57 protein-coding genes, 1 pseudogene and 1 riboswitch (2 of these 59 running past the window's edge) are annotated in these 54,407 nt (G+C 72.4%); of the genes and pseudogenes, 32 read left to right on the forward strand and 26 right to left on the reverse strand.

Annotated elements, in window-relative coordinates; all coding sequences use genetic code 11:
- Nucleotides 1-963 carry the 3' portion of a chitinase gene (locus tag LIU39_RS08275; protein WP_227045926.1) on the forward strand. Its footprint begins 123 nt before the window's first position, so 963 of the gene's 1,086 nt are visible here — the last part of the coding sequence; its start codon lies beyond the left edge, outside the window; its stop codon occupies nt 961-963.
- On the opposite strand, the gene LIU39_RS08280 is transcribed toward LIU39_RS08275, so the two are convergent.
- On the reverse strand, nt 937-1,374 hold the full coding sequence (locus LIU39_RS08280; protein WP_227045927.1) for a LysR substrate-binding domain-containing protein: 438 nt from the start codon (nt 1,372-1,374) through the stop codon (nt 937-939). The two genes, LIU39_RS08275 and LIU39_RS08280, sit on opposite strands and share 27 nt — an antisense overlap.
- A 10-nt stretch (nt 1,375-1,384) precedes the next feature.
- Between LIU39_RS08280 and LIU39_RS08285 the strand changes: the two genes are divergently transcribed.
- The 5 genes from LIU39_RS08285 (at nt 1,385) to LIU39_RS08305 (ending at nt 5,178) form a co-directional block, all read left to right on the forward strand.
- The gene (locus tag LIU39_RS08285) at nt 1,385-1,585 is read left to right on the forward strand and encodes a hypothetical protein (RefSeq protein WP_227045928.1); all 201 of its coding nucleotides are present in this window, start codon (nt 1,385-1,387) and stop codon (nt 1,583-1,585) included.
- A gap of 93 nt (nt 1,586-1,678) precedes the next feature.
- Nucleotides 1,679-2,941: a GNAT family N-acetyltransferase gene (locus tag LIU39_RS08290; protein WP_227045929.1), complete on the forward strand. Its 1,263-nt coding sequence runs from the start codon at nt 1,679-1,681 to the stop codon at nt 2,939-2,941.
- Between the two features lie 147 nt (nt 2,942-3,088).
- Nucleotides 3,089-3,508 (forward strand): PPOX class F420-dependent oxidoreductase, encoded by a 420-nt coding sequence (locus LIU39_RS08295; RefSeq protein ID WP_227045930.1) that lies wholly within the window; start codon nt 3,089-3,091, stop codon nt 3,506-3,508.
- 122 nt (nt 3,509-3,630) lie between these two features.
- Nucleotides 3,631-4,338 carry an aspartate/glutamate racemase family protein gene (locus LIU39_RS08300; protein ID WP_227045931.1) on the forward strand — a complete coding sequence of 236 codons (708 nt, stop codon included), beginning with the start codon at nt 3,631-3,633 and terminating at the stop codon, nt 4,336-4,338.
- Nucleotides 4,339-4,836: 498 nt separating this feature from the next.
- A complete protein-coding gene (locus LIU39_RS08305) occupies nt 4,837-5,178 on the forward strand; it encodes a hypothetical protein (protein WP_227045932.1) in 342 nt (113 codons plus the stop codon).
- A 68-nt stretch (nt 5,179-5,246) separates the two neighbouring features.
- On the opposite strand, the gene LIU39_RS08310 is transcribed toward LIU39_RS08305, so the two are convergent.
- Complete coding sequence (locus tag LIU39_RS08310) at nt 5,247-5,951, reverse strand: alpha/beta fold hydrolase (protein ID WP_227045933.1); 705 nt, start codon at nt 5,949-5,951, stop codon at nt 5,247-5,249.
- Between the two features lie 187 nt (nt 5,952-6,138).
- On the opposite strand from LIU39_RS08310, the gene LIU39_RS08315 reads away from it, so the two are divergent.
- On the forward strand, nt 6,139-7,278 hold the full coding sequence (locus tag LIU39_RS08315; RefSeq protein ID WP_227046043.1) for a PP2C family protein-serine/threonine phosphatase: 1,140 nt from the start codon (nt 6,139-6,141) through the stop codon (nt 7,276-7,278).
- Between the two features lie 64 nt (nt 7,279-7,342).
- Here LIU39_RS08315 and LIU39_RS08320 read toward each other — a convergent pair whose 3' ends face one another.
- From LIU39_RS08320 to LIU39_RS08330, 3 genes are all read right to left on the reverse strand, one after another.
- Nucleotides 7,343-7,951: a hypothetical protein gene (locus LIU39_RS08320; RefSeq protein WP_227045934.1), complete on the reverse strand. Its 609-nt coding sequence runs from the start codon at nt 7,949-7,951 to the stop codon at nt 7,343-7,345.
- An 88-nt stretch (nt 7,952-8,039) separates the two neighbouring features.
- Nucleotides 8,040-8,606, reverse strand: coding sequence for a CchlQ (locus LIU39_RS08325; RefSeq protein WP_227045935.1), 567 nt, complete (start codon nt 8,604-8,606; stop codon nt 8,040-8,042).
- Between the two features lie 98 nt (nt 8,607-8,704).
- Nucleotides 8,705-9,571, reverse strand: coding sequence for an IclR family transcriptional regulator domain-containing protein (locus LIU39_RS08330; protein WP_372463828.1), 867 nt, complete (start codon nt 9,569-9,571; stop codon nt 8,705-8,707).
- A gap of 26 nt (nt 9,572-9,597) precedes the next feature.
- Between LIU39_RS08330 and LIU39_RS08335 the strand changes: the two are divergent.
- From LIU39_RS08335 to LIU39_RS08350, 4 genes and pseudogenes are all read left to right on the forward strand, one after another.
- Nucleotides 9,598-9,894: pseudogene (locus LIU39_RS08335) on the forward strand (NAD(P)-dependent oxidoreductase); the annotation flags it as partial.
- A 363-nt stretch (nt 9,895-10,257) separates the two neighbouring features.
- Nucleotides 10,258-11,469, forward strand: a complete 1,212-nt coding sequence (locus LIU39_RS08340) for a VanZ family protein (protein WP_227045937.1) — start codon at nt 10,258-10,260, stop codon at nt 11,467-11,469.
- A gap of 170 nt (nt 11,470-11,639) precedes the next feature.
- The gene (locus LIU39_RS08345) at nt 11,640-12,860 is read left to right on the forward strand and encodes a serine hydrolase domain-containing protein (protein ID WP_227045938.1); all 1,221 of its coding nucleotides are present in this window, start codon (nt 11,640-11,642) and stop codon (nt 12,858-12,860) included.
- 321 nt (nt 12,861-13,181) lie between these two features.
- Entirely contained in the window at nt 13,182-13,964 is a 783-nt protein-coding gene (locus LIU39_RS08350) for a class I SAM-dependent methyltransferase (protein WP_227045939.1), read from the forward strand.
- 36 nt (nt 13,965-14,000) lie between these two features.
- Here the strand turns inward: LIU39_RS08350 and LIU39_RS08355 are convergent, their stop codons facing one another.
- The gene (locus LIU39_RS08355) at nt 14,001-14,741 is read right to left on the reverse strand and encodes a class I SAM-dependent DNA methyltransferase (RefSeq protein WP_227045940.1); all 741 of its coding nucleotides are present in this window, start codon (nt 14,739-14,741) and stop codon (nt 14,001-14,003) included.
- Between the two features lie 119 nt (nt 14,742-14,860).
- Nucleotides 14,861-15,592, reverse strand: a complete 732-nt coding sequence (locus LIU39_RS08360) for a ribonuclease H family protein (RefSeq protein WP_227045941.1) — start codon at nt 15,590-15,592, stop codon at nt 14,861-14,863.
- Nucleotides 15,593-15,776: 184 nt separating this feature from the next.
- On the opposite strand from LIU39_RS08360, the gene gntA reads away from it, so the two are divergent.
- Nucleotides 15,777-16,466: a guanitoxin biosynthesis heme-dependent pre-guanitoxin N-hydroxylase GntA gene (gene gntA, locus LIU39_RS08365; RefSeq protein WP_308409355.1), complete on the forward strand. Its 690-nt coding sequence runs from the start codon at nt 15,777-15,779 to the stop codon at nt 16,464-16,466.
- A gap of 30 nt (nt 16,467-16,496) precedes the next feature.
- Here the strand turns inward: gntA and LIU39_RS08370 are convergent, their stop codons facing one another.
- The 3 genes from LIU39_RS08370 to LIU39_RS08380 form a co-directional block, all read right to left on the reverse strand.
- Complete coding sequence (locus LIU39_RS08370) at nt 16,497-17,630, reverse strand: diaminopropionate ammonia-lyase (protein WP_227045943.1); 1,134 nt, start codon at nt 17,628-17,630, stop codon at nt 16,497-16,499.
- Nucleotides 17,631-17,788: 158 nt separating this feature from the next.
- Nucleotides 17,789-18,133, reverse strand: coding sequence for an MmcQ/YjbR family DNA-binding protein (locus LIU39_RS08375; protein WP_227045944.1), 345 nt, complete (start codon nt 18,131-18,133; stop codon nt 17,789-17,791).
- Nucleotides 18,134-18,142: 9 nt separating this feature from the next.
- Nucleotides 18,143-19,570, reverse strand: a complete 1,428-nt coding sequence (locus tag LIU39_RS08380; RefSeq protein ID WP_227045945.1) for an aminotransferase-like domain-containing protein — start codon at nt 19,568-19,570, stop codon at nt 18,143-18,145.
- 93 nt (nt 19,571-19,663) lie between these two features.
- Here LIU39_RS08380 and LIU39_RS08385 point away from each other — a divergent pair, with 93 nt between their 5' ends.
- A complete protein-coding gene (locus LIU39_RS08385) occupies nt 19,664-21,046 on the forward strand; it encodes a pyridoxal phosphate-dependent decarboxylase family protein (RefSeq protein WP_227045946.1) in 1,383 nt (460 codons plus the stop codon).
- A 32-nt stretch (nt 21,047-21,078) separates the two neighbouring features.
- On the opposite strand, the gene LIU39_RS08390 is transcribed toward LIU39_RS08385, so the two are convergent.
- Nucleotides 21,079-21,759, reverse strand: coding sequence for a class I SAM-dependent DNA methyltransferase (locus tag LIU39_RS08390; protein ID WP_227045947.1), 681 nt, complete (start codon nt 21,757-21,759; stop codon nt 21,079-21,081).
- Nucleotides 21,760-22,016: 257 nt separating this feature from the next.
- Here LIU39_RS08390 and LIU39_RS08395 point away from each other — a divergent pair, with 257 nt between their 5' ends.
- Together LIU39_RS08395 and LIU39_RS08400 are read left to right on the forward strand one after the other, a co-directional pair.
- Nucleotides 22,017-22,568 (forward strand): MarR family winged helix-turn-helix transcriptional regulator, encoded by a 552-nt coding sequence (locus tag LIU39_RS08395; protein ID WP_227045948.1) that lies wholly within the window; start codon nt 22,017-22,019, stop codon nt 22,566-22,568.
- Nucleotides 22,565-25,108 (forward strand): MFS transporter, encoded by a 2,544-nt coding sequence (locus tag LIU39_RS08400; RefSeq protein ID WP_227045949.1) that lies wholly within the window; start codon nt 22,565-22,567, stop codon nt 25,106-25,108. The genes LIU39_RS08395 and LIU39_RS08400 overlap by 4 nt, the downstream gene beginning before the upstream one ends.
- Nucleotides 25,109-25,202: 94 nt before the next feature.
- Here LIU39_RS08400 and LIU39_RS34855 read toward each other — a convergent pair whose 3' ends face one another.
- The 8 genes from LIU39_RS34855 to LIU39_RS08435 form a co-directional block, all read right to left on the reverse strand.
- Nucleotides 25,203-25,331, reverse strand: coding sequence for an LPFR motif small protein (locus tag LIU39_RS34855; RefSeq protein ID WP_264482543.1), 129 nt, complete (start codon nt 25,329-25,331; stop codon nt 25,203-25,205).
- 132 nt (nt 25,332-25,463) lie between these two features.
- The gene (locus tag LIU39_RS08405; protein WP_227045950.1) at nt 25,464-25,910 is read right to left on the reverse strand and encodes a hypothetical protein; all 447 of its coding nucleotides are present in this window, start codon (nt 25,908-25,910) and stop codon (nt 25,464-25,466) included.
- Nucleotides 25,911-26,034: 124 nt separating this feature from the next.
- Nucleotides 26,035-26,826 carry an enoyl-CoA hydratase gene (locus LIU39_RS08410; protein WP_227045951.1) on the reverse strand — a complete coding sequence of 264 codons (792 nt, stop codon included), beginning with the start codon at nt 26,824-26,826 and terminating at the stop codon, nt 26,035-26,037.
- Nucleotides 26,823-27,749: a 3-hydroxyisobutyrate dehydrogenase gene (gene mmsB / locus LIU39_RS08415; protein WP_308409356.1), complete on the reverse strand. Its 927-nt coding sequence runs from the start codon at nt 27,747-27,749 to the stop codon at nt 26,823-26,825. Before mmsB ends, LIU39_RS08410 begins: the two co-directional genes overlap by 4 nt.
- Entirely contained in the window at nt 27,746-28,828 is a 1,083-nt protein-coding gene (locus tag LIU39_RS08420; protein ID WP_227045952.1) for an enoyl-CoA hydratase/isomerase family protein, read from the reverse strand. The genes mmsB and LIU39_RS08420 overlap by 4 nt, the downstream gene beginning before the upstream one ends.
- Nucleotides 28,825-29,982: an acyl-CoA dehydrogenase family protein gene (locus LIU39_RS08425; RefSeq protein WP_227045953.1), complete on the reverse strand. Its 1,158-nt coding sequence runs from the start codon at nt 29,980-29,982 to the stop codon at nt 28,825-28,827. Before LIU39_RS08425 ends, LIU39_RS08420 begins: the two co-directional genes overlap by 4 nt.
- Nucleotides 29,979-31,478: a CoA-acylating methylmalonate-semialdehyde dehydrogenase gene (locus LIU39_RS08430; protein WP_227045954.1), complete on the reverse strand. Its 1,500-nt coding sequence runs from the start codon at nt 31,476-31,478 to the stop codon at nt 29,979-29,981. The genes LIU39_RS08425 and LIU39_RS08430 overlap by 4 nt, the downstream gene beginning before the upstream one ends.
- A gap of 195 nt (nt 31,479-31,673) precedes the next feature.
- A riboswitch (cobalamin riboswitch) is annotated at nt 31,674-31,847 on the reverse strand.
- Nucleotides 31,848-31,969: 122 nt separating this feature from the next.
- Complete coding sequence (locus LIU39_RS08435; RefSeq protein WP_227045955.1) at nt 31,970-33,865, reverse strand: APC family permease; 1,896 nt, start codon at nt 33,863-33,865, stop codon at nt 31,970-31,972.
- Nucleotides 33,866-34,156: 291 nt separating this feature from the next.
- On the opposite strand from LIU39_RS08435, the gene LIU39_RS08440 reads away from it, so the two are divergent.
- A complete protein-coding gene (locus LIU39_RS08440; RefSeq protein ID WP_227045956.1) occupies nt 34,157-35,665 on the forward strand; it encodes a hypothetical protein in 1,509 nt (502 codons plus the stop codon).
- Nucleotides 35,666-35,765: 100 nt separating this feature from the next.
- Nucleotides 35,766-36,056, forward strand: coding sequence for a hypothetical protein (locus LIU39_RS08445; RefSeq protein WP_227045957.1), 291 nt, complete (start codon nt 35,766-35,768; stop codon nt 36,054-36,056).
- 22 nt (nt 36,057-36,078) lie between these two features.
- Here the strand turns inward: LIU39_RS08445 and LIU39_RS08450 are convergent, their stop codons facing one another.
- Genes LIU39_RS08450 through LIU39_RS08460 form a run of 3 tightly spaced genes read right to left on the reverse strand, consistent with a single transcriptional unit; the run spans nt 36,079 to nt 38,444 of the window.
- Complete coding sequence (locus tag LIU39_RS08450; RefSeq protein ID WP_227045958.1) at nt 36,079-36,327, reverse strand: non-oxidative hydroxyarylic acid decarboxylases subunit D; 249 nt, start codon at nt 36,325-36,327, stop codon at nt 36,079-36,081.
- Between the two features lie 53 nt (nt 36,328-36,380).
- Nucleotides 36,381-37,805, reverse strand: coding sequence for a non-oxidative hydroxyarylic acid decarboxylases subunit C (locus LIU39_RS08455; RefSeq protein ID WP_227045959.1), 1,425 nt, complete (start codon nt 37,803-37,805; stop codon nt 36,381-36,383).
- 48 nt (nt 37,806-37,853) lie between these two features.
- Nucleotides 37,854-38,444, reverse strand: coding sequence for a non-oxidative hydroxyarylic acid decarboxylases subunit B (locus LIU39_RS08460; RefSeq protein WP_227045960.1), 591 nt, complete (start codon nt 38,442-38,444; stop codon nt 37,854-37,856).
- A 168-nt stretch (nt 38,445-38,612) separates the two neighbouring features.
- Between LIU39_RS08460 and LIU39_RS08465 the strand changes: the two genes are divergently transcribed.
- Nucleotides 38,613-39,506, forward strand: coding sequence for a helix-turn-helix transcriptional regulator (locus LIU39_RS08465; RefSeq protein ID WP_227045961.1), 894 nt, complete (start codon nt 38,613-38,615; stop codon nt 39,504-39,506).
- Between the two features lie 45 nt (nt 39,507-39,551).
- Here the strand turns inward: LIU39_RS08465 and paaK are convergent, their stop codons facing one another.
- Nucleotides 39,552-40,898 carry a phenylacetate--CoA ligase PaaK gene (gene paaK / locus LIU39_RS08470; RefSeq protein WP_227045962.1) on the reverse strand — a complete coding sequence of 449 codons (1,347 nt, stop codon included), beginning with the start codon at nt 40,896-40,898 and terminating at the stop codon, nt 39,552-39,554.
- Complete coding sequence (paaI, locus tag LIU39_RS08475) at nt 40,895-41,284, reverse strand: hydroxyphenylacetyl-CoA thioesterase PaaI (protein WP_264482554.1); 390 nt, start codon at nt 41,282-41,284, stop codon at nt 40,895-40,897. The genes paaK and paaI overlap by 4 nt, the downstream gene beginning before the upstream one ends.
- A 150-nt stretch (nt 41,285-41,434) precedes the next feature.
- Between paaI and LIU39_RS08480 the strand changes: the two genes are divergently transcribed.
- From LIU39_RS08480 to LIU39_RS08535, 12 genes are all read left to right on the forward strand, one after another.
- Nucleotides 41,435-41,713, forward strand: a complete 279-nt coding sequence (locus LIU39_RS08480) for a hypothetical protein (RefSeq protein ID WP_227045964.1) — start codon at nt 41,435-41,437, stop codon at nt 41,711-41,713.
- On the forward strand, nt 41,706-42,929 hold the full coding sequence (locus LIU39_RS08485) for a thiolase family protein (protein WP_227045965.1): 1,224 nt from the start codon (nt 41,706-41,708) through the stop codon (nt 42,927-42,929). Before LIU39_RS08480 ends, LIU39_RS08485 begins: the two co-directional genes overlap by 8 nt.
- Nucleotides 42,926-43,675 carry an enoyl-CoA hydratase/isomerase family protein gene (locus LIU39_RS08490; protein WP_227045966.1) on the forward strand — a complete coding sequence of 250 codons (750 nt, stop codon included), beginning with the start codon at nt 42,926-42,928 and terminating at the stop codon, nt 43,673-43,675. The genes LIU39_RS08485 and LIU39_RS08490 overlap by 4 nt, the downstream gene beginning before the upstream one ends.
- Nucleotides 43,672-44,541, forward strand: coding sequence for a 3-hydroxyacyl-CoA dehydrogenase family protein (locus LIU39_RS08495; protein WP_227045967.1), 870 nt, complete (start codon nt 43,672-43,674; stop codon nt 44,539-44,541). Before LIU39_RS08490 ends, LIU39_RS08495 begins: the two co-directional genes overlap by 4 nt.
- 148 nt (nt 44,542-44,689) lie before the next feature.
- Nucleotides 44,690-45,694 carry a 1,2-phenylacetyl-CoA epoxidase subunit PaaA gene (paaA, locus tag LIU39_RS08500; protein WP_227045968.1) on the forward strand — a complete coding sequence of 335 codons (1,005 nt, stop codon included), beginning with the start codon at nt 44,690-44,692 and terminating at the stop codon, nt 45,692-45,694.
- Nucleotides 45,691-45,993: a 1,2-phenylacetyl-CoA epoxidase subunit PaaB gene (gene paaB / locus LIU39_RS08505; RefSeq protein ID WP_227045969.1), complete on the forward strand. Its 303-nt coding sequence runs from the start codon at nt 45,691-45,693 to the stop codon at nt 45,991-45,993. Before paaA ends, paaB begins: the two co-directional genes overlap by 4 nt.
- 16 nt (nt 45,994-46,009) lie before the next feature.
- Nucleotides 46,010-46,876: a 1,2-phenylacetyl-CoA epoxidase subunit PaaC gene (gene paaC / locus LIU39_RS08510; protein ID WP_227045970.1), complete on the forward strand. Its 867-nt coding sequence runs from the start codon at nt 46,010-46,012 to the stop codon at nt 46,874-46,876.
- Between the two features lie 2 nt (nt 46,877-46,878).
- A complete protein-coding gene (gene paaD / locus LIU39_RS08515) occupies nt 46,879-47,400 on the forward strand; it encodes a 1,2-phenylacetyl-CoA epoxidase subunit PaaD (protein ID WP_227046045.1) in 522 nt (173 codons plus the stop codon).
- The gene (gene paaE / locus LIU39_RS08520) at nt 47,400-48,557 is read left to right on the forward strand and encodes a 1,2-phenylacetyl-CoA epoxidase subunit PaaE (RefSeq protein WP_227045971.1); all 1,158 of its coding nucleotides are present in this window, start codon (nt 47,400-47,402) and stop codon (nt 48,555-48,557) included. The genes paaD and paaE overlap by 1 nt, the downstream gene beginning before the upstream one ends.
- A gap of 136 nt (nt 48,558-48,693) precedes the next feature.
- Complete coding sequence (locus tag LIU39_RS08525; RefSeq protein ID WP_227045972.1) at nt 48,694-48,993, forward strand: DUF1876 domain-containing protein; 300 nt, start codon at nt 48,694-48,696, stop codon at nt 48,991-48,993.
- Nucleotides 48,994-49,305: 312 nt separating this feature from the next.
- Nucleotides 49,306-49,740 carry a DUF7144 family membrane protein gene (locus LIU39_RS08530; protein WP_372463826.1) on the forward strand — a complete coding sequence of 145 codons (435 nt, stop codon included), beginning with the start codon at nt 49,306-49,308 and terminating at the stop codon, nt 49,738-49,740.
- Nucleotides 49,741-49,916: 176 nt separating this feature from the next.
- Entirely contained in the window at nt 49,917-51,647 is a 1,731-nt protein-coding gene (locus tag LIU39_RS08535) for a sensor histidine kinase (protein ID WP_227045973.1), read from the forward strand.
- A 67-nt stretch (nt 51,648-51,714) separates the two neighbouring features.
- Here the strand turns inward: LIU39_RS08535 and LIU39_RS08540 are convergent, their stop codons facing one another.
- Nucleotides 51,715-52,422, reverse strand: coding sequence for a response regulator (locus LIU39_RS08540; RefSeq protein ID WP_227045974.1), 708 nt, complete (start codon nt 52,420-52,422; stop codon nt 51,715-51,717).
- 149 nt (nt 52,423-52,571) lie between these two features.
- Complete coding sequence (locus LIU39_RS08545) at nt 52,572-53,027, reverse strand: Crp/Fnr family transcriptional regulator (protein WP_227045975.1); 456 nt, start codon at nt 53,025-53,027, stop codon at nt 52,572-52,574.
- Nucleotides 53,028-53,305: 278 nt separating this feature from the next.
- On the opposite strand from LIU39_RS08545, the gene LIU39_RS08550 reads away from it, so the two are divergent.
- A complete protein-coding gene (locus LIU39_RS08550) occupies nt 53,306-54,067 on the forward strand; it encodes an HAD family hydrolase (protein ID WP_227045976.1) in 762 nt (253 codons plus the stop codon).
- Nucleotides 54,067-54,407, forward strand: the 5' portion of a protein-coding gene (locus tag LIU39_RS08555; RefSeq protein WP_227045977.1) for a glycoside hydrolase family 65 protein. Its footprint extends 2,062 nt past the window's final position; only the first 341 of its 2,403 coding nucleotides appear in the window; it begins with the start codon at nt 54,067-54,069; its stop codon lies beyond the right edge, outside the window. The genes LIU39_RS08550 and LIU39_RS08555 overlap by 1 nt, the downstream gene beginning before the upstream one ends.

The raw sequence follows: 54,407 nt of genomic DNA on the forward strand, positions 1-54,407 counted from the left end.
AGCAACTGGTACGCGGCGGCGCCCTATCTCATGCCGCTCGACAACGACCCGCCGGACGCCGGAGCGGTAATGAACGCCACCGGCCTCAAAGCGTTCCAGCTCGCCTTCATCCTGGCCCCGAACAGCGGTGGCTGCACCGCGACATGGGACGGCACGAGCCCGGTGAGCTCGGACACCGCGGTGGCCGGCGTGATCTCCGCGATCCGCGCGAAGGGCGGCGACGTCTCGGCCTCCATCGGCGGATACGGCGGCACCAAGCTCGGGCAGAGTTGCGGCACCCCCGAGGCGACGGCCGCCGCATACCAGCAGGCCATCGACAAGTACGGCCTCAAGGCGCTCGACTTCGACCTGGAGGAGCCGGAGTACGAGAACACCGCCGCCATCCACAACGAGATCGGGGCCGCCAAGATCCTCCAGCAGAAGAACCCCGGGATCTACCTCTCCATCACCACCGCGGGGACCGCCGACGGCACCGGCTGGTTCGGCAAGCAGATGCTCAACGAAGCCAAGTCCCAGTCCTTCACGCCGGACAACTTCTCCATCATGCCCTTCGACGGCGGCTTCAACGGCGCCGCGTCGCAGACCGCGGCCCTCACGAACTTCAACGGGATCCTGCGGTCCACCTTCGGCTGGGACGAGGCCACCGCCTACGCCCACGAGGGCATTTCGCAGATGAACGGCCGCAGCGACACCGGCGAGTACTTCACCCAGGCGGACTTCCAGAAGGTGCTGGACTTCGCGACCGCCCACCACCTGGCACGCTTCACGAACTGGTCCGTCAACCGGGACCGGCAGTGCTCCCCGCCGGACAACAACGGCAAGACATCCGGCACATGCAGCAGCGTGCCACAAGGCGCGTACGACTTCACCGCGTACTCGGTGAAGTTCGCCGGCGCCGCTTCCACCACCGCACGGCCGTCCATCCCAGGAGGCACGTCAGGGGAGCTGCACGCCGCCCGGTAGCGCGTCGGCGGCGAGCGCGGTCAGTACGGAGAAGTCACTGCTGCGCGCCCGGATGCGGGGCACGAAACCGGCCGTCCCACAGGCGCGTTGGATCCTCTCGTAGCAGGACGCGACGGGGACGGGGGTGAGCCACGGGGCGTCGGCGAGGGCCGCCAGGTCGGCGGGTTCACCGACTGCCAGGCCGAGGCCGGACGCACGGTCGGGATGCAGGGCGAGCAGCACCGGGGCGTCCAGCAGCTTCGATTCCTCGCAGCCCCGGGGGGAGTCGCGGGGCAGCAGTGCAGCTGTGCGCTCTTCCAGGGCACGTACCACACGGCGGCCAAGCCCCTGCTGGACCGCTACAGCGGGCCGGCGGTCGCCACCTCGCATGGCCGCGGGGACGCTCATCGCGCTGCCCGTGCTCCCGGTCACCGTGGACGCCGTGGGGCACGCACCGGCGGGCGCCCTCGCCGTGGCGGCCTTCCTGGACCTGCTGCCCTCCGCGCTCGGCTTCGTCATCCGGGGCTACGCCGTGACGCGCCTGCCGATGTCGGTGTCCGCGGCCGCCCTGTACCTGGTGCCGCCCGCGCGCTCGTCATCTCTTTCGGGTGGCTTGCGGCGGTGCCCCACGTCGTCGAACTGACCGGCGGCCTGGTCACCGTCCTCGGCGTCATCCTCCTCAACCGCCCGCTCCGGCCGACGTAACGGAGGCGCGGCGCGGCCCGCATTGCCCGGAATGAGATGGCTATGCGCGGGCGGCACGGCTAGCGTCACTTCGGTGAATCCCGCCATCCGGAAGATCCCCGAAGCGCAGCTGGACCAGGCCCTCGACCTCACCGAGCTGGTGTTCCACGAGAAGGACTCGGAGGAGGAACGCGCCCGGTGCCGCGCGGCGCTGAGGCGCTGCGCACGCACCGGGGCCTACGACGGCGACACCCTCGTCGGCCTGGTCGCCGCACACCCGTTCCGCCTGTCCGTGCCCGGTGGTGACCTGGCCTGCGCGGGGCTCGATCACGTTGCCGTCGCCCCCACGCACCGCAGGCGCGGGCTGCTGTCCCGCATGCTCAACGAGCAGTGGCGGCACTGCGCCGAGGCCGGCCAGCCGCTGTCCTGCCTGTGGGCGTCGGAGGAAGCCATCTACGGCCGCTTCGGCTACGCCCACGCCACCGAGGCTTACACCATCGAGATCGACTCCACTCGGCCGCTCGCCCTGCGCATCACCCCCGATCCGCGTCCCCTGCGGCTGCTCGATCATGCGGAGGCGCCGGCCGTGCTCGGGCCCCGGTACGAGGCGGGGCGCTTCTTGCGGGCCGGCCGTCTCGCCCGGGACGACGACTGGTGGCGCACGCACGTGCTCTGCGACGAGGAGGACGAGGGGCCTGCCCGCGTCGTCGCGCTCGGCGAGCCGGGCGCCGTACCCGCCGGATACGCCGTCTACCGTACCGAGGCCGGGAACAGCGTGACGCGCGCGCCGGGTGTGATCGAGGTGTACGAACTGGAGGCGGACAGCGCCCCGGTGGCCGCCGCGCTGTGGGACTACCTCGCCGCCATCGACCTCACGGGCAAGGTGGTGGCCTGGGTACGGCCGACGGACGATCCGCTGCTGCACTTTGCTGCCGACCGGGATCAGGTACGCGTCACGAAGCAGTACCCGGCGCTGTGGCTCCGCCTGGTGGACGTGCACGCGGCCCTGACGGCCCGGTCCTGGGCGGCGCCCGTCGATCTCGTGCTCGACGTCGGCGACGCCACCCTGCCCGCCAACCACGGCCGCTTCCGCCTCACGGCCGGGCCCGGCGAGCCGACGTCCTACCGGCCGGCCGACGACCCGCCCGACCTCGTCCTGGACGTCCGCGAACTGGCGGCCTGCTACCTGGGCGGCACGCCCCTGCGCCGCCTCCTGACAGCGGGACTGGCCACCGAACGCACACCGGGTGCGGCGGACCGCCTGGACGCGGCGCTGCGGACGGATCTCCTGCCGTTCGCCCACGAGGACTACTGACGGCCGCCCGCCCCGCCGCCCCTGCGCCCATCCGTGTCCGGGCTGACCCAATGGGGTCGGGGCGGCACACGGCGGGTCCGGCGCCGGGTATAGACGGTCTGACGGATGCCGGACCAGCCGGACAGAACATGAACAGGAGCTCCTCAGATGTCGAAACCCCCGCTTCCCGACGCGGCCGTAGCGATGCTGGCACAGGCGAATCCGGCGGTCGTCACGACGCTGCGGTCGGACGGGCAGCCGGTGTCCACGGCCACCTGGTACCTCTGGGACGACGGCCGGGTGCTGGTCAACATGGACGAGGGGCGCAGGCGGCTGCAGCACGTCCGCCGCGATCCCCGGGTCACGCTCACCGCGCTCGACGAGGGCAACTGGTACACCCACATCAGCCTCATCGGCCGGGTCACCGACCTGTACGAGGACAGCGACCTGACCGACATCGACCGGCTGGCCCGCCACTACCTGGGCAAGCCGTATCCGCAGCGGGACCGCGGCCGGGTCAGCGCCTGGATCGAGATCGACCGCTGGCACGGGTGGGGCACGTTGAAGGACAACTACCAGGCCGGATGACGCGGTGCGGGACGGGAGGCGTCTTCGCTCAACTGCCGGGCCGCAGAAGGAAAGGGACCACGCGTATTGCCGGAGCGCGGGGCCACGCGCCGACCGCCGTGCACGCGTGCGAGAGTGGTGCGATGCAGACCATCGGGTTGATCGGCGGCATGAGCTGGGAGTCCACGGCGGAGTACTACCGGCTGCTGAACGAGCTGACGCGGGAGCGGCTGGGCGGGCTGCACTCCGCGCCGTGCGTGCTCTACTCCGTGGATTTCGCACGGATCGAACGGCTCCAGGCGGCCGGGCGCTGGGACGAGGCCGGGGAGCTGCTGGCCGATGCGGCGGTTGCGGTGCAGGCGGCCGGCGCGGACATGGTGCTGCTCTGCACGAACACCATGCACAAGGTCGCCGACCGAGTGGCGGCCGCCGTGCGGATCCCGCTCGTGCACCTCGCCGACACCACCGCCGACGCCGTAAGGGCGCGGGGCCTGCGGCGCGTGGGGCTGCTGGGCACCGCGTTCACCATGGAGCAGGACTTCTACCGCGACCGCCTCGCCTCCCACGGACTCCAGGTGCTCGTCCCCGGCGCCGAGGGGCGTCGGCGCGTGCACGAGGTGATCTACGACGAGCTGTGCCTCGGCGTCGTACGGGAGGAGTCCCGGCGCGACTACCAGGCCGTCATCGCGGACCTCGTGACGGCGGGGGCCGAGGCCGTCGTGCTCGGCTGCACGGAAATCGAGCTGCTGATCGGCGCCGACGACAGTCCGGTCCCGGTCTTCCCCACGACCTTCCTGCACGCCGAGGCGGCGGTGACGCGCGCCCTTGAGACCTCCGGGCATCGGAGCTGAGCGCGAACCCCCAACTGCCGTGCGCGACACGACCGGTGGGGAATATCGCGGTTGGTCTTCACCGGTCGGAGCGGAGGGATCAGCCGTGCGCACTGTGCGTGAGGTCGTGTACGAGGTCGTGGCCGCGGTGGCGCCGCACGAGGTGCCGCTGCTCGACCGGACACCCCCGTAGCCGCAACGCCGTTGGCAGGAGAGAGGCGGCCGGTGCGCCGGCAGGTCACGGCGGCCGTGCTGTGCGCTACCGCCGTAAGGCTCGCGGTCGTGTCGGGGAGTGCGACGGGGAGCACGGCGGGGAACGCGCTGTGGGCGGGGCTGTTGCGGGGGCCGGGCGCGACACGGGTGGTCAGGCCGCCACTGCAGAGCATCCCGGTGATGGTGTTCAGGCTCTGGGACGGGCGGCCGGTCCTTTCCCGGACCGCCGGGCACACGGCGGCGTACCGGAACGCTTCGAGCAGGGCGGTCGCGCGGCGTGGCAGCCGCGGGCCGGCGGCGGGCGGCATGGACCTCCGGCGGGACAGGGCGGTCGAAGCCGCCTGCCACGACCTGGCCAAGGACGCCGAGGCGGGCGCCGGAGCCCGTCCCTACCCGTTCGCCGACGGGCGGCGGTGGTGGTCGCTGGTGCTCGACGGGACACGGCGGGGCAGTGCGGTCTGCCTTGCCCCTGCCACGAACGGTGCCGGAGGCGGCCTCCTGGAGGTGAACCGGCACCTCGCGTCGGCGCAGTCGGCCGTGCAGCAGCGGAACAAGGTGATGAAGACCTTCGAGGCGGAGCACGCCCCGATGAAGCAGCCGCGCCCCGGCGGCCACGATCGCCCCGGCATCGCCCCCATGAAGCCGTGAGCCACGGCGGGCGGCCGCGCGAGGGGCCGCCCGCTTCGGCCCTCGCCCCCTGTTCCCGGTGAACAGCATCAACTGCCCTTTCCTGCCGCATCGATGAGAACCTGTGCCAGCTCGCGGGGGCGGGAAAACATGGGCCAGTGGCCGGTTGCCAGCGTGGTCAGCCGCCAGTGCTCGCCGGTCAGCATCGCAGTCACCTCGTCGCTCGGTCCGGCACTGTCGGGCAGGCAGGCGAGGTAGGTCACCGGGAGGCCGTCGAGCGCGCCGGACAGCACGGCCGGTTCGGTCAGGGTCGCTCCCGGATGGGGCGTGGAGGCCGCCGCGATCCGTGCGATCTGTGCGTCGCCGAGGTTGTGGCCTGTGTAGTCGGCCGCGGGCAACGGTGGCCAGAATCCCGCGTGCGCGGCGAGCGACGCCTCCACTCTCGCCCGGCCTTCCGGCCAGGCGGACACGAAGGACTCGCCATCGGCCGGAACGTTGGAGTCGACGAAGACCAGGCGGGTCAGCCGGTCGCCGATGCGCTCGGCGGCCTGACCTGCCGGTATGCCCGCGTAGCTGTGCCCGGCGAGGACGACGTCGCGCAGATCGCGGCGTTCGATCTCGTCGACGATGTCCTGGACGTGGGTCTGCTGCCCGGCCGGTACGCCCCGCTTGTCGGCAAGGCCGGACAGCGTCAGGGGGTAGGCGTCATGGCCGGCCGCACGCAGCTCGGGCACCACCTCGTCCCATGCCCACGAGCCGAGCCACGCCCCTGCAACCAGCACGAAATTCGTCATGCCGGCAACGTATCGGAGGGGTCTGACAATCCGGCCCCGTCCATCCGCGACGGCCGGTGCCCGGCTTCGGGCATCGGCCATGCGCCGGGGCGGGCTCCCGGACCGGCTCCGCGGCCTCGCTCCGGTACCGCGGGACTCCGGTGCCACGGAGGATCGCGCATCGGACCACACGGTCGGCGTGCGGCGTATGTGCGGCACCGGCAGGGTGAGAAGGGTGATTGGGGAAACGGTCAGGCGGTGGGCGGTCTGGGCGCCGGCAACTGTGATCCTGCTGGCGGTGCTGGTGGACCTCGTGACGCCCACGCAGGTGACGACCGCGCCGCTGCTGTCCGTCGCACCGGTGCTGGCGGCCCCGGTGCTGCGCCGAACCATGATCGTCGTCGTCGGCCTGGTCGCCATGGGGGTGCATGCGCTCCTCGCCTACCTCGACGGCACGTTCGGCTGGCAGCGCGGCATCTCCAACCAGCTCACCCTCGTGGCGGTGACACTGCTGGCAATCGCGCTCAACCGCTCGCTCCGCTACGAGCACACCACCGCCCAGCACGCCAGGCGCGCCGCCGCGACCGCCGTGCAGGCCGTGCTGCCGACTCCCCCGAGCCGGCTCGGCGCGCTGCACATCGCCGCCCGTTATGTGCCTGCCGAGAGCGGGGCCCTGATCGGCGGCGACCTGTATGCGGTGCAGGACACGCCGTACGGGGTGCGGGCCATGGTCGGCGACGTGCGGGGCAAGGGGCTCAGCGCCATCGGCGCGGTCAGCGTCGACGTGGGCGCGTTCCGCTTCGCCGCAGATCAGGCGCCCGATCTGGTCCGGCTGGTCGACATGCTGGAGGAGGCCCTGCTGCGTGAGGGGCAGCGTCGGGAGGGGCTGGAGCAGTCCGAGGGGTTCACGACCGCACTCCTCGCGGAATTCGCGGCCGATCTCAGCCGCGTCCACCTGGTCAACCGGGGCCACCCGCCTCCGCTGCTCCTCACCTCCTGCGGCGACGTGACCGTCCTGGAGCCGTCGGACGAGGCGCCCCCTCTGGGCATCACCTCGCTGGGCGCATGGGCCACGACGGTGGACACCTTCGTCTTCCCTCCTGGTGCGACGCTGCTGTGCCACACCGACGGCATCACCGAGGCCCGCAATCCGGCCGGAGTCTTCTACCGGCCCGAGTCGCGCATTCCCTACCTGCTGGAACGGCGGCTGAAGTCCGCGCGCGGTGCGCAGCCCGTCGATCCCGGGACCGTCCTCGATCTGCTGATCCACGACGTCAGCCGGCACAGCGGTGGCCGCGCCCAGGACGACCAGGCCCTCCTCACCCTGCACCGCCCGCCCACCGCGTGACCGCGCCGCCCGGCCTGCCGTCGACGGTGCACGTGGGATTCCCCCGAAGGCCGCAAGGGCGGCGTCACTGTCTCCGGCTCGCAGCGGGGCGCCAGGAGGTCAGTCCGCCCGTGGGGGTGCGGGCACGCCAGGCGAGGTACTCGGGGTAGCTGCGTACCGCGTGCTCCAGGACGGCTTGGTAGACCCACACTCCCGGCAGCGGATCGCCCTGCTCGGCGGCGCCCTCCTTGACGGCGAGGATCGCGTCGCGGGTCTCGTCGGTCAGGGCGTCCCGCAGCGGTCCGACGAGGTCGGCGGCGCGGGGTCCGGGGTGGTCGTGGGGGAGCCACCACATGTCGATCTGCCAGGTCCGGTCGGTGTGGTCCTCGTAATCGAGGCGCCAGTAGAGCCCCTTGTCGTCCAGGTCAAGGGCGTTGGTGAACCGGAGTCTTCGCACGCCGGGAAGCCCGGCGCACGGGGTGAGCGCCGCGAATCCCTGGGCCGCGGAGGGGGTTTCGGAGGAGATCTCCAGGTCGATGTCCGGCTCGACGACCAGGTCGAGCGCCACGGATCCGACGAGTACGGGGGTACCGAGTGGGCGCCACCGTTCGGTCAGTCCCAGCGTTGTGAGGATGCCGAGGGCATCCGTGCGGCGGTGCCGGGCGCGCTCCCGGCGCGCGGTTGAACTGTCCATCCGTAGAGGGTAGATGGGGCCGGGCAGGGCCGTCCCGAGCCCGTGATCCGACGCCGGGATGCGTCGTGCCCGTCCGGGCCGGCACCGGTCAGTCCGTTCCGGTGGGTCGGGTTCCGGCGGTGGGTGCGGTCCGGCACATCGGGCAGCGGTCCGTGCCGTCCCAGCCTTCCCAGCCGAACACCGCGGGTGACAGGGGCCGGTTCTCCAGTTCGTTGCGGACCGCAACGCGGTAGTGCCAGACGGCGCCGATGTAGTGGTGGTAGACGTCGTGGAACGCGGGTGAGGAGGGTGCGGCGCCGGTGGCGACGGTGCGTTGGAGGGCACGGAGCCGCTCGAACATGGCCTGCCCGGCGCCGGCGACTGCCGTGGAGGCGTCGATGAACAGCCGCTCGCGCACGTCGTAGAGCGCGGCGTCGGTCAGCGCGGCGCGGGTGGCGGCCTCCAGGTCGGCCTCGGCGCCGGGGGCCTGGGCGATCTGGCGCAGGCGCGCGTGGCAGGCCCCGGCGGCCGAGATGAACTCGGTGTAGACGGCACGCCGCCGGGCCTCCGCGCCCTGGTCGTCCTCGCGCCGGTGGCGCAGGTAGTCGGCCAGAACGGTGCCGGTGATGGCTATGGAGCCGCCGCTGACCGTCGCGACGAGTGTCCCCCAGTCCACGCTTCTTCTCCCCCTGTGCCGGTGGTGATCCCGAGGGTGAATCTACGGAATCCGCGGGCCCGTTGGAAGGCGGGACGTCCGGGGGTGCTCAGGGATGTTCAGTGGTCCATGTGGGCGGCGATCTCCTCCGCGCAGGCGTGCAGGGCCGGTACGTGCGAGCGCAGTGCGTCGGGTTCGGTGAGGGCGACGGCGGCGCTCAGGGAGACGGCCAGGCGCGGTGCGTCGCCGGTGGGGGCGGGCACGGGTACGGCGATGGAGCGGACGCCGACCTCGCTCTCCTCGTCGGCTTCGGCCCAGCCCTGGGCCCGTACCCGGTCGAGTTCTGCGCGCAGCGCGTCCGGGTCGGTCGGGGTGCGGTCGGTGGCCTGCCGCAGCCCGGCGGTGAGGAGTTCCTCGCGCTCGTTCGGCGGCAGCGCGGCGACCAGCGCCTTGCCGAGCGAGGTGGCGTGCCAGGCGTTGCGGGTGCCCTCGGCGCTGTGGAGCTGGAGGTGCTGGGTGCCCTGTGCGGTCAGGACGAGCAGGACGTCACGGTCGGAGAGGATGCCGGCGATGGCGGGCAGGCCGGTGTGCGGCTCGCGAGGTGGCCGGCTGCCCGGTCGCGGCACCCGGGCGGGCGGGGTGCGGGGTTCGCGGACGGCGAGCACGAGGGCGGCGGAGAGCAGGGTACCGGCCGCCATGAGGGCGAAGGCGCCGCCGTCCCCCAGGGACGTGCCGCGTATCCAGCCCACCAGGTAGGTGCCGGCGAAGGAGCCGAGTGCACCGAGGGAGTTGACCAGTGCGACGGCCGCGCCGGAGACTCCGGCCGGGGCGAGCGCGGTGACCAGGGCGAAGCAGGGGCCGTAGGGCGCGTAGAGGCACAGTCCGGCCACGACGAGCAGGGCGAGTGCCGCGGGGAAGTGCGGTCCGGCGGCGTAGGAGCCGAACAGGGCCAGTCCGCCCGCGGCCAGCCACGGCCGGACGGCGATCCGGCAGCGTCCGCTGCACCCTCCGCACCGAGGCCCTGCTCGCCGAGACCGCCACGGGCCGCCTCCGCGCCGCCCTCGACGTCACCGACCCCGAGCCGCTTCCCGGCGACCACCCCTTGCGGCACGCGCCCGGCGTCCTCATCACGCCCCATGTCGCAGGCGGCTCGGCCGCGTTCCGCCCGCGCGCCGGACGGCGGATCGTGGAGCAGGTACGCCGGTGGGCCACCGGGGAGCCGCTGCTGCACCCGTCCCCTGCCGTCGCGACGCCCCTGACCTCGGCTCTTGCGGACCGACGCGAGATACCCGCCGCCGCGTTCATCTGACAAGATCGGCACCGAGGCCCTGTCCCCGCCCGGCCCGCAGCGATCACGGGCCGCACAGTGGCGCGCCGGGCCCGTGACACGCGGCCCGGCGGCGGCCGGCACGAGGCGGACGGACCACTGCCCTGGGGCAGGGCCGTCCTGCGCGTCGGCCCGGGGCAGGCACTCAACCATCCTTGCCGAGCAAGACGACAGGACACAGATGCACTTCGGGACACTCCCTTCGACAAGGGGCGCCCGGCCGATGGGGCACCGCACACCGGAGAGCCGGAACGCCGGGGGACGGATATCAGCGACAGGCCGCCGGGCGACATCACTCCCGTGGGAGACAAGAGGGGCACGAGCGGCGCTGCGGGAGGGCGCGCGATGACCGGCGCATACATCCTGCCGCTCAGCACGGCGGCACTGCTCTTCCCCGTCCTCGCGGTGCTGATGTCGGTGCCCATGGCGATCGTGCTCTACCGGCGGCACGGCATCATGACCCGCTGGCGGACTCTGTCCCTCTACGGCTGTGTCTATTACGGCATTTCGGCCCTCTGCCTGGTCGTGGTGCCGCTTCCGGGGCCGACGGTGGACGTCTGCAAGGCGTTCCCGTCCTTCGGCAAGCCGCAGTTCATGCCGGGGAGTTTCATCGAGGACATGTGGAAGGAGGCGCACCACCACGTCTCCTTCGGCGCGCTCATCCTGCACAACCCCGCCTTCTGGCAGACGGTCTTCAACCTGCTCCTGCTGCTGCCCCTCGGAGTCTTCATCCGGCTGCACGTCCGCCGCGGCCTCCTTGCCGCCACGGCCGCGGGCCTGCTCGTCTCGCTGTTCTTCGAACTGACCCAGTTCACCGGGCTGTGGGGGATCTACCCGTGCCCGTACCGGCTCTTCGCGGTGGACGACCTGCTGGCCAACGCGGCGGGTGCGTCGATCGGCTGGGCGCTCGCCGGGCCCCTGGCACGTCTCCTGCCGGATCTTGACTCGCTGGACGACCGGGCCATGGCCGCCTACGACATGGTCCCGTTCGGGCGTCGGCTGGTGGCGCTGGTGGTGGACATGACGGGCCTGGTGGTACTGGCCGTGCCCGCCACCTTCGCCGTCCACGTCGTCTCCGATGCCCGCCAGGCTCTGCTGACACCGGTCTTCGTCCTGGCACTCTGGTTCGTGCTGCTGCCGTGGCTGACCGGCGCGACGCCGGGCAAACACGCGCTGCTGCTCCGCCTCACCGGCCCCGACGGAGCCCGGCCCGGCCTCGGTTCCCTGGCCCTGCGGGCGGCCGTCCTGGCCGCTCCCCTGGGCGTCACCGCCCTGTTCCTGGCCGCGGTCGCCGCCCGCACCGGCAACCCCATGTCCCGGGGCCTCGCCGGACTGCTGGCCGTTGCCGTGCTCGGGTGCGGGGCCGCCGTGGTCTGTCTGGCGCTGTACGCCTGGGGTGTCCGGGACGCCCGCCGGCATCCCGAGCGGCTGGGTCGGCACGAGGTCTGGTCCGGCGTGACGAACGAGGCGCTGCCGCACCTGCGGGCGCGCAAGCGGAACGCCCCCGGCGCGGACGATACGCAGCCGCAGACGGAGCGGGCGCGCTCCGCGCCGTGAGGCGGCCCTGCCCCGTGACCGGACGCCGCGCGTACCTGCCCACCGGTCACGGGGCAGCGCAGCCCGTCGGACCGATTGGCCCGGTCCTTCGCTCAACTCCGGGGCCCAGCACCGCGTCACTCCCCCCACAGGGGCGCAACCGGCCCCATGAGTGACCGGAGGTTCGACGGATGAGACATCGGACGACACACAAGGCGTTACTCGCTCTTGCGGTGACCGCCTCGGTAGGGGCCATGTCCCTCGCCCCCGCCCACGCGATGGGCGCAGCCCCCGGGGGCCACCCCCTGGACCCGGCCGCGGCCGCCGCGCCGGCCCGCTCGCACGACGCCACGCAGGCCGCGCTGGAGAAGGCGGTGAAGGCGGGCGGGCTGCCCGGCATCGAGGCCGAGGTCCGCGACCGTGCCGGCACCTGGAACGGATCGGCAGGTGTCGCGGACACCGCGACCGGTCGGAAGCGTTCGGCGGCGGAGCATTTCCGGGCGGGCAGCATCACCAAGATGTTCGTCGCGACCGTCATCCTTCAGCTGGCGGACGAGAGCCGGCTGAGCCTGGACGACACCGTCGAGAAGTGGCTGCCCGGCCTGGTGCGGGGCAACAAGAACGACGGCCGCACCATCACCCTGCGGGAACTGCTCAACCACACCAGTGGCCTGTACAGCCACACCGATGACGAAGAGTTCAAGGCCAACGCCTCCGGCAAGAACTTCCCCCGGCACCGCTACGACACGTACACGCCCGAGCAGCTCGTGGCGGTCGCGATGCGGCATACGCCGAAGCCCCGTGCCGAAAAGAAGCCGTGGTACTCGAACACCAATTACGTACTCGCCGGGATGATCATCGAGAAGGCGACCGGACATTCCTACGCGTACGAGGCGACCCGGCGCATCATCAAGCCGCTGAAGCTGCACGGCACGTCATTTCCCGGCACCGCGGCGCAGCTGCCGTCGCCGCACCCCGTCGCCTACTCACGGCTCCACGACGAGAACCCCGACGCCCCGATCCACGACGCAACCGAGCAGAACATGTCCTGGCTGGGCGCATCGGGCGAGCTGATCTCCACGACCGGCGACCTCAACCGCTTCGAACGCGCCCTGATACGCGGGGAGTTGCTGCCTCCGGCGCGGATGAAGGACATGCTCGAAGAGGTACCGGCGGACAACCTCACAGGCTTCGGGCTCGGCGTCGAATTCGCCACCCTGACCTGCGGCGTGAAGGTGGTGGGCAAGACCGGAAGGACCAACGGCTCGCTCTCCGGCGTGGTCGGCACCGCCGACGGCGAGCACCAGCTGACCTTCAACATCAACGGCGACTGGCTGACGGACTCCTCGGTCTACGTCAACGTCATCGAGGCGGAGTTCTGCGGAAAGGCCCCGGCGGGCACGAGCCGCTGAACACCGGCCCCCGATGACACCGACGCCTCCTCCGGTTCCCCGGCTCAGCGCCACGGCCTTCGGCCCCGCAGCTCCACCGGAGGCCGTGGCGGCCAGAGCCGCCGCGTCTGAACAGAAAACCCTCGCCGGCGCCCCGCGAAATACCACCGTACGGCCCTTCGGGGCACGCTTCCCCGCCCGTTGCCGCACGCCCGGCGACCGGTTCCCGCTCCCACTCCCCCAGCCCCTGCCACCCCCCTCCCACGCCCTTCCCCCACACAGCCCGGTCTGGGCTTTCGCACGTCCAGGGCCTACCGTCCCCGCTACGTGAAAGGGGGTCCGATGGACCGGAACATCCGCACCGTCGACGACGTACTGCGGCTCCTGGACGGCCTGTTCGCGCCGGAGGCCGACCGCTGGACGGCAGGCGCGGCCACCTGGTGGGACGGCTTCTACGGCGACCGTGCCAAGCCCGTGCCGTTCTTCGTCGCGAAACCGGACGAAAACCTGGTCTCCTATCTCGACCGGGGCCTGATCGCACCGGGCCGCGCCCTGGATCTCGGCTGCGGCCCCGGCCGCAACAGCCTCCACCTCGCCTCCCTGGGCTTCGACGTGGACGCGGTCGACCTCTCACCGGCCGCCATCGCCTGGGCCGAGGAGCGGGCCCGCGAAGCCCGGACCGGCATCCGGTTCCACTGCGGCGACGCCTTCACCCTCACCACCACCGAGCTGAGCGGCCCGTACGACGTCATCCACGATTCCGGCTGCTTCCACCACCTGCCGCCGCATCGCCGCATCAGCTACCTCGCCCTGCTCGACCGCGTCCTCGCCCCCGGCGGCCATCTCGCCCTCACCTGCTTCGCGGCCGGAGCAATGGGCTGCGAACTCCCCGACGCGGACTGCTACCGCGAACGCCGGCTCCACGGCGGGCTCGCCTACACCCCGGAGGCGTTGCGCGCGATCTTCGCCGATCTGACGGAGATCGAGCTGCGCCGCATGCACGACGAGCCGGACGACTCCCCGCTCTTCGGCGAGCCCTTCCTGTGGACGGCCCTCTTCCGCAAGTCCCGCCCGGACCCGGCCGGTTCCGGCACCCAGCCGCCCCCGGAACGGCGGCAGGAGTGACGCGCATACGCCCGCCGGACGCGCCCCGGCACCGGCTCAGCCGCCGGGCTTCTCCCAGACCGATACGTGCTGCCGGCTCTCGCTCGTGAACGGCTCCCCCGACCACCCCTCCCACCGCTCGCGCAACCGCAGTCCGGCCAGCTGGGCCATCAGGTCGAGCTCCGCCGGCCATACGTACCGGAAGGGGATGGCACGGTACTCGGCACGCCCGTCGACGATGTCGAGGTAATGCGAACTCGTCGCCTGGGTGGCCACGTCGTAGGTGTCGAACGCCCAGCGCGTCGGGCCGACATGGAACGGCACGGCGTCCTGCCCCGGCGGAAGCCGCCGCAGATCGGGCACCACCACCTCGATGACGAAGCAGCCGCCCGGTTCCAGGTGCGCGGCGGCATTGCGGAAGCAGGCCACCTGCGCCGCCTGCGTCGTCAGATTCATGATCGTGTTGAAGACCAGATACGCGACGGAGAACGTCCCGTCCACCCGCGTCGTCGCGAAGTCGCCGGTGGTCACGCCGATCGCGTCGCCGCCCGGCTTGGCGCGCAGCCGGGCGACCATGGCCCGTGACAGATCGATGCCGTGGACCGGGACGCCGCGGCGGGCCAGTGGCAGCGCGATGCGCCCCGTCCCGATGCCCAGTTCCAGGGCCCGGCCACCCGCCGCAAGCCCCGCCAGGACCCCGGCCGTCTCCTCGACGACAGCAGGATCGAACCTCTCCCCCGACGACTCGTCGTACGCCGCCGCAACAGACTCTCCGAAGTAGCCGTCCTCATTGCCCATCGCCAGACCGTACTGCGACGGACCCCGGCCACGCGCACCATTTTCCGGGCCCGTGCGACGGCGCTGCGATGGCTGCCCGTACTGCCGGAAGCACGCCTTCCGGACGGACCCGCGTCCCGCTACGCCTCGCCGCCACTCCCCGTGCGGCATTCCGGATGGCCCCAGCCGTCCGGGTTCTTGGCGATGGACTCGCCCGCCACGTACGCGCGCCCGCAGCGGCAGCGCCCGGGGAACTTGGCCTTCAGCGTCCGCGCCGGGCCCCCGGCGCTGCGCTTCCGGGGCGCCGACGACTCCTTCGCCGCCGAGCCCTGGGCGCCGCGCCGGCCGCCGCCGGACCGCACGGCGTCCGGCGCGGCCGGCGGCTGCGCCGAGCCCAGCGCGCTACCGGCGGCCTCCTGGGTGATCGCGGCCTGGCTCGCCGCGCGGTCGGCGAAATCGTTGAGCCGGTCCCCGTCCACCTGGTGCGCCGGCACGTACCGGAACTCGACGGAGCGGCCCGCGAGCAGCGCGTCGATACGGACGACCAGTTCCTGGTTGGCGACCGGCTTGCCCGCGGCCGTCTTCCAGCCCTTGCGCTTCCAGCCGGGCAGCCAGGTCGTGACCGCCTTCATCGCGTACTGCGAGTCCATCCGGATCTCCATCGGCACACCCGGGTCGACCGCTGTCAACAACTGCTCCAGAGCAGTGAGTTCCGCGACGTTGTTCGTCGCCGTCCCCAGCGGCCCGGCCTCCCAGCGACCGGGATTCCCCTCTTCATCAGCGACTACCCAGCCCCAGCCCGCCGGCCCAGGATTTCCCTTCGACGCCCCGTCACACGCGGCGCTCACACGTTCAGCCATACCGCCGATCATCCCAGGCGGGGGCGGGGGCGAGTGCCGTGGGGGCGACGAGGGCGGCGCGGGGCTGTGGGCCGGGCAGCCCGCCGCCCCCGCCCCCGGCGACTCCGCAGGTGAGAGCGCCGTCGGCGAGCACAGGATCTCGTCTTGACGAACTGGCCATGGCCGATCTTCACTGCCAGGGTCCTCCCTACGACGGGTGCCCTCTTCACCGAAGGTCGCGAACATGCCGGTTGAGACCACCGACGCCACTGAAGTAGTCGAGCAGTTCCTGCTCGGCGACTCCTTTCCCTGCCTTGCCGGGCGTTCGGCCTGGCGGCAGGGCGGCATCATCCATCGCCATTACACGTGGTTCGGGGATGGCGAGGCGGCCCGGCAGATGGCGGCTGATCTACAGGCTTATGTGGCGTCGGTGGACTGGAGCGCCAAGCCCTTCACCAGCTTCGTGGCGACCTTCTCTGGGCCTCTTGAGGTGACGGAGATCGAATTCGAGCGGCTGCTGTGGCAGCAGTTGCAGGCCCTGCACGATCACGACAGCCGTACGCATGCCTGGGCCGACGGATACGACGCCGATCCGTCGTCGGGGGCGTTCGCGTACAGCGTCGCCGGGCATCCGTTCTTCGTGATCGGTCTGCACGAGACGCACCGCCGCATCGGCCGCCGCCCGCCCTTCCCGATGCTCGCGTTCAATTCCCACGCCCAGTTCGACCGGATCAAGGCCGCCGGGCTGTGGGAGCGGCTGCAGGAGAAGATACGCAAGCAGGACATCGAGCTGCAGGGCGACATCAACCCCAACCTCCTGGAGTACGAGCAGTTCTCCGAGGCCCGGCGCTACTCGGGCCGCCCCAAGCCGGCCGACTGGGCGTGCCCGTTCTCCGCACGTGTCTGAGGAGGCCGCGCGGTGAACGTGGCGGCTCCGTCAGGCCGTTGACATGGGGGGAGCTGTGAGGTGCGGGTTGGCGGCGGTGCCTTCGGTGCTGAGCAGGACGACGGTGGCAGCGGGGCCGATGCCGAGTGCGGTGCGGCGTTCGGTGGCGCCGGGGCCGGTCAGGGCGGCCCGGGTGCCGGCCAGCGACGCGGCGCCGCAGGGTCCGCTGGAGACGCCATGGGCGGCCAGATCGCGGGCGGCATCGGCGCTGTCGGCATCGGTGACGGCGACGGCGGCGTCCAGGCCGTCGCGCAGGTACGGCCAGGCGAGGTGGGAGAGGGTGCCGCAGTTGAGTCCCGCCATGGTCGTCGTGCCGGTCTCCACAGGGGTCGGCTCTCCCCGGACGAGGCTCTCCAGGGCGCAGGCGGCGGCGTCGGGTTCCACCGCCAGCAGCGCGGGAGGCGGGCCGCCCGGCCGGCTGCGGTAGTGGGTGACGCACGCCTGGGCCAGCGACCCGACGCCGACCGGTACGGCGACGAGGCCGGGGCCCTGATGTGCTCCCGCGTCGGTCAGTTGGGTGTCGATCTCGGCGAACAGGGTGGCGTAGCCCTCGACGATCCAGCCGGGAATCCGTGCGTAGCCGGGCCAGGAGGAGTCCTGGACGAGCACCGCGTCCGGCGCACGGGCCGCGTCGGACGCCCTGCGTACCGCGTCGTCGTAGCTTCCCTCGACCTCGGTGACCTGCGCCCCTTCGGCGGTGATGGCGGCCACGGCGGCCGGATGGACGCCCTGCGGCACGAAGACGTGAGTGGTGAGGCTGCCCAGGCTCCGGGCCATCCGGGCGACGGCGCGGCCGTGGTTGCCGTCGGTGGCCGTCACCAGGGTGAGCGGGGCGTGCGCACCGTGGGCGGCGACCCGTTCGGCGAGGACGCGGTGGATCGCCCATGAGGCGCCCAGCGCCTTGAACGCGGGCAGTCCCAGACGGGACGACTCGTCCTTGACGAAGAGCCGGCCGACACCCAATTCCCTTGCGAGGGCGGGGATTTCGACGAGTGGGGTGGTGGCATAGCCGGGCAGTTGCGGGTGGAAGGTCTGCACCTCGGCGGGCGCGGGGGCGCAGCGCCAGGTGCGGGCGGCGGGGTGGGTGTACCAGGGCGGCGGGGAGGAAGATCGATTGTCGGGCACCCGCTCAGGGTGCCGTCCTGCCGTTCCCTGGTCCAGCACATATTTGCGAATTCCATGCGTGGCCGGAAACGATCGCTGGGTGCGGGCGGGGGCGCTGCCGGATCCGCTGCGGTGCCACCGCCCGCTGCTGTGCCCTGAGTTGCCGGCGCCTCGGGCCGTCAGCCAGCGCCGGGAACAGTGTCCGCCAGCCGTGGTGGGGCCGCCTGGCGCCAGGAGTCGACGAGGATGTCGCGGAGTTCGTCCAGGTCCTCCAGGGCGGCGAGGCGTACCCGCACCCAGGAGGAGGCGGCCTCGTGCGGCGGTACCCAGAACTTCTCCGGCTCGGCCGCGATCAGCTCCTGCCGTTCCAGGACCGGGCAGCGCACGGCGAACGAGGTCTCGTCGTCGGGGACGGTGACGAACATCTTCCCCGCGACCCGGAAGGTGGGCATGCCCCAGGCCACCTTCTCCACCGTTTCCGGCAGGGAGAGGGCAAGGCGGCGGACGTCATCGGAGTCGGTCATGGCCCTACGTTAGGCAGGTCGGGAGGCGTTGCCTGCGGAAAACGGCGGGCTCGGCGCACGGGGGTTTCCGCGCGGCGGGGCGGCCCCTCGGCAGACCTCGTCCAGGACGGCGGCCACCCGGTCGAGCACGGGCGGCGGCGGGGTGTAGGGCACACGCAGATGACGGACGAGGGCCGCGTCGGCGGCGAAGGACGGACCCGGGGCGAGGGCGAGGCCGTGGTGGCGGGCCCGTTCGATCACGGTGGCGGCACGGATGCCGTTCAGTTCCAGCCACAGGGCGAGTCCGCCGGGCGGGACCGTGAAGCTCCAGCGCGCATCGTCCGCCAGCAGGGCGCTCAGGTGGTCGCGCCGCGTCCGCAGCTCCGCCCGGCGGCTGCGGAGCAACGGCTCGGTGGAGCCCAGCAGTTCGACGGCGATCAGCTGCTGCACGGGCGCGGCCGAGAACGGCGCGCTCAGGGGGTGCCGGGCCAGGGCGGTGATCAGGGACGCGGGGCCGCGTATCCAGCCGACACGCAGGCCGCCCCAGAGGCCCTTGGCGGCCGAGCCGATCAGCACCGAGTGCCGGATGCGGGGCGCCGGGCGGGGCGCGTCGCGCAGGTCCAGCTCCCGCATGGTCTCGTCCACCACGACGGTGACCCGGTGCCGGGCCGCCAGCTCGGCGACGGCCCTGCGGGTGCGGCCTGCCATCAGGGCGCCGGTCGGGTTCTGGAAGTCGGGCACGAGGTAGGCCAGGCCGCCCTGTGCCGCCGCGAACGCCGCGTCGAGCTGGTCGGGATCCCAGCCGGCGGTGGTCACCCGGCAGCCGGTCAGCCGGGCTCCCTGCGCGCGCAGGACGTCCAACGCGTCGAAGTAGGTGGGGACTTCGACGGCTGCGGCGCGCGGGCGGAGGTGGGCGCAGAGCAGTGCGAACGCGGCGCGCGTCCCGGAGGTGACCAGGATCTGTTCCGGGCGGGTGGCCAGGCCCTGGGCGGTGTGCCGTTCGGCCAGCAGGGCGCGGAGTTCGGGCAGGCCGGGACCTGGTTCGCCGTCCTCGGTCAACAGGTGTCCGGCGCGTTCGACGGCCCGCAGGCTGGCTTCCCGGTAGGCGGCGCGGGGTGCGGCGGGCACGGCGCGGCGCAGGTCGATGAGGCCGGTGTGCCCGGTGGCGGTGAGCGGGGCGAGCGGTTCGGCCGCCGCGTCCGGCAGCCGCAGGGTGCTCGCACTACCGTGCCGGGTGCGGACCCAGCCGCCGTCGCGCAGGCCGGCCAGCGCGGCGGTCACCGTGCCGCGGCTGACGCCGAGGGCCGCGGCGCAGCGGCGTTCCGCGGGCAGCTCGCTGCCGGTCCGCAGCCGACCGTCGATGACCGCCTCGCGGATCGCCTCGCCCAGCGCCGTGATCAACGGGGTGCCGGGCCTGCGCCACGCGCCGAGGACCCTGACCAGTTGTTCCTCGCTCACTCGCACTGGTCCAGTTTCCCATGATTGGACCAGGCCACCCGGCCGTCCGGCTCCTAGCGTGGAGCGCATACCGACGAACGGAGCCGCACCACCATGCACCCTCGCCTCGCCGCAGACCTCTCCCAGCTCCCCGGCCTCCTGGAAGTCACCCGACGGCACGCCACCGCGTTCATCGACGGCCTGGAGGACCGGCCGGTCGTGCCGGCACCTTCGATCCCGCGGGCCGTGCCGCTGCCGGAGCACGGGGGCGGTCTGCGGGCCGCCCTGGCGGAGTTCGCCGAACGGTGGGAGCCGGGGCTTTCCGGGGGCGCGGGCCCGCGCTACCTCGGGTTCGTCACGGGCGGCGCCACACCAGCGGCGCTGGCCGGGGACTGGCTGACCGCGGCCGCGGACCAGAACTCCAACACCTCGCTGGACGGCACCGGCCAGCGGCTGGAACGCCAGACGGTCGGCTGGCTGCGCGAGCTGTTCGGGCTGTCCGACGCGCACCGGGGGACGTTCGTCAGCGGCGCGACGATGTCCAACACGGTGGGCCTGGCCATCGCCCGCGAGTGGCTCGGGGAGCGGCTCGGCGTCTCGCCGGCCGAGGACGGCGCGGCCGCGCTCGGAGCGGTACGGGTCCTGTCCGGCAGCCCGCATTCGAGCGTCGCCAAGGGGCTTTCGGTGCTCGGTCTCGGCCGGGCGGCGCTGGTGCAGGTGCCGGTGCTGCCGGGGCGGGAGGCGGTCGACCCGGCGGCGCTTGAGCGTGCTCTGCGGGAGAGCGAGGGGCCCTGTGTCGTCGTGGCCAACGCCGGTACGGTCAACACCGTCGACTTCGATGATCTGCGGGCCATCGCCGCGCTGCGCGAACGGTACGACTTCTGGCTGCACGTGGACGCGGCCTTCGGTGCCTTCGCCGCCCTCTCCCCCGAGCACGCGCATCTGGTGGCGGGCCTGGACCTGGCGGACTCGGTCTGCGTCGATCTGCACAAGTGGCTGAACGTGCCCTATGACAGCGCCGTGCAGTTCACCCGGCGCCAGGACCTCCAGGCCCGGGTCTTCCGGAACGCGGCTGCCTACCTCGGCCCGTCGGACGGCGACCCCGATCTGGTCCACCTGACCCCGGAGAACTCGCACCGGCTGCGGGCGCTCGCGGCGTGGTTCACCTTGCAGGCGTACGGGCGGGACGGACATCGCGAGATCGTCGAGCGGTGCGTGGCGGGTGCCCGCGCGCTGGGCCGGGCCGTCGAATCGTCGTCCCGCCTGCGGCTGCTGGCGCCGGTCCGGCTCAACGTCGTCTGCTTCACGACGTCCGGCGAGCCGGACGCCGGGCGGCTGCGCGCGCTCGCCGCCGACCTGGCCGACGAGGTCTTCGTGACGCCGACGCTCTACGCCGGTGTCCCGGCGCTCCGGGCTGCGTTCAGCAACTGGCGCACCGGCGAGCGCGACATCGCGCGGATCATCGCGGCGCTTGAGAGCGTGGCCGCCCGGTACTGAGCGCTGTTCGCCGGGCCGGGCAGCACTCGTGGTCATGACGGATCGCCCTCCTCGGGTGCGCGGCCGGCTGCGGGCTTGCGTGCCAGGAGGTAGCCCTGCGGGGTGCGCTCCCTCGCGTCGGGTTCGCGCACCAGCCGGGCGCCGACGGTGAGCCCGGCCCGGCTCAGCAGTTCCGCCAGCCGGCCGGGCGTCCACCGGTAGACGTGCAGCGAGAGGTCGTGGCCGTACGCGTGTGTCAACTCGACGCGTTCCTCGCCGATTTTGAAGGCGAGGACGAGGTGTCCGCCGGGGGCGAGCACCCGGTGGAACTCGGCGAAGATCCCGGGCAGCAGTTCCCGCGGGGTGTGGATGATGGAGTACCAGGCGACGATGCCGCCGAGGGTGCCGTCGGCCAGGTCGAGGCCGGTGATGGATCCGACGTCGAAGCGCAGGCCGGGGTGGGCGCGGCGGGCCACGTCGATCATGCCGGGTGACAGGTCGATACCGAAGACGTCGAGCCCGAGGTCGCGCAGGTGGCCCGTCAGCCGGCCGGGGCCGCAGCCCATGTCGGCCACCGGGCCGCCGCCGTCGGCCCGTACCTGCTCGGCGAAGGCGCCGAGCATCGCGCGGTCGAACGGCATGGCCGCCAACGCGTCGCCGAGCAGGGTGGCGTAGTCGGCGGCCACGGTGTCGTAGGAGATCCGGGTCGCGGTCACGTAGGCGGGTTCGGTCATGTCACGGACCGTACCGGCAGGCACTGACAACGCCCGCCCACGAGCCTTGCTCCCGGGGGGAGTTCGGCCGTCGGGGCACGGTCTCGGGACGTACCGCCACAGAGATGCACGAAGCCCTTCGGTGACACCGGGTCGAACACCTGACGGAGGGGGGGCTCAGGTGATCCGTGGCCTCGCGGTGTGACTAGACTTGCTGGATACAAGCAATATTTTTGCGGTCGGCGGGGTTCGCCGACGGAATTTCACAAAGGAACACGATGGGTAACGGGACCGTCTGTCCCGGCAGTCGCACAGGGGCGCAGATCACCGCCTCATCGGGGCTGGACGAGGCTGCCGCCGGGCTGGGAACGGAAATCGTGCGCTTCACGCGGCTGATCGCCGCATGGAAACAGCGCGCCAAGAACGACGCGACCGCCGCGGACCGGGTGCTGCTGGCCCGGCTGGTGGTCGGCGGTGACCGCCGGGCCACCGATCTGGCCGCCGACGCGTTCCTGGACCTGTCGACCGTCAGCCGTCAGGTGCGGTCGCTGGTCGAGCGGGAGTTGGTCGCCCGGCGTCCGGACCCGGAGGACCGGCGCGGGTCGCTGCTGACCGCGACCGACGCCGGGCGCGCCGCGTTCGAGCACTACCGGCGTCAGCGGGACGCCGAACTGGCCGCACTTCTGGAGTGCTGGCCCGCGCAGGACCGGGCCGATCTGATCCGGCTGATGAGCCGGCTCAACGACGACCTGGTGGAACACCAACACGCACGGCTGTCCCCCGGGGGAGACCAGGGCGCCGCCGTGAAGCAGGGAGACATACACGCATGAGCACCTCCACCTCCCCGCACACGGCGGGGACCAAGGCGATACCCGTGCCCGGGACACTCAGCCACCGGCAGATCCTCACCATCCTCAGCGGCCTGATGCTGGGGATGTTTCTCGCCGCGCTCGACCAGACCATCGTCAGCACGTCCATCAGGACCATCGCCGACGATCTGCACGGCCTGAGCCAGCAGGCATGGGCCACCACGGCGTACCTGATCACCTCGACGATCGCCACGCCGCTCTACGGCAAGCTGTCCGACCTGCACGGCCGCAAGCCGTACTACCTGGCGGCGATCAGCATCTTCGTCGTGGGTTCGGTGCTGTGCACCTTCTCCACCTCGATGACCGAACTGGCGTCGTTCCGCGCCCTGCAGGGCCTGGGTGCCGGCGGTCTGATGTCGCTGGCCCTGGCGATCATCGGTGACATCGTGCCGCCCCGTGAGAGGGCGCGGTACCAGGGCTACATGCTGGGCACCTTCGCCACCTCCAGCGTCGCGGGACCGCTGATCGGCGGGGCGCTGGCCGGGCAGGACCACCTGCTGGGCATCACGGGCTGGCGCTGGGTCTTCCTCGTCAACGTGCCGATCGGCATCATCGCGCTGTTCGTCGTCGCCAAGGTCCTGAACATTCCGCACACCCGTCGTGACCACCGCATCGACTGGTGGGGAGCGCTCACCATCGCTGTGGGTGTCGTCCCGCTGCTGCTCGTCGCCGAGCAGGGCCGGGAGTGGGGCTGGGGGTCGACCGCTTCGGTCACCTGTTACGTCGTCGGGGCCGTCGGCATCGTCGCCTGGATCTTCGTGGAACGGTGGATCGGCGACGACGCGCTGATCCCGATGCGGCTGTTCCGTAACGGCACGTTCAGCATGACCAGCCTGCTGTCCGTGCTGATCGGCATGGGCATGTTCGGCGGGATGCTGATGATCCCGCAGTACCTCCAGATCGTGAAGGGCGCCAGTCCCACCAAGTCGGGCCTGGAAATGCTGCCGTTGATGGCGGGCATGATGATCGCCTCGATCGCCTCCGGCCAGATCACCTCCAAGACCGGCCGGTACAAGATCTTCCCGATCATCGGTACCGCGTTGATGGTCGCCGCGATGCTGCTGTTCCACTTCCAGGTCCAGTGGGACACCCCGCTCTGGGAGACGATGGTCTACATGCTCGTCTTCGGCCTCGGCCTGGGCGGCTGCATGCAGACGCTGGTGCTCGCCGTGCAGAACGCGGTGCCGCCGCGGGACATGGGTGTGGCGACCGCCTCCTCGACGTTCTTCCGTCAGATGGGCGCCACCGCCGGTACCGCGATCTTCCTGTCGGTGCTGTTCAGCACCGTCGGCGACAAGATCTCCTCGGCGTTCAGGTCGGCCGCGCAGACGGAGCGTTTCCAGGCCGCGCTGCACGACCCCGCCGTGCTGCACGACCCCGCCAGCAAGCCGGTCCTCGACATGCTCAAGAACACCGGCGGCGGCAGCTCGTCCGGAGTGCTCAGCGACTCGTCGTTCATCCAGCACCTCGACCCGCGGCTGGCCGAGCCGTTCAAGCAGGGCTTCGCCGACTCGATGCACACCGTCTTCCTGATGGGTGCGATCGTCGTCGCGCTGGCCTTCCTGCTGGTGCTGTTCATCAAGGAGGTACCGCTGCGGCAGATCTCCGGACTCCAGGCGCGCGCCCAGGCCGACGCCGAGGACGCCGGGGAGGCAACTCCGGCTGCCGCCGCTGCCGTTCCTCCGGGCCTCGTCGACGCCGAGCCCAGCGCTGCGGCGCCCGCGTCCGGCGCCACCGGCCCGCTCATCCAGGGAACGGTGCAGGACGGCACCGGCAGCCCCTTGGCGCAGGCCGTGGTCACCCTCATCGACATCGGCGGCCGGCAGCTCGGGCGCGCATCGACCGGGCCCGACGGCGGCTACGCGCTGCCCGCTGCGGGCCCCGGCACGTACGTGCTGATCGGCTCGGCGGGCTCCCGGCAGCCGCAGGCCGTGACCGTTGTGGTGGCGGACGAGCCGGTGCGGTTCGATCTGGCGCTCAGCGGGGCGGCCGGGCTGGCCGGCGAGGTCCGCGCGGAGCAGGGCGACACCCCGGTGCCCGGTGCGCTGGTCGTCGCCACCGATGTGCGGGGCGAGGTCGTGGCCTCGGGAGTGGCAGGCGAGGACGGCGGATTCGTCTTCGGCGAGCTGGCACCGGGCAGCTACACGCTCGCGGTCAGCGCCGAGAGCCACCGCCCCGCCGCCCTCCAGGTGGAGGCCGCTTCCGGTACCCGCAACTGGTACGAGATCCGGCTGACACCGGGTGCCCGGATCCGCGGCGTCGTACGGACGGCCCGCAGCGGCCCGGTCAACGACGCGCGGGTGACGCTCCTCGACCCGGCGGGCAATGTGGTGGGCACCTCCACCACCGGCGGTGACGGCGAGTACATCTTCACCGACCTCGACCGCGGTGCGTACACGGTGATCGCCAGCGGCTACCCGCCGGTCGCGGTGCCACTGCGGGTGGACCAGGCAGGCCAGGCCGAGTTCGACATCGACCTCGGGCACGACACGGCGCAGTGACGCGCCGCCGCCTCGTGCGGCGCCGCGTGGGAAGGGCCCGGCTCCTGGGAGCCGGGCCCTTTGCGTCGCCCGGCCGCCGTTTCGGGCGGGCCGGTCAGTGCCGCCCGTGCACGGTGTCCGACGCCCCGCCGAAGAGCCGGGCCACCGCACGGAAGGGCAAGGTCACGACGGTGGCAATGGCGCCACCTATGGACCGCAGCACATCCGCGATTGCCGTCAGCATGAGCGGACCTCCTTCCCGCCTCCCGGCCGCGCCGGGCTGCGTCCTCCGCATGTTCCGGCTGCGCGGCCGATCGATGCTGCGGGTGCCCGGCAAAGGCCCGCCGAAACCAGGATTCCGCGATGGCGGGCCGGCTCAGGGCGTGGCCCGGTGGTCGGGATGCCCCGGTGTGCGACGGCTTTCCTTCATCTCGGCCTCGTAGAGGTGCTCCCGGCCGTCGGCGAGTTCCTGCCGCGCCCGGCGCTCGATCTCGGTGAAGGGCCGGTAGTAGGTGGCGTTGTACTCCTCGACGATCTGGAACGTCCAGCGGCCGGGCATGACGTTGCGTCCCACCATCTCCCGCTCGATCAGGTCCGCCAGCTCCCGGTGCCCCGCCGCACGCAGTTCCTGCACGCTCCTGCCCAGCGTGAGGTCGGCGCCGCCGGTCAACTGGTGGAACTCGTAGAGATGCCCCCGTGCCCGTTCCACGGTTTCCAGGGCCTCCGACAGTGTCCCCAGTGCCTGCACGGTGGCGTCGCTGACACCTTCGGGGCGCCGGTGCCGCGCGTCCGGGCCGTCGTGGTCCTGCCTGTCTTCGCTCATGTCCCTTCTGTGCCCCGGACGCCGCGGCGCCGCCTCCCCCGCACGGCCACCGGAGTGAATGCGTCCCGATGGCCCCGGGCCCGGCGGCGTGACGCGTCGGCCCGGGGCGGTGACGGGCGGGTGCTCATCGGTGGGTGAACTCCGGCGGGCGCTTCTCCGTGAACGCCGCCATGCCCTCCTTCTGGTCGGCCGTCGCGAACACCGCGTGGAAGAGCCGCCGTTCGAAGCGGACGCCTTCGGCCAGCGTCGTCTCGAAGGCCCGGTCGACGGCCTCCTTGGCCATCATCGCCACCGGTGCGGACATGCCGGCCACCGTCTTTGCGACGGCCAGCGCCTCGGCGAGCAATTCGTCGGCGGGCACGATCCGGGAGACGAGACCGGCCCGCTCCGCCTCTTCGGCGTCCATCGTCCGCCCGGTCAGGCACAGTTCCATCGCCTTGGCCTTGCCGACGGCGCGGGTGAGCCGCTGGGAGCCGCCGATGCCGGGGATCACCCCCAGCTTGATCTCGGGCTGGCCGAAGACCGCGGTGTCGGCGGCGAGCAGGATGTCGCAGAGCATCGCCAACTCGCAGCCGCCGCCCAGCGCGTAGCCGGAGACCGCGGCGACGGTCGGTGTGCGGAGCCTGCCGAGCCGGTCCCAGGCGGTGAACCAGTCGCTGAGGTACATGTCCATATAGCCCTGCGGGCGCATCTCCTTGATGTCTGCGCCCGCGGCGAACGCCTTGGGGGAGCCGGTCAGGACGAGGCAGCCGATGTCCGGATCCCGGTCGAGTGCTTCCGTCGCCTCGACCACCTCGTGCATGACCTGGAGGTTGAGCGCGTTGAGGGCCTGGGGCCGGTCGAGGGTGAGGAGCGCGGTGCGGCCCCTGCGCTCGACGCGGAGGGTCTCGTACGTGGCTGGGGCGGTGTCGGTCATGCGCCGGGTCCGTTCTCTTCGGGCTGTGCGGACGACGAGCGCTGTCTGATCGTCCGGACGATGGCGGAGAAGTCATCGGCCGCTCCGGGGCCTTCGGCGAACTCCGCGTACAACTGGGCGGCACGCAGTCCGAGTTCGGCCTGGATGCCGCCCGCTCTGACCGCGTTGGCGGCGAGTCCGAGGTCCTTGGCCATCAGCGGGGCGGCGAATCCGGGCCGGTAGTCGTGGTTGGCGGGGCTGGCCGGGACGGGGCCCGGCACCGGGCAGTTGACGCTCAGCGCCCAGCACTGGCCGGATGCGGTGGAGGCCACGTCGAAGAGCGCCTGGTGGGACAGGCCGAGGCTCTCGCCCAGGACGAACGCCTCGCCGACCGCGATCATCGAGATGCCGAGAATCATGTTGTTGCAGATCTTCGCGGCCTGCCCGGCGCCCGCGGCGCCGCAGTGCACGGCCTTCTTTCCCATGACGGACAGCAGCGGTTCGGCCCGTGCGAACGCCTCCTCACTGCCGCCTGCCATGAAGGTGAGGGTGCCGGCCTCTGCGCCGACCACGCCGCCCGAGACCGGGGCGTCCAGGGCCGTGTGGCCGGCATCGGCCGCCGCTTCATGAGCGGCGCGGGCGTCGGCGACGTCGATGGTGGAGCAGTCGAGGAACAGCGTGCCGGGGCGGGCGGCGGCGAGCAGTCCGCCGTCCTGGTAGAGGCCGAGTACGTGCCGTCCGGTGGGCAGCATGGTGAGCACCACGTCGGCCTGCGCGGCCGCTTCGACGGCGGTCGGCGCCGCTTCGACGCCGTGTTGCGCCGCGGCCGCGAGGGATGCGGGCAGCAGGTCGAAGCCGAGGACGCGGTGGCCGGCCGCGGCGAGGTTGGCGGCCATCGGGCCGCCCATGTGACCGAGCCCGATGACGGCGATGACGGTGTTCACCAGGGCACCTCCTGGGGCGCGTGAGCGGCGGTGAGGGCGAGGCCGCCGGTTCCGGATGCGGTGAAGTACCGGTCCACGTCCGCCTCCGTGACCTCTTCGAGGGTGAGCGGCGACCAGCGCGGGTCGCGGTCCTTGTCGATGACCTGGGCGCGGATGCCCTCGGCCAGATCGGCGGAGCCCAGCAGGGCGCAGGCGATGCGGTACTCCTGCTCCAGGACCCGCTCCAAGGGGCCGAGCCCTGGGGCGCTGCGCAGTGCGCGCAGGGTGATCTTCAGCGCGGTGGGCGACTTGGTGCGCAGGGTGGCGGCGGCCCGCTCGGCCGTGGGCACGCCGGAGCCGAGCAGCCGGCCGTGGATCTCTTCGACGGTGTCGGCCGCGTAGCAGTGGTCGATCCAGTCCCGCGCGCCGTCGAGCACGCCGGCCGGCGGTTCGGCGACGTACCGCGGCAGGACCTCGTGCACCGGCGCGCCGGCCAGGTCTGCGCGCAGGCCGGGCAGCCGGTCCGCCGGGACGAAGTGGTCGGCGAGCCCGCACAGCAGGGCGTCGGCGGCGCCGACCGGCGTGCCGGTGAGGGCGAGGTGGGTACCCAGCCGGCCCGGGGCCAGCGCCAGCAGGTAAGTGCCACCGACGTCAGGGACGAAGCCGATGCCGGTCTCGGGCATGGCGATCCGGGAGCGTTCGGTGACGATCCGTACGATGCCGTGCGCGGAGATCCCGACGCCGCCGCCCATCACGATGCCGTCCATGAGGGCCACATACGGCTTGGGGTAGCGGGCGATGCGGGCGTTGAGGCGGTATTCGTCGCGCCAGAATCCGGCCGATGCGGTGCCGCCGGTGCGCGCGTCGTCGTGGATGGCGCGGATGTCGCCACCCGCGCACAGGCCGCGGTCGCCGGCCCCGCTGATCACGACCGTCTCGATCGCCGGGTCCTTCTCCCAGGCGGTGAGGGCGTCGTCGATGCGGCCGACCATGTCGTGGGTGAGGGAGTTGAGGGCCTTGGGGCGGTTGAGGACGAGGTATCCGGCCCGCCCTTCGGTGTGCAGCAGGACGGTGTCGTCCGGGTGGGGTTCGCGGGTCATCGGGCGGCCCCTGTCAGGCCGCGGGCCACGATGAGGCGCATGATCTCGTTGGTTCCTTCCAGGATTTGGTGGACACGGAGGTCCCGGACGATCTTCTCGATGCCGTATTCGGCCAAGTAGCCGTATCCGCCGTGGAGTTGAAGTGCCCGGTCGGCAACGGAGTAGCCGGTGTCGGTGGCGAACCGCTTGGCCATCGCGCACAGCTGGGGCGCCTGTGCGTCGCCGCGGTCCAGGGCCTGTGCGGCCTGGTGCAACAGGGCGCGGGCCGCCGACAGTTCGGTCGCCATGTCCGCGAGCCGGAACTGGAGCGCCTGCGCGTCCAGCAGCCGCGCGCCGAACGCTTCCCGGTCCGCGAGGTGGGTCAGGCTGCGCTCCAGGGCGCTCTGGGCGCCGCCGAGCGAGCAGGCCGCGATGCCGAGGCGGCCACCGTTGAGGCCGTTCATGGCGATCCGGAAGCCCTCGCCCTCCGCGCCGAGCCTGCGGCCGGCGGGGATCCGTACGCCGTCGAGGATCACCTGGCGGGTCGGCTGCGCGTTCCAGCCCATCTTCTTCTCGTTGGGCCCGAACGACAGCCCGGGGTCGTCCCGTTCGACGAGGAAGGCGGAGATGCCGCCGGGCCCTTCGCCTCCGGTGCGGGCCATCACGAGGTACAGGCAGGAGGCGCCGGCGCCGGAGATGAACTGCTTCACGCCGGTCAGTACGTAGCCGCCGTCGCTGTCGGGTACGGCGCGGGTGCGCAGGGCGGCGGCGTCGGAGCCCGCGCCGGGTTCGGTCAGGCAGTAGCTGGCCGGTTCGTCGAGGGTGAGCAGTCCGGGAAGCCGCCGGGCGCGCTGGGCGGCGTCGCCGTAGTGGTCGATCATCCAGGCGACCATGTTGTGGATGGAGAGGTAGCCGGCGATGGACGGGCAGCCGGTGGCCAGCGCCTCGAAGATCAGGACGCCGTCGGCGCGGGAGAGTCCGGAGCCGCCGGATCCCTCGCGGACGTAGACGCCGCCGAGGCCGAGTCCTGCCGCCTTGCCGAGGACATCGAGCGGGAAGTGCTTGTCCTGGTCCCAGGCGACGGCGTGCGGGGCGAGGTGTTCCGCGGCGAAGTCCAGGGTGACCTGGGAAAGGGCGAGCTGGTCCGCGGTGAGAGAGCTTGTCACCGCGCTCATCCCATGGTCGGCAGGGTGAAGTTCGCGCTTTCCTTGACCCCTGAGGGCCAGCGCGAGGTGACGGTCTTGGTGCGGGTGTAGAAGCGGATGGCGTCCGGGCCGTGCTGGTTGAGGTCGCCGAATCCGGAACGCTTCCAGCCGCCGAAGGTGTGGTAGGCGACGGGCACCGGGATGGGGACGTTGACCCCGATCATGCCGGTCTCCACCCGGCGGGTGAAGTCCCGCGCGGTGTCGCCGTCCCGGGTGAAGATCGCGACGCCGTTGCCGTACGGGTGCTCGGTGGGCAGCCGCAGCGCCTCCTCGTAGTCGGTGGCGCGTACGACGGACAGGACGGGGCCGAAGATCTCCTCCTGGTAGATCCGCATGGCCGGGGTCACGCGGTCGAAGAGTGAGGCGCCGGCGAAGAAGCCGTTCTCGTGTCCGGGGAGGATGAAGTCGCGGCCGTCCACGACGAGTTCGGCGCCCTCCTGGACGCCGGACGCGACGTAGTCGCGGACCCGGTCGACGGCTTCCCGGCAGACCAGCGGGCCGAAGTCGGCCTGCGGGTCGTCGGATGTGCCGATGCGCAGGGAGGCGATCCGCTCCCTGAGCCGGGCGACCAGCGCGTCGGCGGTCTCCTCCCCCACCGGAACGGCGACGGAGATCGCCATGCAGCGCTCGCCCGCCGAGCCGAAGCCGGCGCCGATCAGGGCCTCGACGGCCTGGTCGAGGTCCGCGTCCGGCATCACGATCAGGTGGTTCTTGGCGCCGCCGAAGCACTGGGCGCGCTTGCCCTGTGCGGCGGCCGCGGCGTAGAGGTGCGCGGCGACGGGTGTGGAGCCGACGAAGCCGAGCGCCTGGACGCGCGGGTCCGCCACGAGGGTGTCCACCGCCTCCTTGCCGCCGTTGACGACGTTCAGCACGCCGGGCGGCAGGCCCGCCTCCAGGAAGAGTTCGGCGAGCCGCAGCGGAACGGACGGGTCGCGTTCGGACGGCTTGAGGATGAAGGAGTTGCCGCAGGCGATGGCTGGGGCGGCCTTCCAGAGCGGAATCATCGCGGGGAAGTTGAAGGGGGTGATGCCTGCGGTGACGCCGAGCGGGCGGCGCAGCGAGTGGACGTCGATGCCGCTGCCCGCGTTGTCGCTGAACTCGCCCTTGAGCAGGTGCGGGATGCCGGCCGCGAACTCGACGACCTCCAGGCCGCGTTGGATGTCGCCGTGCGCGTCGGCGACGGTCTTGCCGTGTTCGGCGGACAGCAGTCGGGCGAGGGTGTCCTTCTCGGCGTCGACGAGTTGCAGGAACCGCAGCAGGACGCGGGCGCGGCGCTGCGGGTTCCATTCGCCCCACGCCTGCTGGGCCTGTGCCGCGTCGGCGATGGCCGCCTCGGTCTCGGCGCGGTCGGCCAGCGGCGTCCTCGCCTGCACGCGGCCGGTGTTGGGGTCGTACACGTCGGCGTGGGCGCCCGAGGTTCCCGGGAGGTGCTTGCCGCCGATGAAGTGGGTCAGTTCACGGACCATGGATGCCTGCTCTCGTCAGGTGAGATCCGGGGATGGCGCAGAGCGGCCCGGCGGCGCGGGTGGGCGCGGCGCGGGACCGGCAGGAACGCGGGGGCGAAGAACCGTCACCGGGCGGGGATTACCGCCGGGTGCGCCGGATCACCAGGGTCGTGGGTACGCACCGGTGCCATGCGTGTCTGCTCCATCCTCGTGGACAACACGGAACACCCCGCGGCCGGTATCCTGACTCCCGGATCAGCGCCCGTCCTCGTGCCTTCCCGACGCTGACGCGTCAGTGGCGTGTCCTGCGAGGACGAACTTCCCGGTCACAGTGGCGGGACCGCGCCGGATTCACACCGGCTTCCCTGCACCGCGGGCTTGTCCATGAACATATAGTTGGACGTCCTAGTAAGTCCACCCCCCCCTGGCGATCCCGGCGGCCCGCATACCCCCGGACGGCCGACGGGCCGAGCTGTGTCCGGCGCGGCCCGCCCCCGTCCGCCCTCCGTCCCTCAACTCCGCAGCCGCAGCCGGCAGATCGCCGCGTCCGTGTCGCGTCGTACGGCACGGGCGACCACCGCGCCGCGCTGGTTGTGCAGCATCCGCTGCCACGGCCGCGCCGGTTCGGTCTCCGGGATCAGGACGGTGATCCGGGCAGCGGGGTGGGCGGCGCCCAGGTCCCTGACGTACGCCGCGATGGGGCGGCCCAGGTCGCGGCGGTCCGAGTACAGGCGGAGCAGCGGGACGCCGGGGTTCCAGCGCGCCCAGTCCCGTTCCAGGACCGCGGTCCCGGCCCGGTCCTCTGCGTCGGTGTGGGCGACCGTCACGGCGTACACCTCGTCGCCCAGCGAGACGGCGGCGGACAGCGCGTCGCGGGTGAGGCGGGTCAGCGAGGAGACCGGCACGACCACCAACGAGCGCTCCCGGCACGGCAGTGCGGGGATCCGGCCGACGCCGATCCGCTCACCGATCCGGTCGTAGGCGCGGCGGACCAGCGCGAAGACCGCCACCAGGCAGGGCAGGGCGAGGACGATCAGCCAGGCGCCGTCGGGGAGTTTGGTGGCGGTGACGACGACGGCGCTGACGCCGGTGAGCAGGGCGCCGAACCCGTTCAGCGCCGCCTTGCCGGCCCACCGCGGGCCGCGCACCCGCTGCCAGTGGCGGACCATGCCGGCCTGGGCGAGGGTGAAGCCGACGAACACGCCGATCGCGAAGAGCGGTACGAGGGTGCGGGTGTCGCCGCCGGACAGCACCAGCAGCCCGGCGGCGGCCAGTGCCAGGGCGAGGACGCCGTGCCGGTGCACCTGCCGGTCCGCGCGCAGGCCGAAGACGTGCGGCAGGTAGTGGTCACGCGCGAGCAGCTTCAGCAGCACCGGCAGCCCGCCGAAGGACGTGTTCGCGGACAGCGCGAGCAGCGCGGTGGTCGCGAACTGGACGATGTAGAAAGCCGTGTGGTGCCCCAGTGACGCGTCCGCGAGCTGCGCGAGTACGGTGACGCCCTCGGCCGGCTGGAGCGAGAAACGGGAGATCAGTACGGACAGGCCGAGCAGCATCACGCCCAGCAGCGCCCCGAGCGCGGCCTCGGCGCGGCGGGCCCTGCGGGCGGCCGGCGCGCGAAAGGACGGCACGGCGTTGGCGATGGCCTCCACGCCGGTCAGCGCCGAACAGCCGGAGGCGAACGCCTTCAGCAGGAGCAGGGCGCCGACCGATGCCGCGTCGCCGGTGAGCACCGGCGCATGGCCCGCGGCCGACGACGTGCTCACCGGGTGGCTGCGGAACAGGCCGACGACGATCAGCACCAGGATCGAGCCGACGAAGACGGCGGTGGGCAGGACGAAGGCGCGCGCCGAATCGGCGATGCCGCGCAGGTTCAGCGCGGTGATGACCGCGAGCACGGCGAGGCAGAGCCACTGCCTGTCGTTGTACAGGGCCGGAAAGGCGGAGGTCAGGGCCGCGACACCGGCGGTGACGGCCACCGCGGCATTGAGCACGTAGTCGAGGACGAGCGAGGCGGCGGCCACCAGGCCGGCCCGGGGTCCGAGGTACGCCGTGGCGACCGCGTAACTGCCGCCGCCGTCCGGGAACGCCGCGATGACCTGCCGGTAGGAGGCCACCAGCACCGCGAGGAGGACGACGATCGCGAGGGTGACCGGCAGCGTGAAGCCGAGTCCGCGGGCACCCGCAGCGGCCAGGACCAAGGCGATGGCCTCGGGCCCGTACGCCACCGAGGCCATCGCGTCGAGGGAGAGCGCCGCCAGGCCGGTGACCGCGGTGAGCCGGTGCCGCGCGCCCGGATCGGCGGCGGGCGCGGTGCGGTCCGCCGCCACGGCGGGCGGCGGCAACGGCGGGACGGGGCGCGGCGGTTCGGGATCGGGCGGCGGCACGGTCTTGGTGGTCGGCACGGACATCGGGCGGGGCTCCTTCACTGCGGGTCGGCCCCAGCGTGTGCCGGGCCGCGGCACCGGAACACGGACCCTTGCGGATTCTTGGCGCGCGAGGGCGCCGCCTTCACGCATTCCTGACGCACCCCAGCCGCCCGACCTGCGCGAAACGCGCGTGACCTGGGTTTCCGCCCGCGCCTCTCGCCGAGGCACGGCTACTCCCGATGGCCGCCGCGCGCTGGCCCGCTCCGTGCGCCTCGGGCAGCGTGGGACTCCCTGACGGCGCGATGAGCAGCCGGGCCCCGGTGAGGAGCGGCGATGCACGAACGCCTGGCGCCGCGTCCGCTGCGACCCGCGGGCCCGGCCGGGCAGCGCTCCCGGGCCGCCCGCGTCGCACCGTGGCCGGCCGCGGTCGCCGTAGCCTTCGCCCTGGTCCAACTGGCCTTCGTGGTACCGGGTTCGGGGCTCGGCTGGGACGAGACGGTCTATGTCAGCCAGGTCGGCCACCACGCGCCCGCCGCGTTCTTCAGCGCGCCCCGCGCCCGCGGCATCTCCTATCTGGTGGCGCCGTTGGCCGCCCTGACCACGTCGACGGCCGTGCTGCGGGTCTACCTCGTCGTGCTGTCGTCGGCCGGTCTTTTCGGTGCCCTGTGGGTCTGGCGGAAGGTCTTCGCCCCGCCGGTACTCGCCTGCGCCGGCGCCCTGTTCGCCGGGCTGTGGCCCACCCTGTTCTACGGCTCGGCGGCCATGCCGAACCTCTGGTGCGCCCTGGGGGCGCTGGCCGGTGTCGGCTTCCTGGTACGCGCCTGTGACGGTCCCGGCGACCGGGCGGCGCCCGTCGGGGTGGCCGGGTCCGTGGCCGTGGTGACACTGATGCGGCCCGCCGACGGGCTGTGGCTGGCCCTGCCGGCCGCCGTCGCCGTCCTCCTGATGCCCGGCCTGCGCCGCCCGGCGCTGGGTGTCGCGCTCCCTGCCGGGCTGCTGGTGGGCGGCGCGTCCTGGGTCGTGGAGGCGTACACGCGGTACGGGGGCCTGGGCGCGCGGCTGCACCGGGCCAGTGAGATCCAGGGCGGCCTCGGCTGGCACTTCGCCGTCGACGACCAGGTCAGGGCGCTGGCCGGGCGCACTCTGTGCCGGCCCTGTGACGTGCCGTGGGACGCGCCTCACACCGCCGTGTGGTGGTGCGCGCTGCCGGTGCTGGCGGCCGGCGGGGTGCTGGCCGGGGTCCGGGCGCACCGGACGGCGGCCGTCGTGCTGCCCTGCGCGGTGGCGGCCGCCCTGGCCTTCCCCTACCTGTTCCTGATCGGCTACGCCGCGCCCCGGTTCCTGCTGCCGGTCTATGCGCTGCTGGCGCTGCCGGTCGCGGTCTGCGTAGTGCACCTGTGCACCGCAGCGGGCCGGCCGGTGCGCCGGACGGTGTCCTGCGTGGTGCTCGCCGTCGCGCTGGCCGGGCATCTCGGCGTGCAGTTCCAGGTGCTCAGCCGCGTCGCGTCCGGCGGCCGCTCCACGGGCCGTGCCTACACGCAGGCGGCCTCGGCGCTGCACCGGCTCGGGCTCCGGGCGCCGTGCACGCTCAGTGGTGAGCACGCCGTGCCCCTCGCGTATTACACCGGCTGCGCCTCCCGCCAGACCGACGGCCACGACATGAGCAGCACGCCGGCCGGACTTGCGGCCGTCGCACGCCGGATGCCGGTCGCCGTGATCGCTCCGGCGGGGGGCCGGCCGCCGCCGTTCGCCCGCGCCTGGCGGCCGGTGGACCTGCCGCGGCTGCCAGGTCCCGTCGGTGCGTACCGCGCGTATCTGCCGCCGGATCCGGCCCGGCGCTGAGCCCGCCCGGCGACGCACTGCGCCGAACGGCTGCCGGTGCCAGACTTGAGGAACTGCGCCCGGCCGCCGGCCGGTGCCCCCGTGAGCGAGGGGGAGTTCCATGACCTGGGCATCCTGGACCACCGTCGGGATTCACGCGCAACCCGGCGTGGTGCGCACCGTGGAGGCCGGCGTGATCGAAGGCGACCTGACCCTGCACACGACGTGGTCGGACGGGCTGGCGCACGTAGCCGTGCAGTTCACGGGCGCGACGGACTGGTTCACGATGGCGGGCAGCCCCGTGCCGTGCCCTTCGGAGGAGGCCAGCCGCACGTTCCACCAGGACGTCGTCGAGGCGATACGCGGCGGCGAGGACGCCGGTCCCACACTCCGCCGGCTCTTCGGGCAGTGAGGTCGGCGGCCCGGCGCGCGGCTCAGCCGGCGGGCTCGCGCAGCGGGGGCACGGCCGGGACTTCGATGGCGTTGTCGATGTCGGCGCGGGTCATCTTGAAGCGGTCGGGATAGGCGTCGCGGCGGGTGCGCCGGGCGGGTTCGCTGGTGCGCCACATGTAGAGGCACTGCCGGCACTGGAGAACGTCCCAGGCGCCGGGCACGGGTGAGGTGAAGACGTTCTCGACGGCCGGGTGCGCGCAGCGCGGACAGACCGTGGTGGGTGCGGACATGGTGCTGCTTCCTTGCGTGAGGAGGGGCGGACGGGTGGTGGCTGCCGGGGCGTTCAGCGGCCGGCGGCGAGCTGCTGGAGCCGTTCCAGCCAGGCCGCGGTCTCCGGCAGGTCGTGGACCTGGTTGCCGTAGTTGCCGCGGCGGTCGGGGGCCACGGGTGTGGTGGCGTCGATGACGAGCTTGTCGACGATGCCGGGTGCCGCTGCCTGCGGGGCCAGTTCCAGGACGGGCAGGTTGGGGATCTGGATGAGGTCGCCCGCGGGGTTCATCTTGGTGGACAGGGCCCACATCACCTGGGGCAGGTTGAAGGGGTCCACGTCCTCGTCGACGACGATGACGGTGGCGGCGTAGCCCAGGCCGTGCGGGGTGGTCAGCACCCGCATGCCGACGGCCTTGGCGAAGCCGCCGTAGCGCTTCTTGGTGGAGACGATGACGACGAGACCGTGCGTGTACATCGCATTGACCGCCTGGACCTCGGGGAAGTCCTTCTTGAGCTGCTGGTACAGCGGCACGCAGGTGCTGGCGGCTATCAGATGGTCTACCTCGGTCCAGGGCATACCGAGGTAGAGGTGCTCGAAGACCGGCCTGCTGCGGTGGGAAATCCGGTCGATGCGGATGACGGTCATGCTGCGGCCGCCGGAGTAGTGCCCGGTGAACTCGCCGAACGGGCCCTCGATTTCGCGCTTGCGGCCCTCGATGACGCCTTCGATGACGACCTCGCTCCCCCACGGCACGGGCAGGCCGGTCAGCGGGGCCGCGGTGACGGGCGCGGGCGCCCCGCGCAGTGCGCCGGCCAGTTCGTACTCGTTCTCGTCGTACTTCATCGGGGTGGACGCGACGATGGAGATGACCGGGTCGTTGCCGATGGTGATCGCGACCGGCAGGTCTTCGCCGGCTTCCTCGGCCTTGTGCAGGTGCTGGGCGATGTCGTGCATCGGGACCGGCTGGAGGGCCAGCCGGCGCCTGCCCTTGACCTCGATGCGGTAGATCCCGACGTTCTGCTTGTCGCTGTTGCCGGGGTCGTCGGGGTCCTTGGAGACGACGGCGGCCTTGTCGATGTAGAAACCGCCGTCGCCGTCGTTGAGGCGGATCAGCGGGAGGACCTGGAAGATGTCGGCCTCGTCGCCGTCCATGGTGTTCTCGGCCCACGGCGGGTCGTCGCGCCGTTCGGGCTTGACGGGGAAGTCCGCCCAGCGGCGGATGAAGGCGTCGACCTGGTCCTTGGTGCCGGTCTCCTTGGGCAGGCCGAGGGCGAGGGCGTGATTGGCCCAGGAGCCGTGCACGTTCATGGCGATCCGGGCGTCGGTGAAGCCGGTGACGCGGTCGAAGTAGAGCGCGGGGGCGCTCTCGCCCATGCGTGCGGCGGCGTTCGCCGCGGCGGCGATGTCGGGCTCGGGCATCACCTCGTCGGTGACGTGCAGCAACTGGCCCTCCTTGTCGAGGGTTTCGAGGAAGCTGCGGAGATCGTCGAAGGCCATGGGTGCTCCGTGTGTGTGGGGGGGGGGCGGGGGTTCGCACCGCCGGGGTCAGGCCGCGGGCCTGCTGTCGCGGGCGGCGCGCAGGCCGGCCCAGCGGACGGCGGCGGGCGCCGGGAGGTCGAACTGGTCGAGGATCCGGGCCGTGATGTGGTCGACGATGTCGTCCACGGATGCCGGGTGGTGGTAGAAGGCGGGCATCGGCGGGACCATCTGCACGCCCATCCGGGAGAGCGCCAGCATGTTTTCCAGGTGGATCTCGCTGAGCGGCGTCTCCCGCGGTACGAGGACGAGCCTGCGGCGTTCCTTGAGGGTCACATCGGCCGCGCGGGCGACAAGACCGTCGGCGTAGCCGGCCCGGATGCCGGCCAGCGTCTTCATGGAGCAGGGCGCGATGACCATCCCGTCGGTCCGGAACGAGCCGGAGGAGAGGGTGGCGCCCTGGTCATCCGGCGGGTGCACCTCGTCGGCCAGCTCCCCCACCTCGCGCGCCGAAAGGCCGGTCTCCAGCTCGATGGTGGTGCGGGCCCAGCGGGAGAGGACAAGATGCGTCTCGACGCCGGGCAGCTCCCGCAGGTTCTCCAGCAGGCGGATGCCGAACACCGCACCCGTCGCACCTGTCATGCCTACGATCAGTCGCACAGCGGTCAGCTCCTCCGGGGAAGGGGAAAGGGAGCGCCGCACCATTTCGGTCAGCGCGGCTCCACGGCAGAGTCCGGCCGGCCGGGCACCTACGGCCCCTGACCGGTCCTGCCGTTCTCCACGCTAGGTTCGGTTCCGGCCGGTGGAGCCGTACGCTGAAGACACGCCATGGACAGAAACGGACAACACACCGACGTCACGGAACTCCCCTACCGGTCCGCCGCCGGAGCCCCGCCGGGGGCCGAGGTGCTCGGCTTCTCCGGGCTGCTCGCCCGCGCGCGCGGGCACGGCGTCGATCCGTACGCGCCCAAACGGCCGGGCTTCCACGAATTGATCACCGTGCGGTCCGGCACGCTGCGCTGCGCCGTGGACTTCACCGAACACGAGCTGACCGAGGGCAGCTGGCTGTGGGTGCGCCCCGGCCAGATCCACCAGTACCGCTCCGACCTCTCCGACGCCGAGGGCACCGTCGTGCTCTTCCTGCCCGGCTTCCTCAACTCCGCCGTCGTGGAAGCCGCCCGCGTCGACCAGCACCCCTGGCAGCGCCCGGTGGCCCCCACCGGAGCCGACGGGCAGGCCGTGCGGAGCGTCCTTGCGCTGCTGGAGAGCGAATACCGGCGGCCGGCCGCACTGCCCCTTGAAGTGCACATCGAGGTCGTCCGGCATCTGCTCGCCGTACTGGTGCTGCGGCTGGCCCATCTGTACGGCGGCCGGGCCGACAACGAAGCGGGCAGCGCGGCGTTCCGCGGCTTCCGGCGGGCGGTGGAGCGCGACTTCACCCGCACCCACCGCGTGGAGGACTACGCCGCCGGGCTCGGCTACAGCGTCCGCACCCTGACCCGGGCGACCCGGGCCACCGCGGGCTGCGGCGCCAAGCAGTTCATCGACGACCGGATCCTGCTGGAGGCCAAGCGCCTGCTGGTGCACACCGATCTGCCCGCGACCGCCATCGGCGAGCGGCTCGGCTTCCCGGGCGCCACGGTGTTCACCAAGTTCTTCCGCCGCCGCTCCGGCGAGACGCCCGCGGCCTTCCGCACCCGCGCCTCGGGCACCCGGCCTTGAGGGCGGCGGGGGCCCCGCCTTGTACGGGGCCGCCGGGCGGGGCGTTCACCGCCCCCGCAGGTCCTTGATGCGGCGAATCTTGCCGACCGACCGCTCCAGCGTTTCGGGGTCGACGACCGTCACCTCGACCGTGACCCCCACACCGTCCTTGACGTCCTTGCCGATCGCCCCGGCCGCTTCGGCACGCCGATCGGCCCCGGTGCCGGGGCGGGCCTCGACGAAGAGGGTCATGTGGTCCATGCGGCCGCGCCGGCTCAGCTGCACCTGGAAGTGCGGGGCGACATCGGGGGTGCGGAGCACGATCTCCTCGATCTGGCTGGGGAAGACGTTCACCCCGCGCAGGATGATCATGTCGTCGCAGCGGCCGGTGACCTTCTCCATCCGGCGGAAGGCGGGGCGGACCGTGCCGGGCAGCAACCGGGTCAGGTCGTGCGTGCGGTAACGGATGACCGGCAGCGCCTCCTTGGTGAGGGAGGTGAAGACCAGCTCGCCGCTCTCACCGCCGGCCAGCACGTGGTCCGCGAGCGGGTCGACGATCTCCGGGTAGAAGTGGTCCTCCCAGATGTGCAGCCCGTCCTTGGTGTCCACGCATTCCTGCGCCACCCCGGGGCCGCAGACCTCGGAGAGGCCGTAGATGTCCACGGCATGGATGTCCATCCCGTCCTCGATCTCGCGGCGCATGCTCTCGGTCCAGGGCTCGGCGCCGAAGATGCCGATCTTGAGGGAGCTGTCGCGCGGATCGACGCCCTGGCGCTCGAACTCGTCGAGGAGGGTGAGCATGTAGGACGGCGTGACCATGATGACCTCGGGCCGGAAGTCCCGGATGATCTGCACCTGCCGGGCGGTCATTCCGCCGGACGCGGGGATCACCGTGCAGCCGGCCCGCTCTGCACCGTAGTGGGCGCCGAGCCCGCCGGTGAACAGGCCGTAGCCGTAGGAGATGTGCACCTTGTCGCCGGGGCGGCAGCCGGCGGCGCGAAGGGAGCGGGCGATCACGTCGGCCCACATCGACAGGTCGTTGTCGGTGTAGCCCACGACGGTGGGCGCTCCGGTGGTGCCGCTGGATGCGTGGATGCGGCGGACGTCGGACATCGGGACGGCGAACATCCCGAAGGGGTAGGTGTCGCGCAGGTCGGCCTTGGTGGTGAACGGGAAGCGGGCCAGATCCTCCAGGGTGCGGCAGTCGTCGGGCCGCACGCCGGCCCGGTCGAACTTCTTGCGGTACAGCTCGACGTTGTCGTACGCGTGCCGCAGCGTCCAGCGGAGCTGCCTGAGCTGGTGGTCCCGCAGCTCCGGCGCGGACATCCGCTCCCCGTCGTCCAGCAGTGCGTCCGGGAGCGGCTCCCCACGACGGGATCCCCCGGCCGCCGGGACCGTCAGTTCGCTGCTCATCGCGGCTCCTTCGTCTTCGTGCTTCGGATACTGCGGCTGCGGCCGCGGAATTCCGCAATCAGTTCGTCCCCGCGCCGGATGCTCACGTCGTAGATCCCGCTGCGGCCGTACCGGGTGCGCTCCACCGCGGTCGCCTGCAGTTCGTCTCCCTCGTGCGCGGGGGCGACGAAGTCGATGTCGGCGGCGGCCGCGACGGTCACCGGGCCGTGGCTGTTGCAGGCGCAGGCGAACGCGGTGTCGGCGAACAGGAACAGATAACCGCCGTGGGCGGTCCCGTGCCCGTTGACCATGGCGGAAGTGACGGTCATCCGGAGCACGGCGGTCCCTTCGCCGTGCTCCACCAGCGCGATGCCGAGCCCTTGGGACGCCTGGTCGTCCGCGAACATCCGCTCCACCGGGCCGGCTGCCGCTTCCGTGGCTTGCCACACGTTATCCACCGCCTCATCCACCGCCTTGTGCACCGACCGAACATTCGGTTAGCGTGCGGCTCAGTCAAGTAATCAAGCTTCACCGCTGCCTGTCAAGAGGTGGAACAGATGCCCCGGAAAGCCCCCGAGTGCCCGGACTCCTCCGCCCGCCACCGCGCGCTGCCGGAAGCGGCCGTCGCCGCCGGATCCTTCCCGCACAGCCTTCCGCAGGGCATCGCCCATCAGCCCCGCACGGGCAGCCGGCACCGCGAAGACACCCCGCCCGACGCCGAGTTGAGACCCCTGGAGGCCGACGTGCACCCGGCGCAGCATCTCACCGGCGGCGGCTTCGTCAACCGGCCCGCCGCCTTCAGCAACTCTCACGACAAGGAGGGCAGCAATGCCTGACGAGGTCTACCTCATCGACGGGGCCCGCACCCCGCAGGGCCGCTTCGGAGGTGCCCTGGCCTCCGTACGCCCCGACGACCTGGCGGCCCTGGTGGTGGGCGAGGCGGTACGGCGCTCGGGGATACCCGCCGACGCCGTGGACGAGGTGATCCTCGGCGCGGCGAACCAGGCCGGCGAGGACAACCGCGATGTGGCGCGGATGGCCGTGCTTCTGGCGGGGCTGCCGCACACAGTGCCCGGCTACACCGTCAACCGGCTGTGCGCATCGGGACTGACCGCGGTGGCATCGGCGGCCCAGGCGGTGCGGGCCGGCGAGGCCGAACTGGTCGTCGCGGGCGGCGTGGAGTCGATGACCCGCGCCCCGTGGGTCATCGAGAAGCCGGGCACCCCGTGGGCGAAGCCGGGCGAGGTGCAGGACACCTCGCTGGGCTGGCGTTTCACCAACCCCCGCTTCGCTGCCGCCGACCGCGCGGTCCCCGCGGGCAGCGGCCCGGAGACGGTGAAGGTGACGCTGTCGATGGGTGAGACGGCCGAGGAGGTCGCCGCGCTCGACGGCATCGGCCGCGCCGCGTCCGACGCCTTCGCGCTGCGCAGTCACCGTCGCGCCGTCGCCGCCCAGGAGGCGGGCCGGTTCGACCGCGAGATCGTGCCGGTCCCGGTGAAGAACGGCGTGGTGGACCGCGACGAGGGCCCGCGGCCCGCGACAACGCTGGAGAAGCTCGGCGGGCTGCGCACGATCTTCCGCAAGGACGGCATCGTCACGGCGGGTTCGGCATCGCCGCTGTCCGACGGTGCCGCCGCCCTGGTCGTGGCGAGCGCCGCCGCGGTGGAGCGGCACGGGCTCACCCCGCGGGCCCGGATCGTCACCTCCGCGTCGGCCGGAGTGCAGCCCCATCTCATGGGTCTGGGCCCGGTCCCCGCCACAGAGAAGGCGCTGGCCCGCGCCGGGTGGACGACCGGCGAGCTGGAGGCGGTCGAGCTGAACGAGGCATTCGCCGCGCAGGCCCTCGCGGTGATCGGCCGGCTCCGGCTCGACGACGCGACGGTCAATGCCGACGGCGGCGCCATCGCGCTCGGCCACCCGCTGGGCTGCTCCGGCGCCCGGATCCTGCTCACACTGCTCGGGCGGCTGGAACGCGAGGACGCACGCCGGGGTCTGGCCACCTTGTGCGTCGGTGTGGGCCAGGGCGCGGCCATGCTGGTGGAGCGGGTATGACCGAGCCCACGTACGAGACACTGCTGGTCGAGGAGCGCACCGACCGGGTCGTCGTCACCCTGCACCGCCCCGGGGCACGCAACGCCATCAGCGGGCAGATGATCAACGAGCTGCACTCCGTGTGCGAGCTGCTGGAACGCGATCCGAAGCTGTTGCTGCTGACCGGCCACGGCGGGGTCTTCGCGGGCGGCGCCGACATCGCCGAACTGCTGCGCCGCGGCCGGGAGGAGGCCCTGCGGGGCATCAACAGCCGGCTGTTCGAGCGGGTGCGCAGGCTGCCGATGCCGACGGTGGCGGCCGTCGACGGCTGGGCGCTGGGCGGCGGCGCCGAGCTGGCGTACGCCTGCGACATCCGGATCGCGGGGTCCGACGCGGTGTTCGGCAATCCGGAGCCTGGGCTCGGCATCCTGGCCGCCGCCGGCGCGTGCTGGCGGCTACCGGAGCTGGTCGGCGAGTCGGTCGCCAAGCAGGTCCTGCTCGCCGGGCGGAATCTCGACGCGCAGGCCGCGCTGGTCGCGGGTCTGGTGATCGACGTCGTGCCGGCACCGCAACTGTCCGACGCGGCACATGCGTTGCTGGACCGGATGGCCCGCTCGTCGGCCGCGGCCCTGCGGCTGACGAAGCTGGTGACCGACTCCCCGGGCGCCCACCCGATAGCCGACGATCTGGCCCAGGCCGTGCTGTTCGAGGGCCAGGACAAGAAGGACCGGATGACAGCCTTCCTGGAGAAGAGGAACCGAGCATGACCACCACCGCATCCCCCTCCGCGCCCGCCGCCGTCGGCGTGATCGGCGGCGGCCGTATGGGCGCCGGCATCGCGCAGTCTTTCGCGGCGGCCGGCTCGTCCGTGACCGTCGTGGAGAGCGGCGGCGAGGCCGCGGCCGCGGCCCTGGAACGGGTGGCCGGCGGGCTGCGCCGGGCCGCCGAACGCGGCAAGCTCGGCGGGTCCGTCGAGGAGATCCTGAACCGCGTCACCCTCACGGACTCGATCGGCGGGCTGCCGGCCGATGCCGACCTGGTCGTCGAGGCCGTGCCGGAGGACGCCGCGCTCAAGGCCGGCGTGCTCGCCGCGGCCGAGCGGGCGGTGGGCAGTACGGCGGTGCTGGCCACCAACACCAGTTCCCTGTCGGTCACCGAACTGGCCGCTGCCCTGACCCGACCCGGCCGCTTCCTGGGCATGCACTTCTTCAACCCCGTACCGGCCTCCGCCCTCGTCGAGATCGTCGTCGCGCCGGGTACCGACGCCGGGGTGGTGGAAACCGCGCTGAACTGGACGCAGGCACTCGGCAAGAAGGACGTCGTCGTCAAGGACTCCCCCGGCTTCGCCAGCAGCCGCCTCGGCCTGGCGCTCGGCCTGGAGGCGATCCGCATGGTCGAGGACGGCGTGGCATCGGCCGAGGCCATCGACGACGCCATGAGCCTGGGGTACAAGCACCCGATGGGGCCGCTGCGCCTGACGGACCTGGTCGGGCTCGATGTCCGGCTGGCCATCGCGGAGTATCTGCACGCCACGCTCGGTGAGCGCTTCGCGCCGCCGCAGCTGCTCCGGGACAAGGTCACCCGCGGTGAGCTGGGGCGGAAGACGGGCCAGGGCTTCTACGTGTGGGAGTGAGCGCGGCGGCGGTCTCCGGGCCCGCCGCCGGAGTGCATCCGGGCAGACCACGGCGATCTGCCGGCGAATCCCCGAAAGGGCTTGCCCGATCAACGGAAACTCGTCAGAATATGAACCGAACGAATGGTCGGTAGGGAAGCTGGTATCGATGACCACGACACACTCCGCCCCGTCGGCCACCGACGGCGCCGAGCAGCAGCTCCAAGAGCAATTCGACGCCTCGATCGCCAAGGACCAGCGGATCGAACCGCGGGACTGGATGCCGGACGGCTACCGCAAGACGCTGATCCGGCAGATCGCGCAGCACGCGCACTCCGAGATCATCGGCATGCAGCCCGAGGGCGAGTGGATCACCCGTGCGCCCTCGCTGCGCCGTAAAGCCATCCTCTTCGCGAAGGTCCAGGACGAGGCGGGCCACGGCCTGTATCTGTACTCCGCGGCCGAGACGCTGGGCGCCGACCGCGCAGATCTGACCGAGCGGCTGATCGAGGGCCGCCAGAAATACTCGTCGATCTTCAACTACCCGACACCGAGCTTCGCCGACGTCGGCGTGATCGGCTGGTTCGTGGACGGCGCCGCGATCTGCAACCAGGTGCCGCTGTGCCGCAGTTCGTACGGCCCCTACGCCCGCTCGATGGTGCGGATCTGCAAGGAGGAGTCGTTCCACCAGCGGCAGGGTTACGAACTGCTGCTGACGATGATGCGTGGCACCGAAGCCCAGCGCGCGATGGTCCAGGACGCGGTGGACCGCTGGTGGTGGCCGTCGCTGATGATGTTCGGCCCGCCCGACGGCGACTCCCCCAACTCCGCCGCGTCGATGGCCTGGAAGATCAAGCGGCACACCAACGACGAGCTGCGCCAGCGCTTCGTCGACATGACCGTCCCGCAGGCCGCCAAGCTCGGCGTGACCCTGCCGGACCCCGAACTGCGCTGGAACGACGAGCGCGGACGGCACGACTTCGGCACCCCCGACTGGTCCGAACTCCAGCGCGTGATCAAGGGGGACGGACCGTGCAACGCCGAACGCATCACGCGGCGCCGGACCGCCCACGAGGAAGGCGCCTGGGTGCGCGAGGCGGCCAGCGCCCACGCGGCGAAGACCGCCGCCCGCATTCCGGACGCCCCGCAGACCCAGGAAGGAACGGCGGCATGAGCAACACCGACGACTCGAAGGCCGGCTGGCCGCTGTACGAGGTGTTCGTCCGCGGCAAGCGCGGCCTGAACCACGTCCACGTCGGCTCGCTGCACGCCGCCGACGACCGGATGGCGCTCACGCACGCCCGCGACCTCTACACCCGGCGCAATGAAGGCGTCAGCATCTGGGTCGTGCCGTCCGTGCACATAGCGGCCTCCACCCGCGACGAGAAGGATCCCTTCTTCGCGCCCAGCGCCGACAAGGTCTACCGCCACCCCACCTTCTACGACATACCCGAAGACGTCCCGCACATCTAGGAACAGGAGGAGCGACATGACTGACGTCACCGACGACCACGTCTACCTGTCCCTGGCCGAGGGACACGGCGAGAGCGACGCCCGCTGGGCGTTCGGCACCGGCTTCGAGGACCCGCTGCATGGCGTCGACACCTCCGTGCCCGCCGGGACCGACGCCGTCGAACTGGCCGCCGCCTGCACCGCGCTCGGGGACGACGCCCTGGTCGGCGCGCAGCGTCTGGCCGAGTGGTGCACCCGCGCCCCCGAGCTGGAGGAAGAGGTCGCGCTCGCCAACATCGGACTCGATCTGCTCGGCCAGGCACGGCTGTTGTACGCACGGGCGGGCCAAGTGGACGGCTCCGGCCGGAACGAGGACGCCTTCGCCTACTTCCGGGACGCGGCCGCCTTCCGCAATGTCCGGCTCGCGGAACTGCCCAACGGGGACTTCGCCTTCTCCACCGTCCGGTTGCTGATCCTGTCGTCCTGGCGGCTGGCGCTCCTCACCCGCCTCGCCGGCTCCGCGGCGGATCCGGTACTCGCCGCCATCGCGGCCAAGGGCGTCAAGGAGCTGACGTACCACCGCCAGTACGCCGCGGACTGGACGGTGCGGCTCGGCGACGGCACCGAGGAGTCGCACCGCAGGATGCGTACCGCGCTCGACGCGGTCTCGCCGTACGTGGATGAACTCTTCGCGTCCCGCCCGGTGTCGGGGATCGGCCCGGCGGACCTGCGGGACGAGGTGACCGGTGTCCTGCGGCAGGTCTTCGACGCCGCGGGCCTCGCCCTGCCCGCCGCCGCACCGCTTCCCGGGTACGGCCGGGCGGGCGACCACACCGCGCATCTGGCGCCGCTGCTCGCCGAACTGCAGAGCGTGGCCCGCGCCCACCCCGAAGGAGCGTGGTGACGATGCCCACCGTCGCGCCGCTCACCGACGCACGCCGGGCCCGGCACCTCGCCGAGCAGGTGCCCGACCCGGAGCTGCCGATGCTCACCCTGGCCGATCTCGGCGTCCTGCGCGACGTCGAGGTGGCCGCGGACGGCACCGTCACGGCCAGCCTGACCCCGACCTATTCGGGCTGCCCTGCGATGGCCGAGATGCGCGCCGACGTCGCCTCCCGGCTGCATGCCGCAGGCTTCGCACAGGTGGAGATCCGCACGGTCCTGGATCCGCCGTGGACCAGCGACTGGATCACCCCCGCGGGCCGCCGCAAGCTGGCCGAGCACGGCATAGCGCCGCCCGGAGCCGCGCCGCGGCACACCTCCGGGCCGGTGCCCCTGGAGCTGTCCGCCGTCCGGCACGCCGTGCCCTGCCCGCGCTGCGGATCCTCGGACACCCAGGAGACCTCGCGGTTCGCCGCCACCTCCTGCAAGGCCCTGTGGCGCTGCCGCAGTTGCCTTGAGCCTTTCGAGTACGTCAAGGAGATCTGATGGCCCCGACCTCGTCCGAGCTCGCCGAGCAGCCGGCGCCCGACGCCAGGGGCGTGGCCCCCGCCGCCCAGGCCCCCGTGCCCGCGCGGGCCCGTCGCCGCCCGGCGTTCCACACCCTGCGGGTCGCCGCGGTCCAGCCGCTGTGCGAGGACGCCGCGGCGATCAGCTTCGACGTGCCCGACGAGCTGGCCGAGGAGTTCGCGTTCCGGCCCGGCCAGTCGCTCACCCTGCGCCGCGAGATCGAGGGCCGCGACGAACGCCGGTCGTACTCCATCTGCTCCCCGGTGGGCGCCCGCCTGCGGATCGGGGTCCGGGTCGTGCCCGGCGGGCTGTTCTCGTCCTGGCTGGTGCAGGACGTGCGCCCCGGTGACGCCGTCGAAGTGATGGCCCCGACGGGTGTCTTCACCCCGGATCTGTCCCGGCCGGGGCACCACGTCCTGATCGCCGCGGGCTCGGGCATCACCCCGATGGTCTCCATCGCCGAGTCGGTGCTGGCCGCCGACTCCCGCTCCCAGGTCACCCTGTTCTACGGCAACCGCCGTACGGACACGGTGATGTTCGCCGACGAACTGGCCGACCTCAAGGACCTGCACCACTCCCGCTTCCAGCTCGGTCACGTCCTCTCCCGCGAACCCCGCGAGGCCGACCTGCTCTCCGGCCGGCTGGATGCCGAGCGGCTGGCCGCCCTCGTCGACGGCCTCGTCGACGTGCCGTCCGCCGACCACTGGTGGCTGTGCGGCCCGCACGGCATGGTCCGCGACGCCCAGCAGGTCCTGGCCGGTCTCGGTGTCCCCGACGAGCGGGTCCACCAGGAACTCTTCTTCGCCGACGACGAGCCGATTCATACCGTTCACCATGAGGAGGCGGTGGCCGAAGGCCCGGTCAGCCAGGTCACCATCACCCTCGACGGCCGCTCCACCACCTCCGCGCTCCCCCGCACCAGCACGCTCCTCGACGGCGCCTCCCGCATACGCCCTGACATGCCCTTCGCCTGCAAGGGCGGGGTCTGCGGCACCTGCCGTGCCCTGGTCACCGACGGCAAGGCCGACATGCGCCGCAATTACGCACTCGAAACCGCCGAGGTCGACGCCGGCTACGTCCTGACCTGCCAGACGTTCCCGGTCTCCGACGACCTCACCGTCGACTTCGACAGCTGAGCCCCGGCGCCCGCCCGGCCGGCAGGTCGTATGCGTCCGTCCCAGGGCGGGACCTTCGGCCCCTGCCGGTCGGCGCCGCCGTCGTCCGAGAGTGAAGGGGTACGGGGGCGGCCGACGGACACGGCGGAGGCAGGCCATGACGAAGACGGCGGAGTGGAAGGTTCGGCTGTACCTCTTCGAGGAGGACGGCACGACCAGGGCGCGCGCGGTGCTGGACACCGGAACCGCCTCGCTCACCGGGCACGGCACCGCCCGGTGCAGCCCCGAGGACGTCGACATCCCGGAGATCGGCGACGAGCTGGCGGTCGCCCGTGCGATGCGGGATCTGGCCGGGCGGCTCATCCAGGTCGCCGACCGGGATCTGGCCTGTGCCGGTGCCGCGCCCCCCGAACGCCCGCGGCGGGCGGCGTACGGCTGGACCGACGCCATGGCCTGAGCCCGGAAGCGGGCCGATGGCCCTGGCTGGACCGGAGCCCGGCCCCCAGCGGCGGGCTCCGGTGGCGGGCCCTGGGACGACGGCCGGTGCGGCAGCCCCGAGCGGCGGGCTCCGGACGACCGCCTCGGGGCGGAAGGGCTGTCCGGTGCAGCGTCCGGCCCGCGAAGTGGCCCCATGTGGCCCTGGTCCCGGGGGCCGAACCGCCCATCACCTGCCGTCGGCGGCGGTGCCAGGCTGAGGACGGTTGCCGGTCGGGATCCTGCCGGTCGACGACGAGTCCGAGCGTCAAGGAGCGAGAACAGGGAGCGAGATATGGCTACGCATACGGGGGCCGGTCACGCGGATACCAACGGCGACCGGTCCACACGAATCGCGGTAACCGGCTGGACCGCCTTCGCCTCCGCCCTGATGATCTTCGGCGGCATCATGGCGATCCTGGAGGGCATCTCGGCCCTCGCCAAGGACAAGGTGTTCGTCGCGACGAACAACTACACGTTCCAGTTCAGCCTGAGCAGTTGGGGCTGGATCCACCTCATCCTCGGCATCGTGATCGCGCTGGCCGGCTTCGCCCTGCTCAGCGGGGCGCTGTGGGCGCGGGCCGTCGGGGTCGTCCTCGCCGGCATCGCCATGATCGCGAACTTCCTGTGGCTTCCGTACTTCCCGCTCTGGGCCCTCGCGCTGATCGCGGTGAACGGATTCGTGATCTGGGCCCTGTGCACGAGCAACCGGGACACACTGACCCGGTGACCCGGTGACCCCGGTGATCCCCGGGCCCGCTCGCCGCAGCTCACCGGTCTTCCGACGGCCACCCGCACCCGGCCGCCGTCCTCCGGCCGCCGTCGGCCTCCCAAGATGCCCCCACGCCCCCGACGGCTACCGTGGAGAACAGGTCCCCGCCCGCAGTGCGGGGTCGCGGCGGAGGCGTGGTGGGCGACGACGGATCGGATCGCGGCGGTGACACCCGGCGGCGGCTGGACGCGCTGCCGGAAGATCTCAAGGAACGCCTGGACGCCGTGCGCCAAGGCGGCCGGTCCTCCCCTCTGCTGCTCGAAGCTGTGCTTTCGGTGGGCGGCGCACTGGAACTGCCGCAGGTACTGCGGCGCATCGTCGAAGCCGCCGTCGTCGTGGTCGACGCCGAGTACGGGGCGCTTGGCGTGGTCGGCGAAGGCACCCGGCTCACCCGGTTCCTGCCGGTCGGCGTCACGGACGAGCAGGAACGGACCATCGGTCACCCGCCGGCCGGGCACGGCATCCTGGGCGAACTGATCCGGCACCCCGAGCCGCTGCGGCTCGCGGAGCTGTCCGAGCACCCCGCGTCGTACGGATTCCCGCCCCACCACCCGCCGATGCGCTCCTTCCTGGGAGTGCCGATCCGGGTGCGTGACGAGGTGTTCGGCAACCTCTATCTCACCGAGAAGCGCGGCGGCGGGGAGTTCGACGCGGAGGACGAGACGGTGCTCGCGACGCTCGCGGTGGCCGCCGGTGTGGCCATCGAGAACGCCCGCCTGTACGAGGAGGCCCGCTACCGCCAGCAGTGGCTCCAGGCCAACGGCGAGATCGTCGCGAGTCTGCTGCCCGGCAGCCGGCTGCCGGGCGCCGACGACATGGACGTGCTGGAACTGATCGTCGATCATGCGCAGCGCATTCTCGGCGCCGATCTGGGCGTACTGGCGCTGCCCGCCGGGCCGGAGACGCTGCACGTGGTGCTGGCGTCCGGTGTCTGCGCGGCGGCGCACCGCGGCCTCGACCTGCCGCGCGAGGGTTCGTTCGTCGGCGCGGCGCTCGACGCGGGCCGGCCGCTGATCAGCGTCGACGTGGAGCACGACGGCCGGATCACGGCGGGTCCTGCGCTCTGGGCGGGTCTTGGGCCTGCCGTCGCGGTGCCGATGATCACCGGGGAGCGGGCGCGAGGTGTGCTGCTGCTGGCGCGGGTCCGGGGGCGCGATCCGTTCACCGAGCCGGAGACCGCGCCGCTGCTGACGTTCGCGGGGCAGGCGGCGCTCGCGAGGGAACTGGCCGAGCAGCGCCGGTCGGACGAGCAGCTCGCACTGCTGAAGGACCGCGACCGGATCGCCCGCGATCTGCACGATCTGGCCATCCAGCGCCTCTTCGCCACCGGTATGACGTTGCAGAGCACGGTGCGGTTCGTGGATCACCCGGAGGCGAGCGAGCGGCTGCTGCGGGCGGTGGACGATCTCGACGAGACGATCAAAATCATCCGGTCGACGATTTTCGGCCTGCGCGCACACCCGTCGGGCCGCTCCGGGCACGGGCTGCGGGTGCGTACCGTCACCGCCGTCGAACAGGCGGCGCGCACGCTGGGGTTCACGCCGTCCCTCCGGATGGCGGGTCTGATCGACACCGAGGTACCGGCGGGCCTCGCCGATCATGTGGTGGCGGTGCTCGGTGAGGCCCTGAGCAATGCCGCGCGGCATGCGCACGCCACATCGGTGGACATCTCGCTGATCGTCCGCGCCGGTACGCTGCGGCTGCGCGTCAGGGACAACGGGGTGGGCATCCCGCAGGACGTCCGGCCCGGCGGACTGGCCAATCTCGCCAAGCGCGCCGAAAGCGCGGGCGGCTCCATGACCGCCGTGGCCCGAAAGCAGGGCGGCACCCAACTGGAGTGGCAGGTTCCGCTCGCACCGCCGTGAAACCGGCCCGAGACCATCACCGTGAAACCGGCCCGTCGAGCACAGCCGTGAGACCGCCCCCGCGGCGTCACATCCGGTGCGGGCCGCCCTCGGTCACGGCGGGCGGGGCCACCTGGGTGGCGAGGACCGCCGCCTGGATCCGGCGCTCCACACCGAGCTTCGCCAGCAGCCGGGAGATGTGGTTCTTGACGGTTTTCTCGGACAGGTAGAGCCGCTTGCCGATCTCGCGGTTGGTCAGTCCCTCACCGATCAGGTCGAGGATCTCCCGCTCGCGCGGCGACAGCGCGGACAGTACGTCCGTCTCCGGGCCGGCCTCGGGGCCCTCGCCGCGCAGGCTGTTCATCAGCCGTGACGTGGTCGCCGGGTCGAGCATGGAACGGCCGGACGCCACCGTGCGCACCGCTGCGACCAGGTCCGATCCCTTGATCTCCTTGAGTACGTAGCCGGCCGCGCCCGCCATGATCGCGTCCAGCAGCGCCTCGTCGTCATCGAAGGAGGTGAGCATCAGGCAGGCGAGCCCCGGCATCCGCGAGCGCAGCTCCCGGCAGACGCTGATCCCGTCGCCGTCCGGCAGCCGTACGTCCAGCACGGCGATGTCCGGGCGCAGGGCGGGGCCTCGGGCCAGTGCGTGATCCGCGGTGCCGGCGTCGCCGACCACCGCGATGTCGGGCTCCGCGTCCAGGAGGTCCTGCACACCGCGCCGGACCACTTCATGGTCGTCGAGCAGGAACACCCGGATCGGCCTCTGCGGTGAGAATGCGCCTGCGTCGCCCATGGTGCCCTCCGCACGGTGATCACACTCGTCCGCCTTCATCCCCTGTCCGCCTTCATCGTCGCCCGCGCTCCCGCGGGCGTGCCAGGGCCGAACGGGCCCCGCCCGGCACGCGCCCGCGCTCCCGGCCCCCTCGGCTCCCGTCACCGCGTTCAGTCCTCGTCGGCTCCGCTGCCCTGCGGCCCGTAGAGGTCCAGCAGGCGGGCCCGGGTGCGGTGCAGCCGGTCGGCGACGGTCTCGGCGACGTAGCGGTACACGGCGCGGCCGAGCACGGGGTCGGCGTCGCAGAGCGCGCGGACGTGCGCGGCATCGAATTCCTCCGCCTGCACCGGGAGGACGGCCTCCCCGCCCAGGTGCCAGATGCTCGGCGGGAACAGCCAGGACCAGCCGACCAGTTCGCCCTGTCCTAGCCTCTCGACGACCAGCGCGCGACGCCCGGGAACGTGCAGGTCGAGGGCGACCTGGCCGCTGCGGATGACCCAGAAGCGGTCCGCCCTGAGGCCCTCTTCGAAGAGCCGGGTGCCACGCGGCAGGGTCACCTCGTGCGCCGTCTCGGCCAGCCGCTCCTGTGTCCCGGCGGGCATCGCGTCGATCAAGCTTCCGATCATGGGCTCCTCATCCTCCGTCCGGGACGGCCGACGGACCGGCCGCGGCCATCGGGGCGGCCACGCCATCGGGTCGGGCCGACGGTTGCACTCCGGCGCCGGTCTTGACGATATGTACAGTTTTGCCGGAATGCTCCGGATGGGCCCGTCCACGACAGCAGACCCCGCCCGGCAGGCCGCCCGTACCGTGCCGCCCGGACCGCTCCGCCTCCCCCGGCGACGCGCCGGTTGCCGCGAGTCGTGATGCCATGGGAGGCAGCCCCTGATGAAGGGATCCGGCCATGGCCGCCACGCCGTCCCTGGCCGCGTGTCTGCAATCCGTGCGGGCCGTGGTCTTCGACACCGACGGGGTCATCACCGACTCCGCCCGGGTACACGCGGCCGCCTGGCAGGTCGCGTTCGACGCCGCGCTGGCCGCCGCCGGCGGGCAGCGGCCCTTCGACCCGGTGGACGACTACCTGCGGTATGTCGACGGCCGCACGCGGGAGGACGGCGCGGCCGCGTTCCTGGCCTCCCGCGGGATCCGTCTGCCACCCGGCGATCCCTCCGACGCCCCCGGCCCGGACACCGTGTGGGCGGTCGCCGCCCGCAAGGAGGAGCTGTTCACCTCGGCGCTGCGCACGCAGGGCATCGATGCCCTGCCCGGCACGGTGCGCCTGCTGCACGTCCTGCGGAGCGAGGGCGTGCCGTGCGCCGCCGTCTCGGCTTCCCGCCATGCGACCGAGCTGCTGTCCACCGCCGATGTCCTCGGCCTGTTCCGGACGGTGGTGGACGGCAAGGAGGCGCGACGGCTGAGCCTTCCCGGCAAGCCGGATCCGGCGCTCTTCCTGGAGGCGGCCCGGCGCCTCGGCCCGCAGCCCGCTGACACCGCGGTGGTGGAGGACGCGCTGGCCGGCGTCGAGGCCGGCAGGCGCGGCGGCTTCGGCCTGGTGGTGGGCGTGGACCGGACCGCCGACCGCGTCGGCGCCGCGGGCCTGCGCCGCAGCGGCGCCGATGTCGTCGTGACCGACCCGGGCGAACTGCTGGTCTCCGGGGGCGGCTGATGCCGGGCGGCTGGTCCTGGTCGTACGAGGGTTACGATCCGGCGGCGGAGCGGCTGCGCGAGTCGCTGTGCGCGCTGGGCAACGGCTACTTCATGACGCGCGGCGCGGCCTCCGAGTCACCGCCGGGTCCTGCGCACGCTCCCGGCACCTACGCCGCCGGCTGCTACAACCGGCTGGTCTCGACCGTCGCCGGCCGTCAGGTCGAGAACGAGGACATGGTCAATCTGCCCAACTGGCTGCCGGTGCGCTACCGGATGTGCCCCGAAGGCGCGGCTCCGGGCCCCTGGCTCTCCCCCGACCATCCGCAGCTGACGCAGCACCGCCAGAGCCTGGACCTGCG

Origin of the sequence: Streptomyces pinistramenti (assembly GCF_020564935.1) — a bacterium.
Taxonomy (GTDB): Bacteria; Actinomycetota; Actinomycetes; order Streptomycetales; family Streptomycetaceae; genus Streptomyces; species Streptomyces pinistramenti.

Bases quoted from the DNA above. Each gene is read 5' to 3' on its own strand.
- LIU39_RS08450 (WP_227045958.1), bottom strand. From the start codon at position 36,327: ATGTCCGCACCCACCACGGTCTGTCCGCGCTGCGCGCACCCGGCCGTC.
- LIU39_RS08360 (WP_227045941.1), bottom strand. From the start codon at position 15,592: ATGATCGGCGGTATGGCTGAACGTGTGAGCGCCGCGTGTGACGGGGCG.
- LIU39_RS08540 (WP_227045974.1), bottom strand. From the start codon at position 52,422: ATGGGCGACGCAGGCGCATTCTCACCGCAGAGGCCGATCCGGGTGTTC.
- LIU39_RS08525 (WP_227045972.1), top strand. From the start codon at position 48,694: ATGACGAAGACGGCGGAGTGGAAGGTTCGGCTGTACCTCTTCGAGGAG.
- paaK (WP_227045962.1), bottom strand. From the start codon at position 40,898: ATGAGCAGCGAACTGACGGTCCCGGCGGCCGGGGGATCCCGTCGTGGG.
- LIU39_RS08315 (WP_227046043.1), top strand. From the start codon at position 6,139: ATGTGCGGCACCGGCAGGGTGAGAAGGGTGATTGGGGAAACGGTCAGG.
- LIU39_RS08395 (WP_227045948.1), top strand. From the start codon at position 22,017: ATGGGTAACGGGACCGTCTGTCCCGGCAGTCGCACAGGGGCGCAGATC.
- paaB (WP_227045969.1), top strand. From the start codon at position 45,691: ATGAGCAACACCGACGACTCGAAGGCCGGCTGGCCGCTGTACGAGGTG.
- LIU39_RS08430 (WP_227045954.1), bottom strand. From the start codon at position 31,478: ATGGTCCGTGAACTGACCCACTTCATCGGCGGCAAGCACCTCCCGGGA.
- LIU39_RS08340 (WP_227045937.1), top strand. From the start codon at position 10,258: ATGACCGGCGCATACATCCTGCCGCTCAGCACGGCGGCACTGCTCTTC.
- paaC (WP_227045970.1), top strand. From the start codon at position 46,010: ATGACTGACGTCACCGACGACCACGTCTACCTGTCCCTGGCCGAGGGA.
- LIU39_RS08530 (WP_372463826.1), top strand. From the start codon at position 49,306: ATGGCTACGCATACGGGGGCCGGTCACGCGGATACCAACGGCGACCGG.
- LIU39_RS08445 (WP_227045957.1), top strand. From the start codon at position 35,766: ATGACCTGGGCATCCTGGACCACCGTCGGGATTCACGCGCAACCCGGC.
- paaA (WP_227045968.1), top strand. From the start codon at position 44,690: ATGACCACGACACACTCCGCCCCGTCGGCCACCGACGGCGCCGAGCAG.
- LIU39_RS08490 (WP_227045966.1), top strand. From the start codon at position 42,926: ATGACCGAGCCCACGTACGAGACACTGCTGGTCGAGGAGCGCACCGAC.
- LIU39_RS08400 (WP_227045949.1), top strand. From the start codon at position 22,565: ATGAGCACCTCCACCTCCCCGCACACGGCGGGGACCAAGGCGATACCC.
- LIU39_RS08345 (WP_227045938.1), top strand. From the start codon at position 11,640: ATGAGACATCGGACGACACACAAGGCGTTACTCGCTCTTGCGGTGACC.
- LIU39_RS08355 (WP_227045940.1), bottom strand. From the start codon at position 14,741: ATGGGCAATGAGGACGGCTACTTCGGAGAGTCTGTTGCGGCGGCGTAC.
- LIU39_RS08425 (WP_227045953.1), bottom strand. From the start codon at position 29,982: ATGAGCGCGGTGACAAGCTCTCTCACCGCGGACCAGCTCGCCCTTTCC.
- LIU39_RS34855 (WP_264482543.1), bottom strand. From the start codon at position 25,331: ATGCTGACGGCAATCGCGGATGTGCTGCGGTCCATAGGTGGCGCCATT.
- LIU39_RS08350 (WP_227045939.1), top strand. From the start codon at position 13,182: ATGGACCGGAACATCCGCACCGTCGACGACGTACTGCGGCTCCTGGAC.
- LIU39_RS08480 (WP_227045964.1), top strand. From the start codon at position 41,435: ATGCCCCGGAAAGCCCCCGAGTGCCCGGACTCCTCCGCCCGCCACCGC.
- paaE (WP_227045971.1), top strand. From the start codon at position 47,400: ATGGCCCCGACCTCGTCCGAGCTCGCCGAGCAGCCGGCGCCCGACGCC.
- LIU39_RS08545 (WP_227045975.1), bottom strand. From the start codon at position 53,027: ATGATCGGAAGCTTGATCGACGCGATGCCCGCCGGGACACAGGAGCGG.
- LIU39_RS08290 (WP_227045929.1), top strand. From the start codon at position 1,679: ATGAGATGGCTATGCGCGGGCGGCACGGCTAGCGTCACTTCGGTGAAT.
- LIU39_RS08300 (WP_227045931.1), top strand. From the start codon at position 3,631: ATGCAGACCATCGGGTTGATCGGCGGCATGAGCTGGGAGTCCACGGCG.
- LIU39_RS08295 (WP_227045930.1), top strand. From the start codon at position 3,089: ATGTCGAAACCCCCGCTTCCCGACGCGGCCGTAGCGATGCTGGCACAG.
- LIU39_RS08495 (WP_227045967.1), top strand. From the start codon at position 43,672: ATGACCACCACCGCATCCCCCTCCGCGCCCGCCGCCGTCGGCGTGATC.
- LIU39_RS08550 (WP_227045976.1), top strand. From the start codon at position 53,306: ATGGCCGCCACGCCGTCCCTGGCCGCGTGTCTGCAATCCGTGCGGGCC.
- LIU39_RS08320 (WP_227045934.1), bottom strand. From the start codon at position 7,951: ATGGACAGTTCAACCGCGCGCCGGGAGCGCGCCCGGCACCGCCGCACG.
- LIU39_RS08375 (WP_227045944.1), bottom strand. From the start codon at position 18,133: ATGACCGACTCCGATGACGTCCGCCGCCTTGCCCTCTCCCTGCCGGAA.
- LIU39_RS08390 (WP_227045947.1), bottom strand. From the start codon at position 21,759: ATGACCGAACCCGCCTACGTGACCGCGACCCGGATCTCCTACGACACC.
- LIU39_RS08305 (WP_227045932.1), top strand. From the start codon at position 4,837: ATGGACCTCCGGCGGGACAGGGCGGTCGAAGCCGCCTGCCACGACCTG.
- paaI (WP_264482554.1), bottom strand. From the start codon at position 41,284: ATGTTCGCGGACGACCAGGCGTCCCAAGGGCTCGGCATCGCGCTGGTG.
- LIU39_RS08310 (WP_227045933.1), bottom strand. From the start codon at position 5,951: ATGACGAATTTCGTGCTGGTTGCAGGGGCGTGGCTCGGCTCGTGGGCA.
- paaD (WP_227046045.1), top strand. From the start codon at position 46,879: ATGCCCACCGTCGCGCCGCTCACCGACGCACGCCGGGCCCGGCACCTC.
- LIU39_RS08385 (WP_227045946.1), top strand. From the start codon at position 19,664: ATGCACCCTCGCCTCGCCGCAGACCTCTCCCAGCTCCCCGGCCTCCTG.
- LIU39_RS08455 (WP_227045959.1), bottom strand. From the start codon at position 37,805: ATGGCCTTCGACGATCTCCGCAGCTTCCTCGAAACCCTCGACAAGGAG.
- LIU39_RS08485 (WP_227045965.1), top strand. From the start codon at position 41,706: ATGCCTGACGAGGTCTACCTCATCGACGGGGCCCGCACCCCGCAGGGC.
- LIU39_RS08420 (WP_227045952.1), bottom strand. From the start codon at position 28,828: ATGACCCGCGAACCCCACCCGGACGACACCGTCCTGCTGCACACCGAA.
- LIU39_RS08410 (WP_227045951.1), bottom strand. From the start codon at position 26,826: ATGACCGACACCGCCCCAGCCACGTACGAGACCCTCCGCGTCGAGCGC.
- LIU39_RS08435 (WP_227045955.1), bottom strand. From the start codon at position 33,865: ATGTCCGTGCCGACCACCAAGACCGTGCCGCCGCCCGATCCCGAACCG.
- LIU39_RS08465 (WP_227045961.1), top strand. From the start codon at position 38,613: ATGGACAGAAACGGACAACACACCGACGTCACGGAACTCCCCTACCGG.
- LIU39_RS08440 (WP_227045956.1), top strand. From the start codon at position 34,157: ATGCACGAACGCCTGGCGCCGCGTCCGCTGCGACCCGCGGGCCCGGCC.
- LIU39_RS08405 (WP_227045950.1), bottom strand. From the start codon at position 25,910: ATGAGCGAAGACAGGCAGGACCACGACGGCCCGGACGCGCGGCACCGG.